Origin of the sequence: Allohoeflea poritis (assembly GCF_027889715.1) — a bacterium.
Lineage (GTDB): Bacteria > Pseudomonadota > Alphaproteobacteria > Rhizobiales > Rhizobiaceae > Hoeflea_A > Hoeflea_A poritis.
This window is the reverse complement of the sequence record NZ_JAPJZH010000015.1, coordinates 1-57,017: the sequence shown is the minus strand read 5'-3', so window position 1 is coordinate 57,017 and position 57,017 is coordinate 1. Positions and strand designations below refer to the sequence as shown.

Below are 57,017 nucleotides of genomic sequence, written 5' to 3'. Positions count from 1 at the left end.
CGTTTTTCCATGAAGAACGGCTTTTTGCGGGCGGACCGCATCAACGAATTTGCCTGTCTTCGCACGCTATCGTGAAATGCGCGAGCCGCCACCACGACAGAAGATATCGCACTGCACCGTCGATTTCCAGTGTCAGCGACTAATCGGCGTTGAGCTGGTCTGATATCCGGCCAAGCGCTTCTTCACGGCCGAGAACCGCGACAACATCGAAGACACCTGGCGATGTGCTTCTTCCGGTCAGCGCGGCGCGAAGCGGTTGGGCCACCTTGCCGAGCTTGAGGTCTCCGGCTTCGGCAAAGTCTCGGATGACGGCCTCAAGGGTTTCGACCTGCCAGTCGGAGACGGATTCCAGGATCGGCAAGAGTTTTTGCAGCACCTCACGCCCGCCATCGGCAAGGATTTTTTCCGCCTTGTCCTCGTTCTGCAAAGGACGTTCGGCGAACAGGAAACGGGCGCCATCGGCGAGGTCCACCAGTGTTCTGGCGCGTTCCTTCAGGCCGGGCATGGCGGCTTTCAGCTTCGATTTGATCTCCGGGGTCAGGCGCCGCCGATAGTATTCGCCGTCTTCCATATACGGAAAGAATTCGACAAGTGCGTCGACGAGATCGCCGTCCGCGCTGTTGCGGACATAGTGGGCGTTGATCGCGTCGAGCTTCTTGATGTCGAAGCGTGCGGCGCCCTTGTTGATATGGGCGATGTCGAACCATTCGATCATCTGCTTCATGGATATGATCTCGTCATCGCCATGGCTCCAGCCGAGACGGACGAGATAATTGCACAGGGCCTCGGGAAGATAGCCCATCGCCCGGTAGGCTTCGGCACCGAGCGCGCCGTGCCGCTTGGACAGTTTGGCGCCGTCGGGGCCGTGAATCAGCGGAATGTGGGCCATATTCGGAACCGGCCATCCCATCGCCTCGTAGATGACCGTCTGCCGGGCGGCGTTGGTCAGGTGATCGTCGCCGCGGATAATGTCGGTGATACCCATGTCGTGATCGTCGACAACGACCGCCAGCATGTAGGTCGGGTTGCCGTCCGAACGCAGGATGATGAAATCGTCAAGATCGCCGTTCGGGAAGGAAACCTCGCCCTGCACCTTGTCGGCGACCACCGTGGCGCCCTGGCGCGGCGCCTTTATGCGGATGGCAGGCACGGCGCCTTCGGGCGCCTCCGACGGATCACGGTCGCGCCAGCGGCCATCATAGCGCGGAGGACGGCCTTCGGCGCGTGCCTTCTCGCGCATTTCCTCCAGTTCCTGGGGCGTTGCAAAGCACTTGTAGGCCTTGCCGGCGTCGAGCAGTTGCTGCGCGATCTCGCGGTGACGCTCGACCCTTTCATACTGGGAAATGGCATCGCCGTCCCATGAGAGACCCAGCCATTCGAGGCCATCCTGGATGGCCGCAACGGCATCTTCGGAATAACGGCTGCGGTCGGTGTCCTCGATGCGCAGCAGCATCTTGCCGCCGCGGTTTTTCGCATAGAGCCAGTTGAACAAGGCGGTCCGAGCGCCGCCGATATGCAGGAACCCGGTCGGGGAGGGCGCGAAACGGGTTATGACTTCTCCGGACATGGAGTTTTCCTGTTCTTTGCAAACTGTCTGGAACGTGGCGCTCATGTAACACACACCGGTCAGAGTGCAAGGCCCCGAGGCGCAAGCTTTGCCGGCAATCATAGGCTGTGTAGGATCGAACTGGCAGATTGGGGAAAGGCACAGTTTTGATGGACAGGACCGAGGCCGCTGAGGATCGATCCCGGTATCGCGAAAGCGATGCCGCTCACCTGCCGGTCGAGGCCTATTCCGATGCAATACCCGATCATGGGAATGCCGGCTATTTTGCCCGGTTCGAACAGATGCTGCGCGAGGAGTTCGAGGTTGGCCAGACAATCCTGTGGTTGCCCGTGAGCATGGCGTTGGGCGCCGGCTTGTGGTTCAGCAGCGACGAAACGCTTGCGATCCTGCCGGTTGCCATCCTGTTCGCGGCGGTTGTCTTGTTGCTGTTCCTCAAGGACGAAGGGCGCTGGCGCGGCGCGTTTGTTCTCGCGGCCGGATTTCTTGTCGGCATGCTGGCATCGGAAGCCGAGGTCCGCCGGCACGGCACCACGCTTCTCGACAGCGAGATCACGACCCGGCTGGAGGGGAGGGTGATCAACCGGGATGTCGATCATGCCGGAAGGTGGCGCTATACGGTTGAGATAGAAAGGACATTCGATCCGCAGATCGGGCGGCCGCCCGAGCGGGTCAGGCTCGTTGCGCGGGGCGGCCATACGCCAATTGACATCGGCGGCCGGATTTCCGGATTGGCGCGGTTGCAGCCGCCGTCGGGTCCTGTCCTGCCGGGCGGATTCGACTTTTCTTTCCATTCCTACTTCAACGGATTGGGGGGCTACGGTTTCTTCTACGGAGCACCTGAGGCCATTGAGTCCGATGGCGTAGACGAAACCGGATGGGCGCTCGGCTTTCAGCTCGGCGTGTCACGCCTACGCGCGGCGATCTCTACACGCATTCGATCGGTGTTGCCCGGTGATACTGGCGGATTTGCCAGCGCGCTGACCGTTGCGGACAGGCGCGGCCTCAGCCCGGATACGGTCGATGCGCTGCGAGCCAGCGGACTGGCTCATGTTCTTGCCATTTCGGGACTGCACATGGCGCTGGTCGCGGTGACGTTCTTCCTGCTGCTACGCACGGCATTCAGTCTGTTTCCGTCCGTGGTCCAGGCATATCCGGTCAAGAAGATCGCTGCTGCCGGCGCGCTTGTGGTGGCGACATTTTATCTGTTTCTATCCGGCGGCAGTGTCTCGACCCAGCGTGCCTGGATCATGCTGGCAATCATGCTCGTCGCTGTCCTCGCCGACCGTCCGGCACTGACGATGCGCAACGTGGCACTGGCCGCCATAGTCATCATCCTGATTTCACCGTCGGCTGTGCTTGGGCCGGGCTTCCAGATGTCGTTTGCGGCAACCGCGGCCCTGATTGCCGTTTATTCGTTCTGGCGGCGATCCACGCAATACGCGACCGGTGGCATCGCTGTCCCGGGGGTGCTGCGGATGATTGTCTTTTTCTTCGCCGGACTTGCGGTGACTTCGCTCGTGGCCGGCCTGGCGACGGGACCATTCGCCGTCTACAATTTCCACCGCATTGCGGCTTATGGCCTGCTCGCAAACCTTGCTGCGATGCCGATCGTCACCGTCATTGTCATGCCGATGGGGCTGGCATCCATGCTGGCCATGCCCTTCGGGCTGGAATACTGGCCGCTGCTGGCGATGGGGGCAGGGTTGGACGTCGTGATGTGGATTGCGCACACCGTCGAAAGTCTCGGCGGTTATGTCGTCGTCGGACGTGTCAGTTTCGGCATGTTCTTGGTCCTGACCGGCGGTTTCCTGTTGTTTGTCCTCGGGCGCTCCAAGCTCAGGCTGATCGGGCTGGCGGTTGCCGCCTGCGCTGCCGTCGCCATGGTCGTCTTTGCCGGCGAGGACCCGGATATCCTGGTTGCGGAAGATGGAAGGCTTGTGGCGCTTGTGTCCGAGGGGGCACTTGCCGCCAACCGGTCCAGGCCGAGCACGTTCGTATTCGAGCAGTGGCAGCATGCTCTGCGGCGGCCGGATACGCTGCGCCCGACCAGTTCCGGTCATGAAGCAGACGCCCGCGGTCCCCCCGAATTGCTTTCGGGGTTCCTGCGTGTTTCGGCTGAAAGCCCCGGCTTCTCATGCGCAAAGAAGCAGTTTTGTGTGGGCAAAACCGAAGCGGGCACCGTTGTGGCGGTCGTTGAGGATCTGCATTTTCTCGGGCCGGCATGCGACAGTGCCGATCTGGTCGTAACGCACAGGGCGATTGCGCTCGACCGGTGTTATTCCGGCGCCATGCTGGTGACCGGACGCATGCTCCGGCAGACCGGTTCGCTGGAACTGGTGGAACGGGACGGCGCGCTTTTGGTCAAATCGGCCATCGGGCAGACAAACCGCCCTTGGACGCGGCAGCGTTTCTACGATTGGCGAAGCCGTACATACAAGCGCACAAAACCGTCCTGGCTTGCCGATTAACCGCCGGACGGGCCTGTTCAGTGATAACGGCGAATGAGGCCGACCAGCTTTCCCTGGATCTTGACCTGATCCGGTCCGAAGATACGTGTTTCATAGGCCGGGTTGGCCGCTTCAAGCGCAATGGACGCGCCCTTGCGCCGGAAGCGCTTGAGCGTGGCTTCTTCGTCATCGACGAGCGCCACCACGATTTCACCGGGGTTGGCCGTTGCGGCGTTTTTGATCACCACGGTATCGCCGTCGAATATGCCGGCTTCGATCATCGAATCGCCCTTGACTTCAAGCGCGTAATGTTCGCCGCTGGAGAGCATTTCGGGCGGCACGCTGATCGTGTGGGTGATGTTCTGGATCGCCGATATGGGGACACCGGCAGCGATACGTCCCATGACCGGAACGCTTGCTGCGGGTTCCGCATCTTCGTCGTGGCGAAGAGGCTGCACCTTTTCTTCCGCTGCCGGTTTTCCGAGGCTGCCCTCGATCACGCTGGGGGAGAAGCCTTTGCGGGGTTGCCCGCCCGGGATCATGGTTTCTGGCAGACGCAGGACTTCCAGGGCTCTTGCCCGGTTGGGCAGGCGTCTTATGAAGCCGCGTTCCTCGAGCGCCGTAATCAGACGATGGATCCCCGATTTCGACGCCAGGTCCAGCGCTTCCTTCATCTCGTCGAATGAGGGCGGGATGCCCGATTCCTTCATTCGTTCGTGAATGAAAAGCAGAAGTTCGTGTTGTTTGCGCGTCAGCATCCTGGGCTCCCGAGTCGGAGAAACAAATACGGAACATACACTATATGTTCCAGTTGTGTTCTTCAAGTGTTTATATTTCGTAAACGATACGCCGAAATGGATGCGTCGGAGTTGGGTGAGACCCAAAATTGCCGAACGTGCTGAGTCGTTTGGGGTTTTGAAAGCAGAGCAAAGACAGGTCGTGCGTCGACCGCCCGTCACGGGTGGTCTGCATCGGAATCAATCGGCAGACTGTTCAGTAGGTGGCGCGACCGCCGGACAGGTCGAACACGCCGCCTGTGGTGAAGGAATTCTCCGCCGTGCACAGCCAGACGATCATGTTGGCGGCTTCATCCACTTCGAGAAAACGCCCGCGCGGTATTTTCGACAACATGTAGTCGATATGTTCCTGGCTCATCTGGTCGAAGATGCGCGTGCGTGCCGCCGCCGGTGTCACGCAGTTGACCGCGATGTCCTGACCGGCATGTTCCTTGCCGAGCGACTTGGTCAGGGCCATCACCGCCGCCTTGGAGGCCGAATAGGCGCCGGCATTCGGGTTGCCGTCCTTGCCGGCGACCGAAGCGATGTTGACGATGCGGCCATAGCCGTTCTTCACCATCGCAGGCAGAACGGCACGGCAACAGTGGAAGATACCGTGCAGGTTGACCGCCACGATCTGGTGAAATTCGGCGACCGGATAATCCGTCACAGGCGCGTTCGAACCGGCAATGCCGGCCGAATTGACGAGGATGTCGATGCGCCCGTGGCGCTCGGCAATGTCTCCGGCGAGGGCAGCGATCGCATCGTAGTCGGTAACATCAGCGCCGCTTGCTTCGGCCCGGTCGCCCAGTTGTGCGGCGGCGTCGGCCGCAAGATTGGCGTCGAGATCCCAAAGCACCACCGTTGCGCCTGAAGCGTGCAGGCGTTTGGCTACTGCCTGGCCGATGCCTTGCGCGCCACCGGTTACAACGGCAACCTGTCCATCGAGATCGTACCGGTTCATGGCTTCATCCTTCCAGCTTGCTCTATGACAGGGCCGCGATCACGTCGTCGGTGCGGGTTACCAGCGCCACGTTCTGCAGCGCGTAATTGATGGAGGCGTTGTGCCAATCCGCGTTCATCGTCGAGCAGCCATCCTCCGGAATAACCATGAAATAGCCTTTGTCGGCGCCGGTGCGCGCCGTGTGCTCGATCGACATGTTGGTCCACGCTCCGGTCTCGATGATCATGTCGCGCCCCTCAGCCTTCAGGATCGTCTCCAGATTGGTGCCTTCCCAGGCCGACATGCGCATTTTTTCAACGATATGATCGCCGTCTTTCGGCTCGAGCCCCGGCACGGCCGCCGCCCCCCAGGTGCCGCGCACAAGGGCGGTGTTGTCGATCACACCCTCGAACAGCGGTGCATTCAGCGTCAGTCCCTGGGCACCTGGCGGTACGACGAAGTGAACGTGGATGACCGGCACGCCCATCTGCCGGCACTTTTCGGCAAGGCGGGCGACATTGGCGATCGCGTTCTGTTCGCGGCAATGGCCGGGCGAGCCGGATTCGGCGAACGCGCCACCCTCCATGACCACGTCATTTTGCATGTCCTGGATGATCAGTGCGAAGCGGTTGGCATCCAGATTCAGCGGACCTGACGTTTCGTCTGCGGTCGGTGCAGTGGAATCTGCCGGGCCTGCCGGCTGCGATCCACGGGCGCGCATGAAAGGCTCATTGCGGGGGCCGACTTTCACATCAATTGCGTAGACGCTGGTCGTGGCACAGACATAAAGCGTCCGCCAGTCAGCGCCGCCCCAGTGCAAATTGGCCGGCAATTCGGGGATCGATACTTTACCGATCAGCCTGCCTTCCGGGCTGTAGACCCAAAGCCCGCCCGGTGCGGTGCACCAGACATTGCCCTCGGCATCGCATTTCATGCCGTCGGGAACGCCTGGCAGCAGACTGTCCTTGATGCCTGAGGCAAAGACGCGGCCATTGCTCAGCCGGTCGCCCTCGACATCGTAAACCCGAATATTGGCCTGCTCGGTGTCGTTGATGTAGAGCAGGCTTTCATCGGGCGAAAAGCACAGGCCGTTGGGCATTGTGAAGGTGTAGCGGTCCACCACCAGTTGCGGTTCGTTGCCGGGCCTGTGGTCAGGGGGCAGGCGGAAGACGCCCTGCCAGCCCAGTTCCCGAGGACGCTCGACACCATAGCCGGCCATGCGCCCGTACCATGGATCGGTAAACCAGATCGAGCCGTCCGACTTGACGCAGATGTCGTTGGGCGAGTTCAGTTCACGGCCCTCAAAATGGCTGGCAAGAACCTCGCGGCGCCCGTCCGGATCAAATCGTGCCACGCAGGATGTGGCATGTTCGCAGACCAGCAGGTTGAGACCGGTGTCATAGGTCATGCCGTTGCCCTTGTGGGACGGGTTCATGACCTCGCGCACGCCGCTGCGGTCCAGCCGCCTGCGCACATCGCCCGGCATGTCGGAAAACAACAGATAGTGGTCTACCGGATGCCAGATCGGCCCTTCGGTAAAGGTGAAACCGGAGCCTGCCTGACGCACCGGCGCGTGTTCGTCGATCAGGCGGTGAAAGTCGGGGTCGAGAGCTTCGTGCGCCATGGCATTATGCCGGGAACCAGTCGCGTGTCGGCACGGACTGGGTCACCGGTCCCGGGATCTGCATGTCGAGGCGGCCGACAACCTGGCCGTTTTCAATCTTTGCCGGCTTGTCGTGGACGGGCAGCAGATATTTGGCGCCTGAATGCATGAGCTTGCGCATCGCGCCCTTTTCGCCCCGTTTGGAGCCGCCATGATTGCCGGTCACCTGGTATTCTTCCGGACCGAATGAGCGCACGGGATTGATGATCTGGTCGTTGAAATCATAGATCACATCGCCGCAGATCGTCGCGCGGCCGTCTGCGGTGTCGACATGCACATTCATCGAGCCTTCGGTGTGCGCGCCCGCTGCTTCGAGGAAGACGCCGGGCATCAGTTCGACCGGTCCCGAGATTTCCAGATCTTCCAGCCTCAAGGCGCCCGGCGTATGCAAACGTTCCACCAGGTGCATGATGTCTGGCTTCGGATATTGCGGATGCATCAGGCCGGAGACCGAATATTCCAGCTCGCGCCGGTTGATGACCACCGTCGTGTTCATCGGAAAATGGTCATCCTTGCCAGCATGGTCGATGTGCAGGTGGGTATGCAGAACGTAGCGAACGTCGGACGGCTTGACGCCGTGATTGTCCAGTTGACGCTCGATCATGTTCTCGTGGAACTGGAGCCCGCGCATACCGAGCGTTTCCATGATGGCATTGTCGCGGTAGCCCGTATCGACGACGATCGGATATTGGCCGCCCAGGATCAGAAAGCCGTAGACCGGTACGCGTCTGGTGCGCCCGCAGTCGCGGCCGAGCACAAGAAAGCTTGATTCCAGCTCGATATCCCCATAGTCGAGCACCCTGATTTCCAAACTCATGACGTTTTCCTTCCCTCTTTCTTGTCTGGCACACCGACCGTGGCCAATCCTCTTCTCAACCGTCTTTGGTTCATGCCCGTGCCCCCTTCGAAAAATGCAGGACCTCTTGGGCGATAGATTGCGGGCTCGAACCGTCACCGAGCCGATCGATCAACGGCAGAATGGCGGTCATCGCCTCGGTTTCCGGGCGGTAGGCCGGGTCGCCTGCGAGCGGCGACAGCCAGAGCACCGACCAGGCAAGGCCGCGCAGTTTTGTCATCGCCGCGTGCAATACTTCCGGCCCTCCGCGCTCGAGCCCGTCGGAAACGATCACCACGAGTGCACCGCGCGCGAAGGATGCAAAGCGCGGCACCGAAAGAAACACCGCCAACGCTTCGCCGAGACGCGTCCCGCCGTCCCAGTCCGCAACAAGGCCGGAAGCCAGTTGCAGTGCCTGGTCGCGGTTGCGATGGCGCAGCGCGCGTGTGACCCGGGTAAGCCGCGTGCCGAGCGTGAAGGCCTCGACGCGCTCGCCCGCCTGCACCAGCGCGTGGGCGAGGCGCAGGCTGCCCTCGGTGCCGGCTTTCATGGATCCTGAAACGTCGACAAGAATGAGGACGCGCCGCTGCCGATGGCGCCTCGTGCGGGTCGGGAGCGCGATGATCTCGCCGTCCCGGCGCAGCATCTCGCGGAACGTGCGCCTTGCATCCGGCAGCCGACCCTTGCCGCCGCGGGTGCGGCGCGAAACGCGCCGTGGAAGCGCATTGGGCGCCTGGCGGGCAAAGGCGCGCAAGGCCGTGTCCTCGTCACCGGCTGCAAGCTGGCGCTGGTAAAGGCGCTCGGCCGGCGTTGCATCTGCTCCGGACGGATCTTCCTCATCCGCCTCGGGCATCAGGTCGAAATCACCGCCATCAAAGGCGTCGGGCATGTCCTCCGGACGGCCCCCGGCCGGTGCAGCGAAGCTGCGGCCGAGAAAGACCGTGTCGAACACCGCGTCGAATTCCGTACGCCGGTCAGGGCCGGGGCCGAACACGGCGTGGGCAGCAAGCCGGACATCATCAAGCGCCCGAGGCCCAAGCAAACCGACCGATGCGATAAAGGTCTCGCTCTGTTCCGGAGCAGCGGCAAAGCCCGCCCGCCGCAATGCCACGGCAAACTCGAGAAAAGGCTCCATGGCCCGCGGTAGAGGGCTGGCGATCATGCGGTCACCTTTTCAAGCATCTGGTCGATGCGCGGAGCCATATAGGCCAGATCGTCCTGGTCCTTGAGGGCAACGCCGATGGCGCGGGCAAAGGCACGCGGCCAGGCAACGCCCTGACCGTGCAATAGCGTTGCCGCTTCCGCCCATTCAACCGTTTCGGCGACGCCCGGGGGTTTGGCCAGCGGTTCTTCGCGCAATTGGCCGACCGCGGCGACGACCTTGCGCGCCGTGTCCTCGGCAACGATCGAGGCGCGCATCATCACGATCTGAGCCTCGAGAACCGGGTCCGGATAGTCGATCCAGTGATAGACGCAGCGGCGCCTGAGCGCTTCATGCAGTTCCCGTGTGCGGTTCGAGGTCAGGACAACGACCGGCGGTTCCGGCGCACGCATTGTTCCGCGTTCGGGAATGGACAGCGTGAAGTCCGACAGGAACTCGAGCAGAAACGCTTCGAATTCATGGTCGGCGCGGTCGATTTCATCGATGAGGAGCACCCGTTCGCGCGGGTTTTGCAGGGCCAGAAGCACCGGCCGTGCGATGAGGAATTCATCGCCGTACAGATGGATGTGATCGTCGCCCGCCTGGCGGATGGCCAGCATTTGGCGGGGAAAATTCCACTCATACATGGCGGCCGCCGAATCGATGCCCTCGTAACATTGCAGGCGGACCAGTTCACGCCCCAGGATCGAGGCAATGGCCTTGGCTGCCTCGGTCTTGCCAACTCCGGGCGAGCCTTCCAACAGGAGCGGTTTTTGCAGCGTCAAGGCCAGGAATGCTGCCGTCGCCAGCCCTTCCGACGCGATGTATTGCGCATCGCGCAATGCGTCGGCGAGCGGGTCCGGGCCGTCCAGGCCGGCTGGCAGGCGGCGGATCGGCACTAGAAATTTTCCTGTTTTGCTGAAGATGCGCTCTGGATTGCCTGCCGGGGTCTGGCTCCACCTTTGGCCTTGATCCCGCGCAGAACCTTTTCGGGCGTGACCGGCAGTTCGTCGATGCGCACGCCGACCGCGTCGTAAACCGCGTTGACAACCGCCGGCAGGACAGGGTTGGCACACATTTCGCCCGGTCCCTTGCCTCCGAAAGGACCATCGGCCGCCGGCCGCTCCAGAACCGATATATGATGCGGCGCCAGATCGCCGGGCCCCGGCATCAGATAATGATTGAAGTCCACGGCGCCGTGATCGCGGTCCGGATAATAGGGTTCGGTCGTCTCCCAGGCGGCGTGGCTCATGCCCATCCAGGCGCCGCCGCGCAACTGCTGTTCGACGAGGCCCGGATTGAGCGCGCGTCCGACTTCATAGGCCGACTGCATGTCTGTGACCGCGACTTCGCCGGTCTCGTCGTCCACCTCGACTTCGACCAGCAAGGCAGCATGAGCGAATGTGGTCACCGGTGACATCTCGCCGGTTTCCGGATTGACATCGGACAGGGGGATCAGGAAAATGCCGCGGCCGGCAATGGTGCGGCCCTGTTTGAACTGCGCCGCCTGCGCGGCCGCCATGGTGGTGATCGTGCGTGACGGTGCACCGCGCACATGGATATTGCCCTTGCCGTCGGTGACCAGATCGCTGGCGTCGACTTCAAGTTCTTCGGCCGCGGCTTCCAGCATCACCGAGCGCGCTTCCTTGGCGGCCATGATCACCGCATTGCCCATGCGGTGCGTGCCGCGGCTGGCAAAGGAACCCATATCGTGCGGGCCGGTGTCGCTGTCGGCGGTGTCGACATAAACATCCGCAATCGGTACGCCCAGCGTTTCGGCGGCAATCTGGCGCGTAACGGATTTCATGCCCTGGCCGAGATCGATCGCCGACAGGGCAACCGTGAACTTTCCATCCGGGTTGGAATGGACGAGGGCCTGGGACGGGTCGCCGCCAAGGTTCATGCCGATCGGGTAGTTGATTGCCGCAAAGCCGCGGCCGCGGTGCAGAGCCATCAACGCCTCCTGAAGCCGGAAATCGAGGAAAACCGCACCGCTCCCGAACGCCGCTGCGGTGTCCGCGCTGCCGGTTTTTCCTGGTCTGGTGTAGTGGGCGCCGGTGCTGGGGTAGGCGGCGTTTCGACCGGTCTTGCCGTTGGCAGTGTTGGCGGGGAGGGGCGATCCGGCGTCAGTTCGGCCGGAATGCCGGGCGCCGCAGGTGCGCCGCCCTTACGGGCATAAGAGCCTGACTCAAAGCCTTCGACCCGGCCGTGTTCGTCGGTGGCGGTAAAGGCCGGCAGGCGCGCGCGTTCCCCGCCGCCACCCGTCTTCGAGGACGCAGCGCGTGCCTCCGGTGAAATCGTGACACCTGCCTTTTCGGCGACGACCTGGCAGCATTCGATGAAGGCGCAGTTCTTGGCCTCGCGCCGATGCGCTTTCATGTCACCGTCGCGGTAGGCGTTGAGAATCCGCAGCTCAATCGGATTCATGCCGACGGTCTCGGCCACCTTGTCCATATGCGCTTCAATGGCGAAATCGACACCGGTGATTCCGAAGCCGCGCATCGCGGTCGCGGGCGTGCGGTTGGTGTAAACGCAATAGGCATCCGCATAGACGTTGGGGATCGTGTAGGGGCCCGGCAGATGCCCGACGCCTTTGATCACCGCGTAGGACGTCAGGCGCGTATAGGCGCCGCCATCGAAATAGCCGGTGAACTTGCGCGCCACGATGCGCCCGTCATTCATCACGCCATCGGTGATGTACCAGCGCTCCGCGCCGCGCGGCGCTCCGACCTGCATTTCCTCCTCGCGATCCCATTGCGACTTGCAGGGTCTGCCGGTGAGCATCGCGCCGAGGATCGAAAGCGGTTCGTGGATCGAATCCACCTTGCCGCCAAAGCCGCCACCGACCGTGCCGCCGATGAAATGCATGCGGGAGGAGGGCAGATTGAGTACCTTTGACGCCGTGCCGAGCGAGAAAAACAGGGCCTGTGTGCCGGTGTAGCAGACCCAGCGGCCGTTTTGCTCGGGCGCCGAGATCGCGCCGCAGGTTTCAATCGGGGCCTGCTCGATCGGCGACATCTGGTAGCGGCCTTCGACAATATGGTCGGCCTGGCGCAGCGCCGCCTCGACATCGCCGTAACGCAGTTTCTGGTGATCGTACTTGCCGTGGTAGACGAAAGCGTTGCCCGGATAGGTTTCACACACGGTCGGTGCGCCCGGTTTTAGCGCTTCTTCAGGGTCGAGGACATGCGGCAGCGGTTGCCAGTCGACACGAACCGCCTTGACCGCCGCACGCGCCTGGGCTTCCGTCTGGGCAATCACCGCCGCCACCGGCTCGCCCTTGTAGGCGGCCTTGTCGACGGAGAGCACCGGTTCGTCGTCGAGGCCGAAATCAAGCAGCGACAAGAGTGTGTTGAGATTTTGCGGCACGTCCTTTCCGGTGAGGATCCGCACCACGCCCGGCATGCGTTCCGCCTCGGCCGTGTCGATCCGGCCGATGCGTGCGTGGTGATGCGGCGAGCGCACGCAGCGCATGTGCAGGAGTCCGTCGAACAGGTGGTCATCGTAAAACGGAGAGCGGCCCGTTACATGGCCTTCAATGTCCTGCCGTCGAATGCGCTTGCCGATCTCGTTCAGGTCGTCATCACGTTCATCGGCGAACAGTTCCTTGCGGAATTCAAAACCGCCCGTCCTGGCGTTCATGGGCCGGTCCTCCCTTCGGAAACGGCGAGAATCGCCTCGATGATCGGCTCGTATCCGGTGCAGCGGCACAGATTGCCGGAAATTGCCTCGATGATGTCTTCGCGCGTCGGCTTGGGGTTGCGGTCGAGCAACGCCCGGGCGGACACCAGCATGCCCGGTGTGCAATAGCCGCACTGCGCGGCGAAATGGTCCATGAAGGCGGTTTGCAACGGATCAAGCTCGGCACCGTTCGCAAGCCCGGCGGCCGTGCCGACCGTGCGACCTTCGGTGGTTTCGGCCAGCACCAGACAGGCAAGTTGCGTCTCGCCGTCGATCGTCACGGTGCATGCGCCGCACGTGCCCTGACCGCAGCCATATTTGGGAGAAAGGTCACCCAGCCCACGGCGCAGGAATTCCAGCAGATTCTGACCGGGATCGGCAAATCCGGCCCGCTCCATGCCATTGAGTGTGAGTGTCACCGGCATCTTGGCCATCATCTGCCCTCCATGGATCGTAGCAGCCTTGCCAGGTGGACGCCCGCCACCTCCCGGCGATACCAGGACGAAGCAAGCGGGTCGGTCGGCGGATCGAGGCCTTCGGCGGCGGTTCGGGCGAGGCGGTCGAGCATCGCGTCGTCAATCATCTGTCCTTGCAGGGCGCGTTCGGCGGCGGCACCGCGCACCGGGCCCGGCCCCATGCCGCCCCAGGCTATGCGTGCATTCTGCACGCGTCCGCCGGTGCGATTGACCAGCGCCGCGATCGTTATCACCGATACCCCCTTGGGTTTGACACGGCTGACCTTTTTGAAGCCGAAAGCGCCAGGCGCCGGCCGCGGCACGTCTATGGAGGCCACCAGACCCGGTGAATGGTCCCGCCCGCGCAGCAACTCTTCGATCGGCCGCGCACCGCCGGCCGCCATGGTCACGCGCGCGTCCAGGGCAAGAAGCGCGACAGCGAAATCGCCATAGGGGTGCGGCGAGAAAATGTTGCCGCCGACCGTTCCCATATTGCGCACCTGCGGGCTGCCGATCTGGCGCGCCACCGGATGCAGGAAATCCAGTCCGGAGTCCGCCAGGATGGCAGACATTGTAACACCGGCGCCGAGTGAAATGGCGTCGCCCGCCGCCCTGATCTGGGCGAGCGCCGGATCGTTCGTACGCACCAGGCGCGCTGGCGCCTCACCGGCATTGACCTCGCGCATCATCACCGTTCCACCGCCCATATAGGCGGCATCGGAGCCGATCGCGCGGGCGGCCTCTGCAAGGGTTGGATAGGTCTCCACCACGGTCATGCCGTCAGCCCCATATGTTCGCGGATCGCATCGAACCCGCCCTGGTAGATATTCTCGGCCACCATCTCGCCCAATTCGCGCTGGCGTCCGGCCGGTGTGTCAAAACGGCTTTCCCAGTGCCAGAAGGTCATATCGCCGTCGGTCACGGGAGCGAGCCGGACATGGGCGACATAGTTCAAAAGCGGTATGGGCGTATCGAGCAGGCAATAGGAAAAGGCCATGTCAATGTCGGACATTGTCAGCAATTGCTCGCGCAATTCGGACCCGTCGGCCAGGTGGAAGCGACGCACGCATCCCACGCGGTCGGAGGGCTGACCGTGCTCGATTTCGCTGTCGGCTACGGCCGGGTGCCACTGGTCATGGCCGTTGAAATCGCGCAAGACCTCCCACACCGCTTCGACGGGTGCTTCCAGGATCGTGCTTTTGACTACCTTGACCATCGTCTCGATCAAATCGCCAGTTGCCGCTTGAGCGCGGAAAATCCGGCCTGGAAAACATCACTGCCGATGCCGGTCACCAGGCCTTCTTCTTCCGCCTCGTCGCATTCGAACTCTGCCGACCATTCGGCAAAGCAGCGGTCGCCATCGGTAATCGGCGTCAGCCGCAACGTGGCTATGTAATCGGTCAGCGGCATCGGGCTTTCGAGGATCGAATAGGTGCAGAACATGTCGTAGTCGGACAGTCCCAGCAGCCGTTCGCGGATGCGGTCACCGTTCTGCAGGTAGAAGTCACGGACACAGCCGACCTTGTCGGCAGGCTCGCCGTTTTCGATCCGGCTGTCCCGGATGGCCGGATGCCACCGGGGCAGGCCGTTGAAGTCCCGGATGCGTTCCCAGACCCGGGCGGCCGGCACGTCGATCACCGAGGAGATATAGACCCTGGCCATTTACGACTTGCCTCCGCCGGACGTCTTGCTGCTTCTTGACTTGCCGCGGCCGGAGCGGGGAGTCGATCCGCCTCCGCCGTCATCGCCGCCCCCGCTGCCGCCGCCATCGCCACGACCGGCCTGCTTCGCCAGTTCACCCGAAACGCGCGTCATGTCGGAAGCTTCGCGGATCAGGCCCCCTTGTTTGGCCAGGTTGCTGCCCTCGATGCCGATATCGGCGAGCAGGCTGTCGATCAGCGGCGCCTGCACGCGGTAGCGCAGTGCCGAATTGATCACCTCGTCGGTCGGCGAGCCGCTGGCGTCGCCGTGACCGTGGCCATGACCGGTCACGCCATCGAGCTGCATGATCCGGATGTCCTGGATCTTTTCGAGCGGCTTGACGCTGGCCGAAACGATCCCTTCGACATGCTCGAGCAGCTTGCGGCGGAACAGCGATGCGCGCGCCGGGTCCGTCAGCACATTTTCCGCCTCGTTGATCAGCCGCTGCGCCTCGGCCTCGACCGTGCTGCGCAGCTTTTCCGCTTCGGCGATATGCTTGGCCTCCGCGGCCGCCTTTTCGGCCATCAGCACGTCGACCGACTTGCGACGGTTGGCGGCTTCCGTTTCGCGGGCCGTGACGACCTTTTCTTCGGCTGCGGCGGCCTGGGCGCGAGCCGCTTCCGCCTCGACGCGGGCCGCGCTTTCGTCAAGCGATTTGCGATATAGCGCGATCGCCTTTTCCATCTGCACCGTTTCGACGGTCAGTTCGCGCTCGACTTCGAGGCGGCGGCGCTCGGTTTCCTGCCCGATGCGCACTTCGTCGAGCCCGCGATCCGAGGCGACCTGGGCGCGTACGATCTCTTCCTGGCTGGCGATTTCGGCTTCGCGCAGCGCCTGCATGCGTGCGATCTCCAGCTGCTCGACCGAACGCTTGCGTTCGATCCGGGCAGCCTCCACGGCTTTCTCCCGGCCGACTTGCGCGGTTTCGACGTCACGTTCCGCCGCGATTTCGGCCTGTTTGACATCCGCTTCCGCGGCAGCACGTTCGGCCTTCATCGCGGCCAGCGCGACGATGCGCTGCTCATCGGCTTCCTCGACGGCACGCTTGCGCTCGATCTCGATGACCTCGCGCGTGCGCTGGCTGGAAATGCGGTCTTCCTCGAGTGCGAGCTCCGTTGCAACCCGCTTTTTCTCGACGGCCTCGCGACGGTCGATCTCTGCCGCCTCCAGTTCTTCTTCGCGGGCAATTTCACGGGCCCGTACCAGTTGTTCGGCGGCGATGCGCTCGGCCTCGACCGTCCGCTGCTGAGCGATGCGGGCCTGCTCGACCGCCTCGTCCGCTGCAATGCGTGCTGCATCGATGGCCTGATTGCGGGCGATTTCGCGGCCCTGGGTTTCCTCATCCGCGGCGATGCGTGTTGCCGCGATTTCCTTCTCGCGTGCGATGCGGGCTGCCTCGACGGCTTCCGATGCCGCGATCTCGGCGGCCTCAACAGCCTTCTTGCGGTCAATTTCCAGTTCCCGGACCCGCTGATCTTCGCCGATGCGGGCTTCCGACACCGCCGCAGCCTCAATGATGCGCAGCCTCTCGACCGCCTCGCGCGAGGTGATCTCGGCCTCGTCGAGCGATTTTTGCTGGGCAATTTCGCGCTGCTTGATGTCTTCTTCGCCCTTGATGCGCGTCTGCGCCAGGAGAAGATCCTGCGCCATGCGCCGTTTCTCATTGGCTTCGTTGGCTTCGATCTCGGCGGCCCGGACTGCCTTCTGTCGGGCAATCTCCAGTTCCTGCGTTTCCCGATCCTTGGCGATACGGGCCTCGGCGACAGCTTTTTCCTGGGCAATGCGGGCACGTTCGGTGGCCTCGCGGGCCGCGATTTCCTCGGCTTCGATTTCCTTCTGGCGGGCGATCTCGAGCGCCTGGGTTTCTTTTTCGTTGGCGATCCGCGCTTCCTGGATGGCGCGTTCCTGAAGGATGCGGGTGGTCTCGGTGGTTTCCCGTGCAGTGATCTCCTCGGTCTCGATATCCTTTTGCCGTGCGATCTCGCGGGCGCGCACTTCGCGCTCGGAGGCAATACGCGCTTCGGCAATGGACCGTTCGTTTTCGATCCGCGCCTTCTCGATCGCCTCGCGGGCCGTGATCTGTGCACTTTCCGCCTCGGTTTCGCGCTCGGCGCGCTCGCGCGCCAGTTCGGCACGCTGCTGAGCGCGCTGGAATTCGACATCGCGCTCCTGGGCAAGGCGCGCAGCCTCGCTCTCGCGTTCGATATCGAGTGCCTGTTTCTCGGCTTCCAGGTTGCGCGATCTGATCTTGATCATCGTTTCCTGCTCGATGTCGTTGCGCAGCTTGCGGCGTTCCTCGATGTCCTTGATCAACGAGGTCAGGCCCTCCGCGTCGAAGCGGTTTGACGGGTTGAAATATTCAAGAGCCGTCTGGTCGATATCGATGATCGCAACGGATTCCAGCTCGAGACCGTTCTTTTCGAGGTCCTCCTGGGCAAGCTGCCTGACGCGTTCCACATAGGCATGGCGGTTTTCATGAACCTCGGCCATGTCCATCTCGGCAGCCACGGCGCGCAGCGCACTCTCGAACTTGCCAGAAAGCAGCCCGTGCAGGTTTTCGGCCTCCAGTGTCCGGCGGCCGAGCGTCGCAGCCGCCATGGCGACCGCCTCGCGGGTCTGGCGCACACGCAGATAGAATTCGGCCTCCACGTCGATGCGCATGCGGTCCTTGGTAATCAGCGCCGTGTCCTTGGTGCGGCTGACCCCCAAAGGCAGCGTGTTCATGTTGACCGGCGTGATGTCGTGGATGATCGGCCAGACAAATGCGCCGCCGTCGATGACGACTTTCTCGCCCAGGAAACCGGTCCGCACGAAGGCAACCTCTTTGGTTGAGCGGCGATACAACCATTGCATGACCCAGTAGACAATGGCGATGACGATCACCGCCAAGATCAGCCACAGGATCAGCTCTCCGATTATCTGTCCGGTCATTTGTTCCTCCCCTGCCGCTCGTGTCAGCGGCCGTTGATGCGCTTGAAAGCGCGGGTCTGCTCTGTCATCGCGACTTCCGTCGGCAGGCGCTCCATGGAGGAGGCGCCGTAAAAGCCGTGGCAAGTCACGCTGTTCTTCAAAATGAATTCCGCATCGTCCGGCATCGCCACCGGACCGCCATGCACAAGGATGATCGCATCCTTGTTGACCTTCAGTGCGGCCTCGGCCCATGCATCGACCAGCGCCGGGCAATCCTCCAGCTTCAGGGCGGTTTCCGCACCGATGGCGCCGCCCGTGGTAAGGCCGAGATGGCAGACAATGATATCCGCGCCCGCACCGGCCATCGCCGCGGCGCTGTCTTCGTCAAAGACGTAAGGTGTCGTCAGCATGTCGCGCTCGCGCGCCTTGGTGATCATGTCGACCTCGTGGCCGTAGCCCATGCCGGTTTCCTCGAGATTGGCACGAAACGTGCCGTCAATCAGGCCGACGGTGGGGAAATTCTGGACACCGGAGAAACCGACGCGCTTGAGCTCGTCCAGGAACACATCCATCAGCCGGAACGGGTCCGTGGCGCAAACACCCGCCAGGACCGGTGTCGATTTGACCACCGGCAGCACTTCGCCTGCCATCTCCAGGACAATGGCATTGGCATCGCCATAAGGCATGAGACCCGCGAGGCTTCCGCGTCCGGCCATCCGGTATCTGCCCGAATTGTAGATGACGATGAGGTCGATACCGCCGGCCTCCTCGCATTTGGCGGACAGTCCCGTTCCCGCGCCGCCGCCGATGATCGGCTCGCCGCCGGCGATCATGGCGCGAAAGCGCTCCAATAGGTCCTTGCGTGGTATCATTTTCGGGCCTGCCTTTTGCGAAGTGGCGCGCCGCCATGCAGCGAGCGGAAGGCTGCAACGATGGTGGCCGCGAATTCTGGGTCATTGATGTGATGCGGTACGCGGACCAACTGGCGCGCCGCCGTTTGGCGAACGGTTGCCTCGAGAGTATCGAAGAGTGCCTTGTCTGCCGCCGGATCGTGGAAAGGTTGCCCGGGAGCATCAAGTGCCGACACGCCGCCTTCCGGCAGGAAGAACCGCACCTGGCCTTCCATTTCGTTCAGTCGCCCGCCGATCCATCGGCCAAACTCGGCACATTCTTCGGGCGTTGTCCGCATGAGGGTGACTTGCGGATTGTGCTCGTAGAGGGTGCGGCTGCGGAACTTTTCAGGCACCGTGTCACGCGCGCCGAAATTCACCATATCCAACGCGCCGGCGGAGCCGATATAGGGCATCTTGCTCCGTATGATCGCGCCAAAACGGTCTTCCGTGGCCGGGAAAACGCCGCCCACCATCATGTCGCAGATTTCCGTGGTGGTGATGTCGATGATGCCGGTCACCTTGGCTGAATCGACCAGTTTTTCCATCGACTGGCCGCCGATGCCGGTGGCGTGGAAAACCAGGCAGTCATAGTCGTCTTCGAGTTTTGCCGTAATCTGCTGCACGGCCGGCGTGGTGACGCCGAACATGGACAGAGCTATGGCTGGTTTGGTTGCCGGTTTCGGCTTGGCTGTTCGGCGCGCCTCCACCATGCCGACCATGGCATGGGCGGCATTGCCGAGGACTTCTTCGGTCAACACATTGAGGCCCTGCACATCGGCGACCGAGTGCATCATCATGATGTCTGCGGGGCCGACATATTTCGAGACCTCGCCCGAGGCGACCGTCGAAACGATCAGTTTCGGCACGCCCACGGGCAGGGCGCGCATGGCCGGTGCGACAATTGCAGTGCCGCCGGAGCCGCCGGCCGAAAGGATGCCGGCGATGCCCTGCTGGCGCGCAATCCAGCGGGCAAACGCCAGGGTCATGCCCGCAACCGACTGTCCGCGATCGCCGGTGAACACGCCCGAGGCGCCGCGGGGGTGAAAGGCGGCAATCTGATGGGCCGGCACTTCGGCGCCGCTGTGTCCATTTGTTGTCGACAGGTCAACCAACCTCACGGGCAGACCGGCCGCGCGGATAATATCGCGCATGTAACGCAACTCGTTGCCCTTGGTGTCCATCGTGCCGGCCACGAGGATCACATTCTGGCCCGGCGCCGCAAGCGAATGGATCTCTATCTGGTCGGCGGTCGACGTCGGCCGGCTTGCGGCCGTTGTCGCAACACGTGCCAGGCGCTCGAGCTGCACGACCGGCACGGGCTGGGACCAACGTGTCGGCGGCTTGGGATTGGACTGATAGATCTTTGCGGCATGCACAGTTCCGGCTTGTGCCGATTCTCCGTCGCCGTGCCCGTTGACACCGGGCTCGGCTTCACCGGTTTCCGGCGTGTCGTCATGCGCGTGGCGACCAACGCCGAGCAGGCGCTGTTGAAGGTCGAGGTCGTTTGCAAGTTCCGCCGCCGCCGCCCGGCGGCTGACGCGTCCGTTGACCATGACCGCCACGGTCTCGGCAACGGCACAGGCCACACCGATATTCTGCTCGATCACCAGAACCTCGACCTCGCCGTCCTCAGCGAGCCGCAGCAGCATCTCCTCGATCTGGTCGACGATGACCGGGGCAAGGCCCTCGGTCGGTTCATCCATCACCAGCAGCCGCGGGTTGGAAAGCAGGGCGCGCGAGATGGCCAACATCTGCTGCTCGCCGCCGGACAGCTGGCCGCCGCCATTGTTTTTCCGCTCCGCAAGGCGCGGAAAGGCCGAATAGACCCGCTCCACGGTCCAGGCTCCGCCCTTCACCTCGGTCATGCTGAGGTGCTCATCGACACTCAATGAAGGCCATAGCCGGCGGCCCTGTGGTACATAGCCAATGCCCATCCGCGCGATTTCCGTGGGGCTGAGGCCGACCAGCGATTGCCCGGCAAAGCTGATGGAGCCGGATGTGACGGGCACGAGCCCCATGATCGCCTTGCAAAGCGTGGTTTTGCCCATGCCGTTGCGGCCGACGACGGAAAGAACGCCGCCGTCAAGCCGCAAGTCGACACCCTGCAGTGCGTGGGAGGCACCGTAATAGACATTCAGCCCGCGAATTTCGAGGGCAGGGGCGCCGCGCCGCTCAGCCATGGCCGCCCCCCAGATATAGTGCCTGGACCTCGGGATCGTTTTCGATCTCTTCGGGCGTGCCTTCCTTGAAAACGCGTCCATTGTGCATCATCGTCACGCTTTCGGCGACGCGGAGCGCGACATCCATGTCGTGCTCGATGATGACATAACCGATATGGCCGGGCAGGCTGGTCAGAATGCGGATGAGCTCGGCGCGTTCCGTCGGTGAAAGACCGGCAGCGGGCTCATCGAACAGGATCAGCCGCGGCGCACCGGCAAGGGCAAGCGCGATCTCAAGCTGTCTTTGCTGACCATAGCTGAGTTCGGCGACCAATGTGCCGGCCGATTCGCTCAGATTGACCGCGTCGATCAGTTCTTCGGCGCGGTGCAGCAGCGGATCCCCCCGCCGTGGACGCAGCAGCGAAAAGCGGCCGCGAGAGACGCCACGGCAGGCCAGATACACATTGTCGGCAACCGTCAGCCCCCCGAACAGCAAGCTGATCTGGTATGTGCGCCTCAGTCCGCGCCGAACCCGTTCATGCGCCGGGAAGGTCGTCACATCCTCGCCGAACAGGCGAATGGTGCCGCTGGTGGGCAGAAAGTCACCGGTGACGCAATTGAACAGGGTTGTCTTGCCGGCGCCGTTGGAACCCAGAACGGCGCGGCGCTCACCGGACTGGACGGTCATGGTGACATCGGCGATTGCCGCCAGCGCGCCGAACATCTTGGTAATGCCGCGCAATTCAAGCGCGCTGCCGGTTGAGACCGATTCCAGCCGACCTGCGGGTTCCGTTACGGCGAGCGCGCTCATGTTTCCGTCTCCCCGGTCAACGGGTCGGCGCGGCGGGCGCGGCGCGCTTTCCAGCGATCCCACATGCCCAGAACACCGTCAGGCGACCAGAAGACCAGCGCCAGGAAGCCGAGACCGATCAGCAATTTGAACCGTTCGCCCGACATGCCGAACGTCGTCAGGACATCCGGCGAGAATGTCCGCAGGAGCACATAGATAAGTGCGCCGATGAATGGTCCGATCGGCCGGCCGATGCCGCCGATGACGGCGATGACCAGAATGTCGATGACTGCAGGGATGCCGGCCGTGCCGGGCGAAATCTGCGCGTTTTGCCAGACCAGCAGGATGCCGCCGACGGAGGCGATGGCGCTTGCGAAGGCGTAGGCCGCGATACGATGGGCGGTGACGTTATAGCCCAGCGCCGCCATGCGTCTCGGATTGTCGCGAATGCCCTGCAGGGCGAGGCCGAACGGTGAACGCGACACGTAGACAACCAGCAGATAACTGAGCACGGCGCAGACCAGAGTCAGATAATAGAACGGCATGGGCGAGCGCCAGTCGACGCCGAAAAGCTGTGGCGGCACGATGAGGTTGAAGCCCGAATAACCGTTGAAAATCGCGTAGTTCTGGCGCGTGAAATAGAAGAAGGCCGAGGCGATCGCCAGCGTGATCATGATGGTGTAGATGCCTTCGGTGCGGACGGCCAAAGCTCCGACGATGGTGCCGAATATCGTCGCGACCACGATGGCAATCGGGATGAACACCCACCACGGCAGGCCGATGCTGATATCCGTCATGCCGGACGTGCCGAAGATGGCGACCATGTAGCCGCCGAGCGCCGCCACCGACATCTGGATGAGGCTGACCATACCGCCATAGCCGGCCAGGAACATCAGCGACAGAGCAATCATGCCGAGGATGAATGTCCAGCCGAACACCTGAAACAGGATAAAATCATTGGCCAATAACGGCATGATCAGCATGATCGCAGCGAGCGCCCAGGCGGCCGTCGGTACGCTCTCGAACCAGCCTGGCGACGCCTTTTCCGGAGCCGTGGAACGGTCCGTATTGTCGATCACCGCCATGGCCTACCTCGTCCTGCCCAGGAGACCCTGGGGACGGAATGCGAGCACACCGGCCATGATCAGGAATGTGAAGACAACCGAATAGGTGGGCGCATAAACGAGGCCCAGTTGCTCGGACAGCCCGATCACCAGCGCGCCGATCGCCGCGCCCGGGATCGATCCCATGCCGCCGACGATGACGACCACGAGCGATGCGAGCAGAAACCGCGTGTCCTCGCCGGGGCTCAGCGACTGGAATGTGCCTCCGACAATTCCAGCTATCCCTGCCAGACCCGCGCCAAAGGCGAAAACAGCCAGGAATACATACTGGATGCGTACGCCGGAGGCAGCGAGCATCTCGCGATCGTCGACGCCGGCGCGGATCAGCATGCCGAGCCGGGTGCGGTTCAGGAGCAGCCACATGCCGACCCCGAGGGCAATGGCGGCCACCAGGATCGCAATGCGCACGGCGGGATAGCGCAGGTAGATGATGTCGCCCGATTCCCGGACGGTTGAAACGATGGGCAGCGTGACTGGGCCGGACAACCAGTCCGGTGAATAAATCGTATAGCTCTGGCCGCCCCACCACCACAGCATCAGATCGGCGAGCACGACGGACAGTCCGATCGTCACCATCGTCTGGCGCAGTTCCTCGCCCTCCATGCGGCGGAAAACCTGGTGCTGCAGCAGCATGCCAAGAACGGCGACAATGACAAACACGACCGGGAAGGCGATCAGCCAGGAGCCCGTCGCCTCCGAGACCTCAAAGCCGATATAGCCGCCAAGCAGGTAGAGCGAGCCATGGGCCAGATTGACATTGCGCATCAGGCCGAAAATCAGCGTGAAGCCGGACGCCACGAGGAAATAGAGCGCTCCAAGCGTGATGCCGCCGAACGTTGCGTTCAGGAATACCCGTTTGCGGCCAAGCACCTCGACAAGGCCCGGCGGCCATGGCGCGAAAATCAGCCACAGAACCACCGCGACAACAATGGCGATGAGCAGCGACCAGATGGGGTGCTTTTCAAAAAAAACTGGCATGGGCGCGCCGTTCCTCCTGACTGTACCCTAAACCGGTCGCCGACCCCGCGGCATACCCGACAGTCTGTTCATTGCGCCGAACGTCGGCAAAACGCATGCCGTTGCCGCATATTCACGCCGGTTCAACAGAATGCACACAGCGGCGGTATGCTGAAGGAGGGACAACGCCATTGGAGATGAAAAAGCGCGAGAAACTCGCCTGACTGGAAAAGCCCAGATCATAACCGATATCGGCGACTGCGGCACGGGTTTGGGCAAGCTGATCGATTGCGCGTTCCATGCGCAACGCGTTCAGATAAAGATTTGGCGTCAGGCCCACATGCGCCCTGAAAAGCTTGTAAAAGTGCGGCCTGGACAGACCAACTTCACTGGCGACGTTATTGAGCTCCAGATCATCGCCAACATGGTCCCGAAGCAGACGCAGCGCCTTGCGAATGCGAAAATCATGTGCGGTACGTCTCGCCCCGGTAAAGACCGGGCCGCTTTCCGTCCACTGCCAGGATTGATCAAACGCTGCCTGGGTCAAGGAACACAGCCGGTCTTCAATCAGCGGGTCATCGATATCCGGATCGAGCATGACATTGGCGGTTTCCACCACCATCCGCATCAGATAGTCGGTTACCTCTATGCCGACACGCCCGAACTGCATTGAGGCCGAAACCTGTCTCGCAGCCTCCAGAAACCAATCCGGACGAATATACATCACCAGAGCCAGGGTCGGCGTATCGGATAACAAGGGTTCATAATAGTGCCCTTGCCACGGGCTGATGGCCACAGCCTGACCGGCAGACAATGGCCACACCTTGTCTTCCACCACCATCTGCGCCGGTGGTCCTTGGACATGGAATATCAGGTGACCTTCCCGGTGCCCATGAGGCGCCATCCGGCGATCCATGGAATAAAGGCAGACACGGCCGAAGGCACCGTGAAACACGGCGATCGCTGTACTCACACTCCTCCCTCAATTTTTCTTAAGTTACTTTGGTTGGCGAAATATAACCCATTAATAGATTTTGACAAATCCGTTGCCGTCCTGGCATTTCTCAGCATCACATGGCTTCCTGAAGGAGCGAGACATAGTCGTCCGGCGTTGCATGGCGCGGATTCGTTTGGTTCGCCGGATCGGCTGCCGCCCACTTGGCGACCTGTTGCAGCGGATTTGCGCCGCTCCACACGGGACCGATCCGGTCGGGCAGCCCGATGCGCCGCCCGAGATCGACGAGGGCGCCTGTCACATCCGCGCCGGGTGAAAGATTCATGGCCGCGGCGATGCGCGCGTAACGATTGCCGACGGCCGGTGCATTGAAATTCAATACGGGCCGAAGAAGGGCCGCATTGAGAGCGCCGTGTCGGTCGGCGACGCCGCATTCGCCATCCGCTGCGCGGGCCAGCGCCTCGACGCCGCCGAGCCCCTTTTGCGCCGCTAGACCCGCATTGAGCGCCACGGCGAGCAGCTCCCGCCGCGCCTCCAGATCCTCCCCATCGGCAACGGCGCGTTCCAGATACAGGGTCGAACGGTGGATGCCTTCGAGCGCCATGCCGTCTGCCGGCGGGTTGAAGGCCGTCGCAAGAAACGCCTCAATGCAATGGGTCAGTGCGTCGAACCCATGGGCGGCGGTGCGCTCAGGCGACGTGTCGAGCGTCAGTGTCGGATCGCACAGGACCGAGGCCGGCGGTTCGACGCGGCCGGCATTGCCAAGGCCCGGTCGGTGAACAGGTCCCAGGCCGACATTGGCCGCCGTACTCGGCACCGCGATGACGGGCAGGCACCCGCAGTCTTGCGACGCGGCCAGAAAGCGTCCGAAATCCAGTGCGGCGATACCGCCCAGGCAGATGATCACGTCGCAACGTGCCGCCTTGAGGGAGCGCACTGCCTGCTCGAATTCAGATTTGTCGGGATGGATCGGAAGATTCGGAAAGACTTCCGGCACGCAGTCGGCGGGGAGCGCATCAAACAGCCGTTCCAGCCTATCGCCGGTCCGCCCATCCTCATCGGTCAGAATAAGGGGCCGGCTTGCCTTCAGGCGTTTGATGGCGTCGGGCAGCGCATCCTCAAGCACACTGTCGGCAAAGTGGATACGAGATACAAGTTGTATCAGCGACATTTCGACTAACCACGAAATCGCGTTGGATGCTCCATGCGGCGATCCGCATGGAGCGATATGACCGGGCTTTGAGCCCGGCCACAGATGATGCGTCGTCAGCCGCCTTGCGCCAACGCCGCGCAGTCCGGCGTGTCTCTGGACGGCAGGCCCATGGCCCGGAATTCATCCGCTGACATGCCGAGGGTCTGGTTGACGTTTTCCGCCTTGCCGACCATCTTGTTGACGAGCGTGCCACCGGGGCCTTCAACCACTTCGTTGATATAGACCGTACCCGATGCCTGACGGTTCTCGTTGAGTTCAACGGTGCCGAGCGGGGTTTCCAGCGGCGTTGTTGCCAGTGCTTCACGGAAAGCGTTCTGACCGTCGCTGAGATCACCATCCACTGCATTCAGAGCCTGAATTGCAGCCAGTGTGGCGACATAATAGCCCACGCCGAACAGAGACGGGGACGGGAACCGTTCGTCTTCGGGGAAGGCGTCCTGATAGGCTTTGACGTAGTTCTGCCAAGCCGGATCAGGATTGTCTTCGGCCAGGGCGCCTGATGTCGGCGTGCCGACCAGTGCTTCCTTGGCGCGCCCGCGTGACGTCAGCACTGTCTGGTCGGCCATGATGGTGCCGCCGATCAGATTGGTCTCGGCGCCAGCTTGCTCATACTGGTTGAGGAAGTTGATGGCGTCCGTGCCACCGACGCCAAGATAGATGGCGTCGATATCCTCAGGCATTGCGGCGATCACGCCGCCGAAATCCGACGAACCGAGCGGTACCCAGAACCGTTCCACGATTTCTCCGCCGGACCGGCAGAAGTCGACGGCAAAACCCAGGAAGTTGGTGTAGCCGAAGGAATAGTCGGCGGCGACTGTCGCCACGCGTTTCCAGCCCTTTTCATCGACAACGTAAGAGCCGAGGCCGGCGCCCCACTGCGCGCCGTCAAGATTGAAGCGGAAAAAGTTGTCCGCCGGATCAACCCAGGTCGTTTCCAGCGCGCCGGAAATGCCATTGATCACCGTATTGTTGGGGATCGTCTTGGCATAGTCGCGCATGGCAATGCCTTCGGAACCGGACAGCGGGCCGATAATGATATCGACTCCGTCCTGCTCGATCAGCTTGCGGGCCTGGCGAACCGTCGTGTCAGGCGTGGTATCGGTCGGGGCGACGATGGTTTCGATCTTCTTGCCGCCCGCCATATTGTTTGCCTGGCTGAGGGCGAGTTCCACATTGCGCACGCCATCTGCACCGCCTTCGGCAAACGCGCCTTCGAGTGCGACGAGAATGCCGATTTTTATCGTGTTGTCCTGCGCCATCGCCATTGACGGCAGCGCGATCGCCGCGGCCATGGCCGTGGCGAGAAGTGCCTTTTTCATAGGTCTCCTCCCAGTCAGCGTGCAGGCCGAACCTCCTCGCGGTCGCCGCCCGAGGGCCTGCACAGGAGCACAGGGCGACAGCAGACATACTAGTGTGAGACCGCGTTATGCGCGATGACCTCGGGTTGGACCCAATACCCCAGCGTCTCTTTTTTATTGCTCTCGAAACGGTCGACCGATGACGTCCAAGCCGTTGTTTTGAAGCAGCCAGACGGCAATTTCGCGGCCGATTCTCGGTCAGCGCGGTACCAATGCGATCAGCAAGACCAGTTATCGAACTTTTCATAGCCGTCCCTGCCTTTCGCCGATGTCCAGGCGGAGGCGCCATGTTTCGATTGTTTCAGCAGGCTTTGAACTGTCGCTGTGTTTGGCGGTTAACCAGTGGCAAATAAACGGTTTTTACGGATAACGGTTCTCGGTCGCCGATTACAAATGAAACACGCGGCGGTTCGTTTGGAAATCCAAGTGAAACAGCGGGCTCTTAAATCTTGATCATACAGGCGGTGCCCAAATCCGAAATGAACCGGGCATGAGCGAAACACAACAAGATACAGGAGCTGGAAATGACTGTAATCATAGACCACAGCGCCAACCGGCCCGGTACCCGGACCATGGCGATCACCGCAGCCGCGCTGCAATGGATGAACCGTTTTTCTGAACGGGCGCGTGCGAAGCGCCGCATGCGGCGCGAACACGAACAACTGATGGCCATGTCGAGCTACGAACTGCACGATATCGGCATGACACGCGGCGAAGTCGCGTTCGGTATTTCGACCGGCAGGGGCGTCTTTCGCGACGCCGACGGATAGCCCGGACAAACAAGACACATCACGAACCTCCCAGGGGCGTCGGTACTGAATTCCAGTGCCGGCGCCTTCTGATTCCTATCTCACAACAATCGAACGGGTGTCGCCCGGCGGCATGGCAGGCAGACCTGCGACCGGATGCCAGCGGATATCGGTGACTTCGGGTAAGTCGGCCGGCCAATCAAGCAGCGAGCGAGCGGTCGGCCAGGAAGGACTGCAGATGATCCGCCAGGTCCAGCGCATCGGCGCCGGCGCCGTCGATCAGGGATGATTTCCTGCGGCGCAGGAACGGCAGTCCCATAAAATAAAGACCGGGAGCGCCGGTGACGCCACCATCGTGCTGCAATCTGCCCTTGCGGTCGAAGACCGGAACATCGAGCCATGAATGGTCGGGACGGTATCCCGTGGCCCAAACAATCGTCTTTACGCCATCACGTGCGGCGTCGATTGCAAGGCGGGGCGATGAAGAGATCCTGGTCGTTTTGAAACGATAAGGCGCCTGCGTCGTGCTGTCCGGCGCGTGTTCATCGACCCATTGGTCAATGGTGTCCAGCAGGCGGTTCATCTTCAGATCCGCCAGTGCGCAAACGTTGCCGAGGGCGCCGGAAAACAGCAGCTTGCCGCCGTTCAGACCGGCGAGCCGGCCGACGATTTCGATATCCATCTCAGCCAGCGCATTGATGTCGAGAGTGGCGCGGTCGGGTGATCCGGCAAGTTGCAGGGAAGGGACGCGCCTTGCGCGCCGGATATCGTCCACCTCGTCATAGCGCAAGTCGAGCAGGCCGCATTGATCCATCCACCATTTGATGTCGTGGCCGCGATAGGTCCTGGGTACCCGCACATGCTCGCCGGCCGCCATGATGACGTCGCGTCCGGACCGGCGGATTTCCCTGGCGAGCTGCATTCCGGTCGCCGAAGCACCGACGACCAGGACACGCCCGTCGGCGAGTTGGCCGGGATTTCGGTACTGCATGGGGGTTACGCTGTCGATGCCGCTCGGAAGCTGCTGTGCCAGTGGGGGAACATTTGCGATGTTGCAGGCGCCTGTCGCGACCACCACGGACCGGCACTGCCAGGTTCCGCGATCTGTCTCGACGCGATATCCGCCATCGTTCTGCCGGACGGAGCCGACCTTCGTCTGTGTCTCCACCGGCGCATCGATGTGTTTTCCATAACCGTCGAGGAACCGGATGACCTCCGGCATATCCATGTATCCGTCGGGATCCGGACCGCTGTAGCGGTAGCCGGGAAGGCGACTTTGCCAATTGGGGGTGAGCAGGCGGAGCGAATCCCATCGCTCGGTGCGCCACGAATTGGCAATGTCGCCGCGCTCCAGCAACACATGGTCGATGGAGCGCTGCGTCAGTTGCTGGCTCATGGCGAGCCCGGATTGTCCGGCGCCGATAATGACGGTCGTTACCTTGTTCACGACACTCGCCTCCCTTTGAGCCATATCAGGCAACGTCGACGACGACGTTGGTCGGGTTTGTCAGGCAGTCGAAGATTGCCGAGCGCTTCTGCGACTGAGCGACCAGCGCCTCGATTTCTTCCTTCGATGCGTCGGCATCCACATCGAACGTCACGCGGATGGTTCCAAACCCGTTGCGGACCTCGTCATCGATGCCGAGAATGCCCTGCAGGTCCATGTCGCCTTCGACGGTCGCATGAACCGAATAGAGCTGGATCCCGCGATGCTGTGCGACGGAGGCAACACCACCCATCAGACAGCTGGCCAGACCGGTCAGCGCAAGTTCCGCCGGGGTCGGAGCATTGTCTTCGGCGGCGAAAATCTCCGGGTGGTCCGCATCGATGGTGAAGGTGCGGGGCCGGCCCTGTTCTTCGCCGAGACCGAAGAAACTGTTGATGGTCGAGCGGCTGTGCGTGCCGTTCACCCAGTGGCAGGTCGTGCGCCATTTGAACTGTGCGGCAGCGGGCGTTGCCTCGAGCGCATCGCGCGCACCCATCAACGCTTCGACGTTGACGCCGTTGTCGGTTTTGGTCTTGGTCAATGTAGCTTGTGTCATCTGAGCATCCTCAAAATTTCGTTGGGGTCATTCCCTGGCGATAGGCCTCGCGGCTTACCTTTCGCAAATCTGGATGCCGTGGATTTCAAACCGGTGTCGGTTTGCAAGACTTGGTGTTTCAATTGTTGCGGAAGGTTTCAGATGTTTCAGGCCATATGCCGTGTCGCAAATGGCTCAACCGTCAGCGGGCATGATTGCCCGGGAAAAGCCTTAAATGCGTTCCCATCTGCGTGCCAAGCCGCCGCTTTCAAACAATTGCGGAACCAACAATGGAAGCGGCCCTTGTGCCCCGTCCGGATGCGTCCGTGTCGGGGCTTTTTGAGGTGCGGATGATCCACGCATGTTCGTGCGGATCGTTTGTTTGTTGCCGACAGGGTCCCTTGCCAACGATCGGAATCAAACAGGCCGCGCATCCATTGGGAATGCGCGGCCCGATACCCGGATATTGCCCGCCCCGGATTGTGCCGGCCGCTTATTCGAAGACGTACGAGCCGAGATCGCACAGGTCGAGACCGTAGTCCTCCAGCGCCTCACCGTCCTGGAACTCGGCGCGGATGTCGTAAACGCATGTGCTCAGGCCGTCGGCTATAATGACGTCGACCTCGTAGTCCACATCGAGTATGCCGCCCGAGAGCAGATTTTGTTCCCAGGAACGGTTGTTTTCGGACGAGACATAGAAACCGGTAATCGGGCTGGGTGACTCATTGACGAGTTTGAAGCTCAAATCCTCGGCATTTGCGATACTCGTCAGGATAAGGGGTGCGGCCGATGCCGCCAAAATAAATGTTTTGCGCATATTAAGGTCCAATCTGAATTTCACGCCGGCGAGACGATATCTCCATTTACAGTTGTTACAACCGCAAATTGGATGAAACCCAGCGTTTTTTATCAAAATTGATGAAAAATATAGGCGGCCCTGCGCGGTCTTGTTCCGGGCAGCGGCGCCAAACGGCGCCGCCGTGAAATATCAAGCGGCCAGATGACGGCGCGTTGCAGCGATGCGGAAACGATTGGCGACAAAGGCCGCATCCGTCAGCGCGGCATTGCCGGCCGGGTTGGCGCCGGTCACGTGGTAGTCGCTGAACGCCGCGCTCTGATTGACGAACACACCGCCGGTCAGGTTGCACGACAGGCTGACACCGGCCTCGGCGAAGGCGTCCGCCGCGTGATCGAGCGTTTCATCGTCGGTGGCGTAGATGGATGCCGTGATCGCTCCTTTTTCCGCCGCCAGTGCCGAGGCTTTCGCAATGCCTTCATTCGCGTCGGCGACGGCGACGACAAAGCTGATCGGGCCGAACTGCTCTTGATGGTGTGCGTCGCTTTCGCTTTCGCGCAGTTTCAGGATAACCGGCGTTGCCGTTCGCGCGCCCTGCAGCCTGTCCAGCGTGGAGGAGGGGCGCAAAACCGCGCCGAGCCCAGCCGCCGATTCCACACGCTTGAGCGTTGCGTCGCTGGCGATCGCCCCACACACGCCCGCTGCCCGGTCCGGATCGCCCAGAAGCTTGTCGACCGAGATCCGAATCCCCTCGGCAACCGCATCGAAATCCTTGTGGCCTTCGTCCGTCTCGATACCACTTTCCGGCACGTAGATATTCTGCGGTGCCGTGCACATCTGGCCGCTATAGAGCGAGAGCGAAAAGGCGATATTCGAGCACATGCCCCGGAAATTGTCAGTCGAGGCGATGACAATCGAATTGACGCCGGCTTCCTCGGTATAGATCTGCGTGTCGCGGGCCGCGTTCTCACGGACCCAGTCGCCGAAAGCGTTCGAACCGGTGAAATCGATGATGCGGATAGCGGGATCGCAAACCAGTTGCTTGGTGATTTCAGAACCCGGTTCGTCGGCGCCGAGCAAGAGGATATTCGGGTCGAAACCGGCTTCGGCCAGTACTTCGCGTCCGATTTTCACGGTCAATGCAAGCGGAAGAATTGCGCCCGGATGCGGTTTGACAATCACCGCATTGCCGGTGGCAAGGCTCGCAAACAGGCCGGGATAGGAGTTCCACGTCGGAAAGGTGGCGCAGCCGATCACCAGCGCCACGCCGCGCGGCACGACCCGGAATTGCTTTTGCAGGACCAGAGGATCGTGCTTGCCTTGTGGCTTGGTCCAGACAGCCGAAGAAGGTGTGCGGGTCATTTCAGCGTAGGCATAGGTAACGGCTTCAAGACCGCGGTCCTGGGCATGCGGGCCACCGGCCTGGAACGCCATCATGAAGGCCTGGCCCGTTGTGTGGGATACGGCGCTCGCCATTTCGAAACTGTGCTTGTTCAGCCGGTGCAGGATCTCCATGCAAACGCCGACCCGGTCTTCCACCGAAGCCTTCGCCCAGCTCTTCGACGCGCCTTGCGCGGTTTCCAGAAGCAGGGCAGGGGATACCTTCGGGTAGGTGATTCCGAGTTCAAGACCGTAGGGAGACTGTTCCATTCCCACCGTTCCGCCGTCTGTAGGATGGCCACCTAACTCAAAGGGCTTGCCCAGCGTTGACTTGAAGGCAGCTGCACCGTCGTCCTTGGCCGTTTCGCCGTAAATCTTGCCGCTGGCTATTTCCGGGTAAGGCGACCAGTAGTCGCGAGTCCTGGCTGCCTCCAGCGCCTTGTCCAGCGTCGCCTTGTGCGTTTCGAAAAAACCGCTCATTCTTTCCTCCTGCTGATCGGACGATCGCAAATTCCGTAATGCTTAATCATTGACCAACCGGTCGGTTTATGCAAGATGATTTATCGAAACAACGCCGCTCGGCCGCGTTTTCTGGAGGAGAAGTGCAATGAGCGATGATCGTGTTCTGGTGGAAAACAGCGACGGTTATGTCGTGATCACGCTTAACCGTCCGGACAAGCTGAACGCCTTTACGCCCATACAAAACAACAGCTTGATGGAAGCGCTTGACGCTGCCGACGAGAACCCGGACTGCCGCGCAATTATCCTGACGGGCGCGGGCCGTGGCTTTTGCGCCGGTCAGGATCTCGGCGAGCGCAATCCGGCCGAGGGCACGCCGGATCTCGGCCAGACCATTGAGACCTATTTCAATCCGCTGGTCCGCAAGCTGCGCGCCATCCAGCTTCCGATCATCTGTGCGGTTAACGGCGTTGCCGCAGGGGCCGGCGCCAATGTGGCGCTTGCGTGTGATATCGTGCTGGCGGCGAAATCGGCGAAATTTATCCAGGCATTCTCGAAAATCGGCCTGGTGCCTGACAGCGGTGGCACCTGGACCGTCACGCGCCTGATCGGCGAGGCCAGGGCCAAGGCGATCATGATGACCGGTGTGCCCGTCACCGCCGAAACGGCGGAACAATGGGGCATGATCTGGCGGGCGGTCGACGATGGCGAACTGATGAACGAAGCGCACAGCCTTGCAGCCGGCATGGCGAAAGGCGCGACGGTCGGGCTTGGATTGACCAAAATGCTGGTCCAGGCATCCGGTGCGAACTCTTTCGACCGGCAGCTTGACCTTGAACGCGATACGCAGCGGGAAGCGGGCCGCACGCCGGACTATGCGGAAGGCGTGACGGCATTTCTGGAAAAACGGCCTGCCGCGTTTACCGGCCGGAGATGAGCGCAATGTCCTCGGAAGAACCCAAAGCATCTGAAATGGCGCCTGACGAACTGGCCAGGGCCTGTGCGGCTTCCATGTGGGCGCACGACAACGCTTCTAAGCATCTCGGCATGGAGATCGAATCGGTGTCGGCCGGCACCGCGACATTGTCGATGACGGTGCTGGACCACATGACGAATGGGCACGATATCTGCCACGGCGGCTTCATCTTCACGCTCGCCGACAGTGCCTTTGCCTTCGCGTGCAACAGCTATAACCAGAATACGGTGGCGCAACATTGCGCCGTCTCCTTCCTGTTGCCGGTGCACAGCGGCGAGAAGCTGACGGCTGTGGCGCGCGAGGTGCACAAGGCCGGCCGTGGCGGTATCTACGACATTCGCGTCACCCGGGAAGACGGTGAAACCGTGGCCGAGTTTCGCGGTCACTCACGTACCGTCAAGGGAACGCATCTGCCGGTCGACGGGTGACCAGACAAAGCGGCAGTCAGGAGGATTTTCAAATGCAGGCACAGTCAGACAAGGATCTCGGCGCACCGGCTTCCATCTCAATTCAGGGCGAGGGCGGCCTGGAGCCGATCGAAACGGCGTCCCGTGACGAGATCTCGGCGGTGCAGCTTTCGCGCATGAAGGAGACCCTCAAACGCGCCTATGAGAATTCTTCATTCTATCGCGCGCATTTTGACACGCACGGCGCGCATCCGGACGATCTGAAAGAGCTCGCGGACCTCGCCCGCTTTCCGTTCACGGTGAAACAGGACCTGCGCGACAATTACCCGTTTTCCATGTTCAGCGTACCGAGGGAAAAACTGGCCCGCATTCACGCGTCCTCGGGAACCACGGGCAAGCCGACGGTCGTCGGTTATACGCTGAAGGATGTCGATACCTGGGCGCAGGTCGTCGCCCGCTCGATCTACGCCAGCGGCGGTCGGCCGGGTGAAATGGTGCATGTCGCCTACGGATACGGTCTCTTCACAGGCGGTCTGGGCGCCCATTACGGCGCGGAGAAACTCGGCTGCACGGTGGTGCCGGTTTCCGGTGGCATGACGGAACGGCAGGTCACGCTGATTGATGATTTCAAGCCGGAAATCATCATGATCACGCCGTCCTACATGCTATCGGTGCTCGATGAATTCCGCCGTGCCGGGATCGATCCGCGTGAATCTTCACTCAAGGTGGGCATCTTCGGGGCCGAACCGTGGACCAACTCCATGCGGCAGGAAATCGAGGACTCTTTCAACATGGACGCGGTCGACATTTACGGCCTGTCTGAGGTCATGGGTCCGGGCGTTGCCAATGAGTGTGTCGAGACGAAGGACGGCCTGCACATCTGGGAAGACCATTTTTATCCGGAGATCATCGATCCGGATACCGGCGCGGTGCTTCCCGACGGTCAAAAGGGCGAACTGGTCTTCACGTCGCTGACCAAGGAGGCTTTTCCCATCATCCGCTACCGCACGCGCGACCTCACATGCCTGCTGCCAGGCACGGCACGCACCATGCGGCGGATGGAGAAAGTCACCGGCCGCTCCGACGACATGATGATCGTGCGCGGCGTCAATATCTTCCCGACGCAGATCGAGGAGCAACTCTTGAAATGCGCCGGACTTTCACCGCACTACCAGATCGAACTCACACGCGCGGGCCGGATGGATACGATGACGATCATGGTGGAATCGATGCCGGACGCGGCGGATGACGCGGCACGCGAGAAAAGCGGTTCGGAACTCGCCGCGCATGTGAAGAGCACGCTTGGCGTTACGGCGAAAGTTGACGTGCGCGTTCCGGGTGGTGTGGAACGGTCCGCCGGCAAGGCCCGGCGCGTTGTCGACCTTCGCAAAACCGACTAAGAACAGACAACGAAGCTCGGGAATTCGCATTTGGCCAGAACAAAAGCCGTCGACTACGAAGTCAAGCGGGGCGCCATTTTACAGGAAGCGGCCAGGCTGTTCGCCGAGGTCGGCTATGACCGTTCGTCGATGTCACAGCTTGCCGAGGTTTGCGGTGTATCCAAGGCGCTGCTTTATCACTACTATTCCGGCAAGGACGCGCTTTTGTATGATGTCATCGGGGCGCATCTGAAGGATCTCTGCCTGACCGTGGAGGGCGCCGATCGGCCGGACGCGCCGCCGGAAGAGCGCCTGCACCTTCTCATAGCCGCGCTGCTTGATGCCTATCGCGAGGCCGATCATGAGCACAAGGTGCAGATCAACGAGATGAAGCACCTGCCGGGCGATCAGCAGGAAGCGCTGAAGGATCTGGAAAGGCGGCTCGTCGCACGCTTTGCCGCCGCCGTTACGGGAATCAATCCGCGGCTCGATGCGCGTCTGATCAAGCCCGTCACCATGTCGCTCTTCGGCATGCTCAACTGGCACTATATGTGGTTCCGGCCGGAGGGTGGGATTACCCGTGAGGACTATGCGCGCATCGCCAGCCGTCTGATCATTGATGGCGCGCGCGGCCTCGCTTAGTCCAAGCTATTGTTATCGCGGAATTTTTGCTTCTGACGTTGCCCTGGCGGACCGGACAGGCAATAAAGACGGCATGTCTGATTCCGTGTCCAGGGAGCTGGAAAGGCTTATCGATGATTTCCATTCCCGCGAACGCATCCGGGTCTGGTCGCTCGTCATAACGATATTCGGCGATGCGGTCATTCCGCGCGGCGGCGAGCTATGGCTCGGATCGCTCCAGGAACTGATGGAACGGTTGCGCATCGAGCCGGGCGCGGTTCGCGCCGCTATGTCGCGTCTGACGGCCGATGGATGGCTGACCCGGCTGCGGATCGGGCGCAAGAGCTACTACAGGCTGGCGCAGGCCGGGGAAGCGGAATTCGAAGAGGCCGCACGACGCATCTATCGGCCACGCCGTATCGACTGGTCCGGCAACTGGCTCGTCCTGTCGCTTTCCACGGATGCAGGGGAAGGGCGGGAAGCAAGGCGCCAGCAATTGCGCAATGCCGGCTTCGGGGCCATCAGCCCGACGGTATTTCTGAGGCCGGATACAGGCGAAAATGCCGCACCGCCGGCCTTGCAGAACGGCGAGGTCCTTTTTCACTCGAAGCTTGATCCGGCTTCGGACGCCAAGGACATGGTTGCTCATGCCTGGCAACTGAAGGATGTCGAAGTCCTTTATGGCAAGCTGATCGATACATTCACGCCGCTTGAACGCTCCCTTGGCAATGGAGAACTCGATCCGCTCTCGGCGATGGCGGCGCGCAGCCTGTTGATCCATCACTTCCGGCGCATGGCCCTGCGCGATCCTGCTTTTCCGGCTGAACTCACGCCGAAAAACTGGCGCGGCGAAGAGGCCCGAGAGCTGGTTTCCTCGATTTACCGCAAGCTGGCAGCGGCCAGTGAGGCCTGGCTCGATGCTTGTCCGGACTCGGATGGTGAGCCGATCAGGAAACCGGGTTTCGAGGTGGCGGAACGGTTCGGAATTTGAGGCGGTGAATCGTTAATATGTTACGAAAATATGATTGACATTTCCTGTTTCGTAACATATAATCCTTCTAAACTTAAAGAAGGATCAGGGATATGTATTCTCAGGGGCTTATTGGCGCCGACGGCAAGACCGATGAGGACGAGGCCTTCCTTGCCGCTTTCCAGGAACGTATCGATGCCGAGCAGAAGATCGAACCGAACGATCCGATGCCCGAGGGCTATCGCAAGACACTGATCCGGCAGATTTCCCAGCATGCGCATTCCGAGATCATCGGCATGCAACCGGAGGGCAACTGGATCAGCCGCGCGCCATCCCTTCGACGCAAGGCGGCGCTCATGGCGAAAGTGCAGGATGAGGGCGGCCACGGGCTTTATCTTTATTCGGCGGCGGAAACGCTCGGTATCAGCCGCGAGGAAATGTACGATCAACTTCTTTCCGGCGCTGCCAAGTACTCGTCCATCTTCAATTATCCGGCGCTGACCTGGGCCGATATCGGCGCCATCGGCTGGCTGGTCGACGGCGCCGCGATCATGAACCAGATCGCGCTTTGCCGTTGCTCCTATGGTCCTTATGCCCGTGCGATGATCCGCATCTGCAAGGAAGAAAGCTTCCACCAGCGCCAGGGCTACGAAATCCTGATTACGTTGTGCAACGGTTCGGACGAGCAGAAGGAAATGGCGCAGGATGCGCTCAACCGCTTCTGGTGGCCGTCACTGATGATGTTCGGCCCGTCCGAAGGCCAGTCCGTGCATTCCCAGCAGTCCATGTTGTGGAAGATCAAGCGCTTTTCCAACGACGACCTGCGCGACAAGTTCATCAACGCCACCGTGCCCCAGGCGGAATTCCTTGGATTGAAAGTTCCCGACCTGGAACTGAAATGGAACGAGGAAAAACAGGGATACGATCACGGTGAAATCGACTGGGACGAGTTCTGGCGTGTCGTCAAGGGCGATGGTCCGTGCAACCGTGAACGCATGCGCACACGGCGACGTGTCGAAGCCGAGGGCGCCTGGGTTCGCGAGGCGGCGCATGCCTACGCGCAGAAACGCGCTGACCGCCAAGCCGCCGCACGCGTCGCCGCCGAATAGTCCGGCGGGCATTCCCAGAATTTATCCCGATTTGCGGAAAGGTATTCCGATGACCGAAACAGCGACCCCTTTGTGGGAAGTCTTCATCCGGGCACGCAACGGCCTCAGCCACAAGCATGCCGGCTCCATTCACGCCACGGACGCCGAACTGGCGCTGCAGGCGGCGCGTGATGTCTATACGCGGCGCGGTGAGGGTCAGAGTGTCTGGGTGGTGCGCTCCAGCGATATCATCGCTTCCGATCCGGTCGACAAGGACATGATGTTCGAGCCGACGGCGAGCAAGATCTACCGCCACCCGACCTTCTACGAGATCCCCGAAGACGTCGGCAATATGTGAGGCGATGATGGCCAAGGACAACACGCTTTTCACCTATCTGCTGCGTCTTGCGGACGATCATCTCATTCTCAGCCAGCGTCTGGGCGAATGGACGGGGCGCGCGCCGACGCTCGAGGAGGATCTGGCGCTGACCAATATCGCGCTCGATCTCATCGGCCAGGCTCGGTCGCTTTACAGCTATGCCGGTGCCGTTGAAGGGCAGGGGCGCGACGAAGACCAACTCGCGTTCACCCGTCCGGAGCGGGATTATCTCAATGCGCTGATCGTCGAGCAGCCGAACGGCGATTTCGCCCACACGATCGTGCGGCAGTTCTTCATCGCAGCCTTCATGGTTCCGTTTTGGCGTGAAATGGAGAAGTCGGACGACGAGCAACTGGCCGCCATTGCCGCGAAAGCCAGCAAGGAAGTTGCCTATCATCTGCGCCACACGGCGGAGTGGGTGGTGCGCCTCGGCGACGGGACGGAAGAAAGCCATCAGCGCATGGTCGAGGCCCTGGAAGGCCTTATCATCTATACGGGCGAGCTCTTCGAGAACGACGCCATCGCCAAAGCTGCAATTGCGGGTGGTTACGGTGTCGACACCGAAGCGCTCCGGGACGAGTGGCGGCAGACCGTCGTGCAGGTGCTGGGCGAGGCAACGCTTGAACTTCCGAACGCCGGCTACATGCAGAAAGGCGGCCGCGACGGTGTTCACACCGAGCATCTCGGCCACATCCTGAGCGAGTTGCAATATATGCAGCGCGCCTATCCGGGCCTGACGTGGTGATCATGTGATGGCCGAGGTCGTCGACATGAAGACGGGCCATGACGCCGCCATCCGCGCGCGGGCGTGGGACGCGGCGGCTTGCGTCCCCGATCCCGAGATCCCGATGGTCACCGTGGCCGATCTCGGGATTCTGCGCTCGGTGGAAACTGATGCCGATGGCCGCATTCTCGCGCGTGTCACCCCGACCTATTCGGGCTGTCCGGCGACCCAGCTCATCGAGCAGATGGTGCTGGAGGCCCTGCAGCAGGCCGGGTTTGAGGATGCGCGCGTGGAATCGGTTCTCAGCCCCGCCTGGACGACTGACTGGATCAGCGACGAGGGCAAGGAGAAGCTTCGCCAGTTCGGCATCGCACCGCCGGAAAAGACGTCCAACTCCAAGCGGGCGCTGTTCGGCGAGACCATTGTCAACTGCCCGCGCTGTGGTTCATCCGAAACAGAGCGCGTCAGCGAATTCGGTTCGACACCCTGCAAGGCGCTCCACCGGTGCACCGCCTGCAAGGAACCGTTCGACTATTTCAAATGTCTTTGAGGGATAAAACATGGCCCGCTTTCATTCGTTGAGGATTGCCGATGTGCGTCGCGAGACGCCGGACGCCGTGTCCGTTGCTTTCGATATTCCGGAAGAAACGCGGGATGCGTTTACGTTCGTTCCGGGGCAGTATCTGACCCTGAAAGCAAATGTCGACGGTGAGCCGGTGCAGCGGACCTATTCCATCTGCAGCGGGCTGGACGAGGGGGAGCTACGCGTTGCCATCAAACGCGTCGAGGGCGGTGTCTTTTCCAATTTCGCCAATGACAATCTCGAAGCCGGCATGGCGCTGGATGTGATGGGGCCGCAGGGACGCTTCACGGCACAGCCATCCGCCGAGGCGCGCAACCATTATGTCGCCTTCACGGCGGGTTCCGGCATTACGCCGATCTTCTCGATCGTCAAGACGATCCTGAGCCGCGAGCCGGATAGCACCTTCACGATGTTCTACGGCAACCGCGACCGCGCCTCGGTGATCTTCCGTGAGCAGCTCGAAGACCTGAAGGACCGGTTCCTGGAGCGCTTTACATTGATCCACATTCTGAGCCGCGAGGGACAGGACGTCGATCTGCTGCATGGCCGGCTGGATTCGGAGCGCATCGAGAAATTCGCGGAAACGGGCCTGTTCGACGCGGACGCGGTGGCCAATGTGTTCCTGTGCGGGCCGGGCGACATGATCGAGACGAGCCGCGCCACGCTTGAAAAGCTCGGCGTTCCGTCCGAGCGCATCCGCTTTGAACTGTTCACGCCCGCCGAGGGAAGCCCGCCGCCGAAACCCAAGTCCAGGGAGGCGCAGGAAGCCGCGGAGAAAGGCGTTGCCATCGAAACCGTGCTTGACGGCGCTTCACAGGCATTCGTCATGGGCGCGCAGGACGACAATGTCGTCGATGCTGCGCACCGCCACGGGATCGAACTGCCGTTTTCCTGCAAGGGCGGCATGTGCTGCACCTGCCGTTGCCGCCTCAAGGAAGGCGAAGTCGAAATGGCCGCCAATTATTCGCTCGAGCCATGGGAACTGGAAGCCGGCTTCGTGCTCGCCTGCCAGTCGCGCCCGCTGACGGACAAGGTGGTGCTCGACTTCGACGAGGTGTGAGATTCAGGCGTGTTGTATTGAGGTCACATCATACACCTAATTGGTGTGCCGAATGGCGCAGCCTTTGCCTTCGAAATTTTACCCACTATGAGTTGCAACGCCGATCGGACCTGTAAATGCGTAACGGCCGCGCGCCCGACGCATGCGGACAAATGGACTCATGGAATGTACTTTTTCACAAAAACACTTTTGGGTCGGCTCGGCATCGTTCGCACCATTGCCGTTGTCTCCCTGGTATTGTCTTTGGCGGCCTGCAAACACGTGACCATTCCTCCCGGGCAGGACATTCCGGTACCCGGCCCCAAGGCAACACTGCACGATAGCTGGTCGAATATCTACACATTCAAGAAATCCGACTCAAACAGGCCCGAATGGCAGTACAGAACGGGTGGCGGCACAGAGGAATCGCTGCTCGGTGATGAACAGGAAGTCGATTTGCTGCCGACCAAGGTCGATCTCTTTTATGTGGAGAAGATCGAGTACAACGACAAGATATATCACACATTTGATGACATCACCGACCGCACGCATTTTACGGAAGACCCACGAAATCCGGTCTATGTCGGGCCTATCGGTCGAGCAATTCCGGCCAGCGATATTGTGGTTGTGGTTTCGGGGGAGGAGTATTTCGATCCGCGCAAAGTCGCCAGACCCGGTCGTGCGACCTATGCTGTGGAGAGCAAGCTGTCGTTCAAGGCACGGGAAGGCGCCGATTACTATATTCGCGGCAGGCTGCGCAGGGGCGGTTCCGAAATCTGGGTTGAAGATGCCAGCGGGAAAATCGTCAGCAAACCGGCCGGAAAAACCTGGCAGTTTCTTTGCAAGCCCGAATTCCTGCTCGGCGGTCGCGGCTGCACAGCAAAATAGTCTGGCGGCTATCAGCGTATTCGCGGTAAACGCTCACCCATGAACGGGCAAGACGGTACGCGATTCGGACTGGTTATCCTGCTCTGGGCGGCCGGGCTTTGCGCGGCGGCGCAGTTTGCAAAGATGGCCGTCGTATTTCCGACCGTTCAGGAACATTATCCGGGGGCCGGCGCGGAAGTCGGTTTTCTGGTTTCCATCATCAGCTTCATTGGCATAGTGCTCGGGACCTCGGCCGGAATGGTCATCGCCCGCCTGGGCTTTCGGCGGTTGCTCCTGTGGGCGTTGGTTCTCGGTGCCGCCGTTTCGGCATACCAGGCCACGTTGCCGCCGTTCGGCCTGATGATGATCAGCCGTTTCGTTGAAGGCATATCCCATCTCATCATCGTCGTCGCGGCCCCGACACTGATCGCGCAGATCAGCGCCGAACGGCATCGTCCGTATACGCTGACACTTTGGGGCACATTTTTCGGCGTGGCCTTTTCCGTGGTCGCCTGGCTCGGTATTCCGCTGGTCTCGGCGCACGGGCTGCACGTGATGTTTATCGCCCATGCGACCGTGACGTCGATTGTCGCCATCCTGCTCTATTTTTGGCTGCCGACGGTTTTGCCGGCGGACGCCGAGCGGACGATGCCCGGTATCGTCCACATCCTCAAGCAGCACGGGGCGATCTACCGGTCGCCGCATATGGCGGCGCCTGCGCTGGGCTGGCTTTTCTACACGTTCAGCTTCGTTTCGCTTCTGACCCTGTTGCCGGACACGGTTTCCGCTGAAAACAGGACTTTCGTTGCAGCGTCCATGCCGCTCGCAAGTATCGTCAGTTCGATGACGGCCGGCATGGCGATGTTGCGTTTCACCAGCGCAGTCAATGTCGTAATCGCCGGTTTTGCGATTGCACTGGGCGTCGCAGCCGCATTGTGGCTTGACCCCGGTAATGCCTGGCTTTGCATCTTGCTGTTCGGCGCGCTCGGACTTGTTCAGGGCGCCAGCTTCGCCGCGGTTCCGCAGTTAAACCGGACCCCGCAGACACAGGCCATGGCCAATGGCGCCATGGCGCAAACGGGCAATCTCGGCAACACTTGCGGCACGCCGGTCACGCTCGCCATCCTGGTTTCCCTCGGCTATGACGGCATGATCATGACGATCATGCTTTGCTATGTTCTTGGGATTTCAGTTCATTATCTGCTGGGGCGCTGGCGTCGTCTGGAACAGCCGCAAACCACTGGTTGATCGCACCGAAATCCATCTCGGCTTGACTGAATTATTGTCCAGAGTTTTCTTGCTGTAACGAATTTCAAATTTTTGACTTTTTGATAAAATTATGAAACTCTTTTCATGGCAGGGAGGAAACAAAATGAAATCAGCACTTGGTGTAACGCGCAGGGGACTTCTGCTTATCGCGGGGTTCCTGGGTATGGTTTTCGGCACGGGAATTGCGGCCGCCCAGGACGTGAAGGTCGCGGCAATTTACACTTTGCCCGTGGAACAGCAATGGATCAGCCGCATCCACAAGGCGCTTAACGCGGCCGCCGAACGCGGTGATATCGAATATGTCTTTTCGGAAAATGTCGCCAATACGGACTATGAGCGCGTGATGCGCGAATATGCCGAGCAGGGTCAGGACCTGATCGTCGGCGAGGTCTTCGGCCTCGAGCGGGCGGCGCGGAAAGTCGCCAAGGACTACCCGGATACCGCATTCCTGATGGGATCGTCTTTCGGTCCGGTGGCACCGAATTTCGCGGTGTTCGACAACTGGATTCACGAGCCGTCCTATCTTTCGGGGATGATCGCCGGCTCGGCGACGGAATCGAACGTGATCGGGATGGTCGGCGGCTATGCCATCCCGGAGGTGAACCGTCTGATGAATGCCTTTATGGACGGCGCGCGCGCGGTCAACCCGGACGTCAAGTTCATCGTCAACTTCATCGATAGCTGGTATGACCCACCGAAGGCCAAGGAAAGCGCATTCGCCATGATGGATGCCGGGGCGGACATCATGTATGCCGAGCGCTTCGGCGTCTCGGACGCCGCCGTCGAGCGCGGCGTCAAGGCGGTCGGAAACGTCATCGATACTTCAGGCGATTATCCCGGTACGATCCTGGCCTCGGCGCTGTGGCACATGGAGCCGACCATCGACAAGGCCATCGCCAATGTGAAGTCCGGCAACTTCGAGGCCGCCGACTACGGCCAGTTCAGCTTCATGGGCTATGGCGGCGGCTCGCTCGTTCTTGACGAGGCGCTGGTTCCGGCGGAGGTCGTGACCGCAACGCGGGAAAAGGAAGCCGAGATCATGGATGGGCTCTTCCGCGTCAACGTCAATGACGCGCGGCCGGTTTCCGACAACTAGAACAGACCCTCGGGCCGTGCACCATGCGCGGCCCGTTTCTTTATCTCTTGCAGAATTAGTCAATCATGGCTTCCGACAAGGTCCTGTCGCTGAACGGGCTGAGCAAGCGCTTCGGTTCGGTTGTCGCCAACAACGATGTCAGCCTGACCCTTAACAAGGGCGAGGTCCTGGCTCTGCTCGGCGAAAACGGCGCCGGCAAGACGACCCTGATGAACATGCTGTTCGGTCACTATCTGCCGGATGAGGGCAGTGTCGAGGTGGCCGATGAGAGCGGCGCCTTGCGTGCCTTGCCGCTTGGCCACCCGCAGGCGGCGATCGCAGCCGGTGTCGGAATGGTGCACCAGCACTTCACACTGGCCGAGAACCTCAATGCACTCGACAACATCGTCATGGGCTCGGAAAATCTGCGGGCGCTTCACCGCAACCGGCGTGCAGCCGCGGAAAAGATCCAGACTATCATGACGCGCAGCGGGCTCAGCGCGCCGCTCGATGTTCCCGTCGGGCGGCTGTCTGTCGGAGAACGCCAGCGCGTGGAGATCCTGAAAGCACTGTACCGCGATGTGCGTATTCTGGTGCTGGACGAGCCGACCGCGGTGCTGACGCCGCAGGAGGCCGACACGCTTTTCGAAAATATCGGAGCGATGGCGCGGGACGGGCTGTCGGTGATCTTCATTTCGCACAAGCTGCGTGAAGTGCTGGCGTTCTCGCACCGGATCGCGGTTCTGCGCCACGGCGCCAATGTCGGCGAGATCGCCACGGCCGATGCCGATGAACGCACAATTGCACGCATGATGGTCGGTGCCGACACAGAGCGGACTGAGCGCAGCGCCATGGAGCCCGGCGCGCCCGTTCTTTCACTGCGGGATATCCGCGTTCCGGGGCGCTCCGAGCGCGACACGCTGGAGATACCGGAACTCGATGTGTGCGGTAACGAAATTGTCGGTATTGCCGGGGTTTCCGGCAACGGTCAGGCGGCGCTTGCCGGCGTTATCTCCGGAACCGTGCAACCGCAATCGGGCACGATCGAGATTGGTGGCAAAACGTTGCATGACTTCAGCCCCACAGCAATGATCGGGGCCGGGGTCGGGCGTATCCCGGAGGACCGCCACCACGATGGCATTGTCGGCTCGATGAGCGTCGCGGAAAACATGGTGATCGAACGGCTGGACGATGAAGAGGTCCAGAAAAACGGCCTGCTTCGACGCGAGGCGATCGTGCGCAATGCCGAACGCCTGACAGAAGCTTACGATGTGCGTGGGCCGGGTGTCCAGGCGCCGGCAAGGCTGCTTTCCGGCGGCAATATTCAGAAGCTGATCCTTGCCCGTGTGTTCGAGCAAATGCCGAGCCTCATACTTGCGAACCAGCCGACACGTGGTCTCGATATGGGAGCAGCGGCCGAAGTCGCCCGCAGGCTGCTGGAAGCGCGGGCGCGGGGTGCGGGCATCATCCTGATCTCTGAGGATCTCGATGAAGTGCTTGGTCTTGCCGACCGCATATTGGTGATTCATGACGGGAAGCTCGGCACCGCGCCGTCGCGGGACCGGGAATCCATCGGCCTGATGATGGCGGGGGAAATGGCATGATACGCATTGAGCCACGCCAGGACAGCGGTCCTCTCCTGAGATACGGCGTTCCCGTTCTTTCCGCCGTTGTCGCACTGGCGCTGGCAGCTATTCCGCTGGCATCGGCGGGTGCCAATGTCGTGACGGCCTACGGGGAGATGTTCAGCGGTGTCTTCGGCTCGATCTTCGCTTTCTCGGAAATGCTGACGCGCGCCACCCCGCTGATATTCACCGGGCTGGCGGCGGCCGTCGCCTTTCGCGCCAGGCTCTGGAATATCGGCGCTGAGGGCCAGCTTTATCTCGGCGCCATGGCGGCCATTGCCGTCGGCACGGGGCTTTTCGATATTCCGGGAATTTTCCTGTTGCCGCTGATCATCCTTTGCGGCGCCGCCGCCGGCGCGGCGGGAATGGCGCTGCCCACATTTTTGAGAACGCGGTTCGGCGCCGACGAAGTTGTGACCACGCTGCTGCTGAATTTCATCATTCTGATTTTCCTGCAGATGATGCTGGAAGGTCCGATAAAGGATCCGATGGGGCTCGGTTGGCCGCAGAGCCCGCCGATCCTCGATCAGGGCATGCTGCCGACGCTGATTGACAGGATGCGGGTGCATTCGGGTCTGGTGCTGGCGATTGTCGCCGCGGTCATCGCGCAGTTCATGCTGGTGCGATCCGTATGGGGTTTCAGGCTGAGGGCGGTCGGCGAGAATGCGTCGGCAGCCAGGCATGCGGGGATCGGGGTCAACCGTCTGCTGTTCAGCGTTGCGATCGTCTCCGGCGCGCTCGCGGGTCTCGCGGGCGTCAGCGAGGTTGCCGGGCTGAAAGGCTATCTGACCGCGGATCTGTCGCCCGGGTTTGGCTATACGGGCATTGTTGTGGCGATGCTGGCCGGTTTGTCACCGGCCGGTGTCGTGCTGTCGGCGTTGTTCATCGCGTCGGTCTTTGTCGGTGCGGACAGTATGAGCCGTGCCATGGGCGTTTCGTCCTATCTGGCGGATCTGGTGGTTTCGATGTCCCTGCTTTGCGTTCTCGTCGGTGGATTCTTTGCGCGATTCCGGATCGTGCGGACACGCGTTTCGGCGGGAGGCGCCTGATGGATATTCTCCAGATCGTGTTCACCGAATCCTTCTGGGCGGCGAGCCTGCGTATCGCGACGCCGCTGATCTTCGGCGTTCTGGGCGCCCTGATCTGCGAGCGGGCCGGCGTTCTCAACCTCGGCATCGAGGGCATCTTCGTTGCCGGCGCGATGTCCGGCTGGATGGCGGTCTGGCTGGGGGCAGGGCTCTGGGGCGGCGTGCTCGTGGCCGCGCTGGCCGGCGGGTTCTTCGGCTTCATCCATGCGCTGCTGACCGTGCCGCTCGGATTGTCCCAGCACGTTTCGGGGCTGGGCGTGACGCTCTTCGCCACGTCGGTGAGCTATTTTACCTATCGGACGGCATTGCCCAACGTCTCGTCGCCGCCGCGGATCGAGCCGTTCCGGCCGCTCGACGTCCCGATTCTGTCGGATCTGCCTTTCGTCGGGCCGGTATTGTTCCAGCAGACGGCGCTGACATGGTTGGCGCTGCTGATGGTGGCTGTCGTGTGGTATGTGCTCAACCGGACGCCGCTGGGTGTTGCGATCAAAGCTGTCGGCGACAATCCGAGCAGTGTCGATGCACAGGGCCTTTCGGTTTACGGGTTGCGGATCGGCGCCATCGTGGCCGGTTCGGCGCTCATGGCGCTGGGTGGTGCGTTTTTGACCATGTCCGCCTTCGACGCCTTTTTCTTCGGAATGATCAATGGTCGCGGCTGGATCTGCATCGCCCTTGTGATCTTCGCGAGCTGGCGGCCCGGCAAGGCCCTTATCGGCGCGTTGCTTTTCGGTGCGTTCGATGCGCTCCAGGTGCGCCTGCAGACGGAAGTCGGCGCGCTGGTGCCGTCGCAGGTATTCCTGATGATGCCTTACATCCTGTCGATCATCGCTCTGGTGATCGCCGCGCGCGGCGCGGACTATCCACGCGCCCTGTTGCAGCCCTGGTTCAAGGGGCAGCGCTGAGCGCCGGCTCCCGCAGCAGGTAAATGCGGCACGTGTCCCCGGCCTTTGCGCCTTGCGCGTGAGGGGCGCGGATGACGAGGCAGTCGGATTCGGCGAATATTCGGGTCATCGAGGAATCCTGCTTGTCGAAGGGCGTCGCGACGAGCGTTCCATCCGCCAATTTTTCGAGCTTGGCGCGAAGGTAATCCTGTCTTCGGTCGTTCGCGGCGATATCGCGGCCAAGCACTGCGTCACGGTGCGGGTCCACCTCGCTGCTGCCCGACAGGCGGGCGATCAGCGGGCGCAGGAAGAGGTGGCTGCACACCAGGCTGGAGACCGGATTACCGGGCAGGCCGAGCACGTGCAGCGCGCCGAGTTTTCCGTACATCAGGGGTTTGCCCGGCCGCATGGCGATGCGCCAGAAATCCAGCGCCATGCCCCGTGCGACCAATGCCGACTGCACTAGGTCGTGTTTGCCGACGGAGGCGCCGCCGAGCGTCACCAGTATATCCGCCTTTTCGGCGATCGCGCGTTCAATGGCGGTTTCGATCACCTCCTGCCGGTCCTCGGCGATACCGAGATCGGTGACAGTTGCGCCATCCGCTTCAACAATGGACCGGACGCCGAATCCGTTCGAGGCGATGATCTGGTCCATGCCCGGCTCACCGCCCGGCGCCACGAGTTCGTCTCCCGTGGCGAGGATGGCGACATGGGGCTGCCGCTTGACCGGCAATTGCGGAAAGTTCATCGCGGCGGCGACGGTGATGCGGCCGGCGTCGAGCAACTGGCCGGCGCGAAGCACGACGTCGCCGCGTGCAAAATCCAATCCTTCGGGGCGGACATAATTTCCGCCTGGAACCGTGATGCCGACTTTGACGGTGCGGTTGTCGGGGCGCTCGGTGTCCTCCTGGATGACGATGGCATCGGCACCTTCGGGCACCGGCGCGCCGGTGAAGATGCGCACCGCCTGACCCGGACCGATCTTGCCCGGAAAGCCGTGGCCGGCCGGCGCTTCGCCGATGACCTCCAGATCGCGCGGCGGCGTATCCGTGTCGGCAGAACGGACCGCATATCCATCCATGGCCGAGGCGGGGAAGGGGGGCTGTGAGCGGATGGCCGTCACATCCTGCGCAAGACGCCGGCCGATGGCCGTTGCCAGCGGCACCTGTTCCGTATCGCCGATGGGTTCGACATCCGCCAGAATACGTGTTCGCGCTTCGTCGACGGGAAGCAGCGACATCAGGCCGTGTCCCCGTCGCGCTGCCATGCGCCGGATTTGCCGCCGGTCTTGGATACGAGCCGGATGCCTGTGATTTCCATCGCCTTGTCGGCCGCCTTTGCCATGTCATAGATGGTCAGGCAGGCAACGGAAACGGCCGTCAGCGCCTCCATCTCGACACCGGTCTTGCCGGACAGCTTTGCCATGACCTCGACACGCAGGCCGGGCAGATCCGGTTCTTCGGAAATGTCGACCGAGACCTTTGAGAGCATGAGCGGGTGGCAAAGCGGGATGAGGTCGGAGGTCCGCTTGGCGCCCATAATGCCGGCCAGCCGCGCAACACCGATGACGTCGCCTTTCTTCGCATCGCCGTCGCGGATCAGCGTCAGCGTCTGCGGCGCCATTTTGACGAATCCTTCCGCCACGGCAACACGTTCCGTGTCGGCCTTGCCGCCGACATCGACCATGTTGGCGGCACCGTCTTCGCCGATATGGGTCAGTTTGCTGTCACTGGACATCTCGGAGCCTTAGTCTTTACCAGTCAGAAGCATGCGGGTCGCCGTCGCGACATCGTCCTGGCGCATCAGGCTTTCGCCGACGAGGAAGGAGGTGATGCCGGACTTCGCGAGCCGCTTGCAGTCCTCGTGGGTGAATATGCCGCTTTCGCCGACAAGCAGCCGGTCATCCGGTACCAAGCCGGCCAGTCTCTCGCTCGTCTCGAGGCTGACCTCGAATGTGCGCAGGTTGCGGTTGTTGACGCCGAGCAGGCGCGAATTCAGGCGCAGGGCCCGTTCCACTTCCGCCTCGTCATGCACTTCGATCAGCGCGTCCATGCCAAGTTCGAACGCCGCGTCTTCAATCGCCCGCGCGTCATCATCGCTCAACGATGCCATGATGATCAAAATGGCGTCGGCTCCCCAGGAGCGTGCCTCGAACACCTGATAGGGCTCGAACATGAAATCCTTGCGCAGCGCCGGCAGGTGGGTCTCGCCCCGGGCGTCGGTCAGGAATTCCGGAGCGCCCTGAAAGGACGGGCTGTCCGTCAGGACCGATAGGCAGGTAGCGCCGCCGACCTCATAGGCGCGGGCCAGAGACGGTGGGTCGAAATCGGCGCGGATCAGTCCTTTGGACGGGCTGGCCTTCTTGATTTCAGCAATCAGACCGTAATTGCCCGTTCTGCTTTTTTGCTCCAGCGCATTCAGAAAACCGCGGGGCGGTTCGACGTCTGCGATGCGGTCCTTGATCTCGGCCAGAGGCGCGGCGCTTTTCGCGGCGGCGATCTCTTCGCGCTTGTATGTCTCGATCTTCTTGAGGATATCGGTCATTCGTCGGGTTCTTTGGCGTGCGCCTGGGAGGTCTTTACCAGCGCGTCGAGCGCCGCTTTCGCTGCACCTTTGTCGATTGCTTCTTCGGCCTTCGCGATGCCTTCCGAGATATCTTCCGCGACGCCGCCAATGACCAGCGATGCCGCGGTGTTCAGAAGTACGATATCGCGATAGGGGCCCTTTGTGCCGTGAAGTACATCCAGGAGCGCGGCCGCATTGTGCTGCGCATCGCCGCCCTTCAGCTTGTCGATGGTCACGGCTTGCAGGCCGAAAGCGTCGGGCGCGATTTCGAACTTGCGAATCTCGCCGTTTTCGAGCGCGACGATCTGCGTGACACCGGTCGTGGTCATCTCATCGAGGCCGTCGCCATGAACGACCCAGACGGTTTCCGATCCAAGATCCCTCAGCACTTCGGCAATCGGTTCCGACCATCTCGGATCGAACACACCGAGAAGCTGCTTCTTGACGCTTGCCGGATTGGAGAGCGGACCGAGCAGATTGAAGATGGTGCGTGTTCCCAGTTCCACCCGGGCAGAGCCCACATGGCGCATTGCCGAATGATGGCCGGGCGCGAACATGAAGCCGATGCCGGCATCGCGGATACAGGCCTCGATGCCGCCGGGATCAAGATCGATGTGAATGCCGAGAGCCACAAGCGTGTCCGCCGCGCCCGATTTCGACGTCAGGGCGCGGTTTCCGTGCTTGGCCACAGTCAGGCCGGCGCCTGCTGCGACCAGCGCAGCGCAGGTCGATACATTGTACGATCCCGAGGCGTCGCCACCCGTGCCTACGATGTCGACTGCGTGATCCGGCGCCTCGACGCGCAGCATCTTGTCGCGCATGGTCGCGACCGCGCCGGTGATCTCGGCAACGCTCTCGCCGCGCACGCGCAGCGCCATGAGAAATCCGCCGATCTGCGCAGCCGTGGCTTCGCCCGACATCATGATGCCGAAGGCTTCCTCGGCCTGTTGCCGCGTCAGGTGCTGCCCGCTCGCCGCGATCGCTATGTAGTCTTTGAGTTCGGACATTGCCTGTTCGCTCTAATACTCTGACAAAGCGAGATCGGCGACATTCGGATTGTACGAAACACCGAATTCCTCCTGCATCAATCCGATTGCCTGGGTGAGCATGTCATCGCCCATGCGCTGGGACAGGGATGTTTCCACGCCAGGCGCCAGTCCCGATCCGCTTGATGCCAGGGGTGACGTTACCTGCGACACCCGCAGCAGGATCTTCGCGGTGCCGCTGGCATCATCGGCGACGGCAACTAGGCCGTCCGGTCCGGAAAAAGCAGCATTGACCGCCGAAGAGCCGATGACGGCATCCTCGTCGCGGCGCTTCAGGTCATACTTGGTTTGCGTGACCAGACCCTGGTCGGCGGCGACGGCGGTCAGTTCCTCGCCGTCTTCGACGCGTTTCTGCAGTGCGCTCGCCAATACACCAAGCGCCTCTGATTCCTGCTGACGTCTCCAGTCTTCCAGAACCCAGTCGCGAACTTCGTCGAATTCGCGGTCGCGGGACGGTATGATGTCCTGAACCTCGAACCAGAGGAAACCCTCGCCGTTCAGGTTCAACGGTGCGGATTCGAGGCCTATATCGGTGTCGAACGCCTCGGCCAGAAGATCCTGCGACTCGGGAAGAGTGCGCAGGATGGTGCCGTCGGGCGTGCGTGCCGAACGGTCGACCGCTTCCACAATGACGGGCGTGAGCTTCTGTTTCCGCGCTGCTTCCTCGAGCGTTTCGCCGCCGGCGCGCGCGTCTTCATAGGCGTCATGCACGTCGAAGAGAATGGCTTCGGCTTCCACGAGCGCAAGCTCGTTGCGGATTTCGTCGCCGACCTCATCAAGACTTGCCGTGGTTTCGGGGGTGATCTTGCTGGCGCGAAGGATGACCGGGCCGAAGGCGCCGTTGACCACACCGCTCGTTCCGCCTTCCGCGGCGATGGCAAAGGCGGCCTCGGTGATAGACGGATCTGGCATGGTGTCACGCGCAAATGTTCCGAGCGCCACATCGCTCATGGTTTTGCCCTCGGCCGCAACGATCTCCTCGAAACTTGCTCCGCCGGCAATTTTGTCGGCGGCGGCCTTGGCGGCCGTCTCGTCGGTGAAACTCAGTTGTTCGACGGTTCTCGTTTCCGGGGTCCGGTACCGGTCGATACGTGCCTCGTAATCGGCCCGCACGGACTCCCCGCTGATCGTCGAGGGGTCGGTGATGTCGCTGGCCCGCAAAGTGACATAGGCGATCTTGCGGTATTCGGGCGCCCTGTATGTCGATTTGCGTTCCTCGAAATAGGCCTTCAAAACATCGTCCGCCGGATCGGCGACGGGGTCGATGGCGTCACGGTCGAGGACGACATAGTCCAGCGTCCGCGCCTCATTGTCGAACTGATGCACGGCTTTCAGCAGGGTCGCCGGCGCTTCATAGCCGTCCGATATCGCTTCGATGATCTGGGTGCGGACGGCAGCGTTCTGCTGGCTGAGGATATAATCCTCCTCGGTCATGTTCGCGTTGCGCAGCAGCGCGGCGAATGTGGTGCGGTCGAAGCGGCCGTCGACACCCTGAAAGGCAGGGTCGTCGGCGATCAGCGATGCCAGCCGGTCTTCGGAAAGTCCCAGATTCATGTGGCGCGACTGCTCGTCCAGCGCGGCGTTCATCGCGACCTGGATCAGAACCTGGTTCTCGATGCCCATGGCGCGGGCCTGCTCGCGTGTCAGTCTTTGCCCGAACTGACGCGACAGCATCGATATCTGGCGATCATAGGCGAGACGGAAATCGCTGGGCGTCACATTGGTATCGCCGACGGTGACGACGGAGCTGCCGACCCCCTGAAAGATTGTGCCGCTGATCCCCCAGACACCGAAGGACAGGACCAGGATCATGAGGAATATCTTTACGACCCAGGATCTTGCACTGTTGCGAAGAGCGTCGAGCATGAATTCTCCCTAGAAAACATCAACAGGTCTGTTCGACCAATTCCCGTATTTGCCGTGTTTTACGCATCGATTGCGGACGCCGCAAGGCCGAACGGCACAGAGCGTTACCGCCCGCCGAGCAACTCTTTTTGATGAGCCATTGGTTGCGCCGATTGATTTATCGCGCGGATTTGGTAGGTCCCTGTCAGATTGTCCGACGGACCTGGAAGGAAAATTCGATGACACCTGGTATCAGACCGCTCGTTGCGGGCAACTGGAAGATGAACGGCGACCGGGATTCCCTGCGTGAGATTGCCGCGATTGCGGGCGGGATCGATACGGCGCTGAGCGAGAAGATCGATGCCCTGATCTGCCCGCCGTCGACGCTTGTTTACCTAGCCGCCGCAGCCGTTCAGGACACCGGACTGAGCATCGGCGGGCAGGACTGTCACTGGGCGGCCTCGGGAGCGCATACCGGAGATATTTCAGCCTCCATGTTGGCCGATGCCAACGCCACGCATATCATCGTCGGACATTCCGAGCGCAGAACCGATCATGGAGAAAGCAGCGCTATCGTCCGGAAAAAGGCCGAAGCGGTGCATGCGGAAGGCCTGATTGCCATTGTGTGTATCGGAGAGACGAAGGGTGAGCGTGATGCCGGAGAGACGCTTGATGTCCTGAAGAAACAGCTCGACGCATCCGTACCGGATGCCTCAAGCGCTCAAAATACCGTGATCGCTTACGAGCCCGTATGGGCGATCGGCACTGGCGTAACGCCCACCGCCCAGGATGTGGAGGATGCGCATGCCTTCATGCGGCGGGAACTGGAAGACCGTTTCGGAAGCGATGGCGCGGGCATGCGGCTGCTTTATGGCGGATCCGTCAAGCCGGCCAATGCGGGTGAGTTGATGAGTGTCAACAATGTCGATGGCGCGCTGGTCGGCGGCGCGAGCTTGAAAGCGGACGACTTCCTCGCCATTTGTGAGGCATATCGGTAACGCGCCGCCAAATCGTCACGCCTGCGGGCGCGCGATATGGCGATGGGGGTTGGAATGCGTTCCAGCCTCGTGTACACAGCCGCGAATTTTCCATTTCGCCGTGAACGGCAGGAACAGTAATCCATGCAAACGGTTTTGATCGTTATCCATCTCATGATCGTGGTCGCCCTGGTCGGCGTCGTATTGCTGCAACGCTCCGAGGGCGGGGCGCTTGGCATCGGCGGCGGTTCAGGCGGTCTCATGTCGGCGCGCGGCGCGGCCGATGCGTTGACGCGCACAACGGGCATTCTCGCGGCCGCTTTCTTCGCAACATCCATCGCGCTCGGGATCTATGCCCGTTACGAATCGAGCCCGACGGATATTCTCGACCGCATTGAACAGACATCGCCAAGCGGCGGTCAGTCGGTTCTAGACCAGATCGGCGGCTCACCCGCATCGTCGGACGACAGCGGTTCGGCCGATATCCCGCAGCCGGCGACGTCAGGTGAGGGTGATACCCAGGTCCCGACGAGCCAGTAACACAAAGCCCGGAACAAGATAGCCGGCGGCGAACCAGCGCCGCCGGTTTTTGCTGTGCATGGCAGGCTTACGCCCCGTCGATTGATTTGCCTGTGCAAAAATTTGTCAAAAACACACCGGCCTATCGATTTGGGGCTGGTGGAATCGGTCACAACGCGGTAACGGAATAAGCCCATGGCGCGATATGTCTTCATCACTGGCGGCGTGGTTTCATCCTTGGGCAAGGGCATTGCAGCCGCCGCACTCGGCGCGCTCTTGCAGGCGCGCGGTTACAGCGTACGTATTCGAAAGCTCGATCCGTATCTCAATGTCGATCCCGGAACGATGAGCCCCTATCAGCACGGGGAGGTGTTCGTTACCGATGACGGCGCCGAGACCGACCTTGACCTGGGGCACTATGAACGTTTTACCGGCCGGTCCGCCGTACAGGCGGACAACATCACGACCGGGCGCATCTACAAGAACATTATCGACAAGGAACGCCGCGGCGACTATCTGGGCGCGACCGTTCAGGTCATTCCGCACGTCACCAATGAAATCAAGGACTTCGTCCTGGACGGCAATGACGACTACGATTTCGTACTGTGCGAAATCGGCGGCACGGTGGGCGACATCGAGGCCATGCCGTTTCTGGAGGCGATCCGGCAGTTGGGCAATGACCTGCCGCGCGGCAATGCTATCTATATCCACCTGACGCTGATGCCCTGGATTCCTGCCGCCGGCGAACTCAAGACGAAGCCGACGCAGCACTCGGTCAAGGAGCTCCAGTCGATCGGTATCGCACCCGATATCCTTCTGGTACGGGCCGACCGGTCCATCCCGGAGGAAGAGCGGCGCAAATTGTCGCTCTTTTGCAATGTGCGCTCTTCGGCGGTCATCCAAGCGCTCGACGTCGACAATATCTACGATGTGCCGATCTCCTATCACCGGGAAGGCCTGGACGATGAGGTGCTGGCCGCCTTCGGCATCGATCCGGCGCCGGCGCCGCGTATGGAACGGTGGGAAGAGGTCGCCGAACGGATCCGTACGCCGGAAGGCGAGGTGGCCATTGCCATCGTCGGCAAATATACGGGGCTCAAGGACGCCTACAAATCGCTGATCGAGGCTCTGCATCACGGCGGCATCGCCAATCATGTGAAGGTGAAGCTCGAATGGATCGAGTCTGAAATCTTCGAGAAGGAGGAGCCGGCCCCGTGGCTTGAAAAGGTGCACGGTATCCTGGTTCCCGGCGGTTTCGGAGAGCGCGGCGCGGAGGGAAAGATCCTCGCCGCCCGTTTCGCACGTGAGCGCAAGGTGCCCTATTTCGGCATCTGCTTCGGGATGCAGATGGCGGTCGTCGAAGCGGCCCGGTCCCTGGCAGGGTTGAGCAGCGCGTCATCCACCGAATTCGGCGAAACATCCGAGCCGGTCGTCGGGCTGATGACCGAGTGGCTCAAGGGCAACATGCTGGAGAAGCGGTCGAAATCCGGCGATCTTGGCGGGACGATGCGGCTCGGCGCCTACAAGGCGCATTTGAAAGAGGGAACGCGCATCGCCGATATCTACGGCTCAACCGAGATATCGGAGCGGCACCGCCACCGTTATGAAGTCAACCACGAATATGTGGATTCGCTCGAGGAACACGGCCTGGTCTTTTCCGGCATGTCGCCGGACGGTGTCCTGCCCGAGACCATCGAATATACGGATCATCCCTGGTTTGTCGGCGTCCAGTACCATCCGGAGCTGAAGTCCCGGCCACTCGATCCGCACCCGCTTTTCGCATCCTTTATCGAGGCCGCGCTGGAGCAGTCGCGCCTGGTGTAGAGAACCGACCCGTTTTCGCTCGGGACCGCTTTAAGTTTCGGCCGACGCGGGATACGAATCGGGCAGCTTTGACTGCTATACTTTGCCCGGCGACGCACGACGCTCAATCCTCAAATGCCGCATGTGCAGCAACGACCCAATGATCTTGTTTCAGTGTGCCATTATCTGAACGGATTCTGAAATTGGGCCTCAGAGTTTTCTCCCGAACTTTACGAAGGCGGTTTGATCGACGTAGTCTTCTCGCGCCTCTATATCATAATGCAGCGCAATGCTGGCATTGTTGCCGAGAGCAACAGG

At 61.6% G+C, this 57,017-nt stretch carries 52 protein-coding genes; 21 read left to right on the top strand and 31 right to left on the bottom strand.

Going from position 1 to position 57,017, the window contains the following annotated elements; all coding sequences use genetic code 11:
* Window positions 1-139: 139 nt before the first annotated feature.
* Window positions 140-1,567, bottom strand: a complete 1,428-nt coding sequence (gene gltX, locus OOZ53_RS20440) for a glutamate--tRNA ligase (protein WP_271091584.1) — start codon at window positions 1,565-1,567, stop codon at window positions 140-142.
* A 149-nt stretch (window positions 1,568-1,716) separates the two neighbouring features.
* Here gltX and OOZ53_RS20435 point away from each other — a divergent pair, with 149 nt between their 5' ends.
* Window positions 1,717-4,035, top strand: coding sequence for a ComEC/Rec2 family competence protein (locus tag OOZ53_RS20435; RefSeq protein ID WP_271091583.1), 2,319 nt, complete (start codon window positions 1,717-1,719; stop codon window positions 4,033-4,035).
* A gap of 17 nt (window positions 4,036-4,052) precedes the next feature.
* On the opposite strand, the gene lexA is transcribed toward OOZ53_RS20435, so the two are convergent.
* The 21 genes from lexA to OOZ53_RS20330 form a co-directional block, all read right to left on the bottom strand.
* A complete protein-coding gene (gene lexA, locus OOZ53_RS20430; protein ID WP_271091582.1) occupies window positions 4,053-4,772 on the bottom strand; it encodes a transcriptional repressor LexA in 720 nt (239 codons plus the stop codon).
* Window positions 4,773-5,007: 235 nt separating this feature from the next.
* Complete coding sequence (locus OOZ53_RS20425; protein ID WP_271091581.1) at window positions 5,008-5,754, bottom strand: SDR family NAD(P)-dependent oxidoreductase; 747 nt, start codon at window positions 5,752-5,754, stop codon at window positions 5,008-5,010.
* A 22-nt stretch (window positions 5,755-5,776) separates the two neighbouring features.
* Complete coding sequence (locus tag OOZ53_RS20420) at window positions 5,777-7,357, bottom strand: isochorismatase family protein (RefSeq protein WP_271091580.1); 1,581 nt, start codon at window positions 7,355-7,357, stop codon at window positions 5,777-5,779.
* A gap of 4 nt (window positions 7,358-7,361) precedes the next feature.
* The gene (locus tag OOZ53_RS20415) at window positions 7,362-8,213 is read right to left on the bottom strand and encodes an N-acyl homoserine lactonase family protein (RefSeq protein ID WP_271091579.1); all 852 of its coding nucleotides are present in this window, start codon (window positions 8,211-8,213) and stop codon (window positions 7,362-7,364) included.
* 70 nt (window positions 8,214-8,283) lie between these two features.
* Window positions 8,284-9,393 carry a vWA domain-containing protein gene (locus OOZ53_RS20410; RefSeq protein ID WP_271091578.1) on the bottom strand — a complete coding sequence of 370 codons (1,110 nt, stop codon included), beginning with the start codon at window positions 9,391-9,393 and terminating at the stop codon, window positions 8,284-8,286.
* On the bottom strand, window positions 9,390-10,271 hold the full coding sequence (locus OOZ53_RS20405; RefSeq protein WP_271091577.1) for an AAA family ATPase: 882 nt from the start codon (window positions 10,269-10,271) through the stop codon (window positions 9,390-9,392). Before OOZ53_RS20405 ends, OOZ53_RS20410 begins: the two co-directional genes overlap by 4 nt.
* Window positions 10,271-11,326 (bottom strand): xanthine dehydrogenase family protein molybdopterin-binding subunit, encoded by a 1,056-nt coding sequence (locus tag OOZ53_RS20400; protein ID WP_271091576.1) that lies wholly within the window; start codon window positions 11,324-11,326, stop codon window positions 10,271-10,273. The genes OOZ53_RS20405 and OOZ53_RS20400 overlap by 1 nt, the downstream gene beginning before the upstream one ends.
* A complete protein-coding gene (locus tag OOZ53_RS20395) occupies window positions 11,326-13,014 on the bottom strand; it encodes a xanthine dehydrogenase family protein molybdopterin-binding subunit (protein WP_271091575.1) in 1,689 nt (562 codons plus the stop codon). Before OOZ53_RS20395 ends, OOZ53_RS20400 begins: the two co-directional genes overlap by 1 nt.
* Entirely contained in the window at window positions 13,011-13,487 is a 477-nt protein-coding gene (locus tag OOZ53_RS20390; RefSeq protein WP_271091574.1) for a (2Fe-2S)-binding protein, read from the bottom strand. The genes OOZ53_RS20395 and OOZ53_RS20390 overlap by 4 nt, the downstream gene beginning before the upstream one ends.
* Complete coding sequence (locus tag OOZ53_RS20385; RefSeq protein ID WP_271091573.1) at window positions 13,487-14,284, bottom strand: FAD binding domain-containing protein; 798 nt, start codon at window positions 14,282-14,284, stop codon at window positions 13,487-13,489. The genes OOZ53_RS20390 and OOZ53_RS20385 overlap by 1 nt, the downstream gene beginning before the upstream one ends.
* Complete coding sequence (locus OOZ53_RS20380) at window positions 14,281-14,724, bottom strand: SRPBCC family protein (protein WP_271091571.1); 444 nt, start codon at window positions 14,722-14,724, stop codon at window positions 14,281-14,283. Before OOZ53_RS20380 ends, OOZ53_RS20385 begins: the two co-directional genes overlap by 4 nt.
* Window positions 14,725-14,732: 8 nt before the next feature.
* Window positions 14,733-15,170, bottom strand: a complete 438-nt coding sequence (locus tag OOZ53_RS20375; protein ID WP_271091570.1) for an SRPBCC family protein — start codon at window positions 15,168-15,170, stop codon at window positions 14,733-14,735.
* On the bottom strand, window positions 15,171-18,140 hold the full coding sequence (locus tag OOZ53_RS20370; RefSeq protein ID WP_271091569.1) for a flotillin family protein: 2,970 nt from the start codon (window positions 18,138-18,140) through the stop codon (window positions 15,171-15,173).
* Between the two features lie 23 nt (window positions 18,141-18,163).
* Window positions 18,164-18,991: a phosphoenolpyruvate hydrolase family protein gene (locus OOZ53_RS20365; protein ID WP_271091568.1), complete on the bottom strand. Its 828-nt coding sequence runs from the start codon at window positions 18,989-18,991 to the stop codon at window positions 18,164-18,166.
* On the bottom strand, window positions 18,988-21,192 hold the full coding sequence (locus OOZ53_RS20360; protein ID WP_271091567.1) for an ABC transporter permease: 2,205 nt from the start codon (window positions 21,190-21,192) through the stop codon (window positions 18,988-18,990). Before OOZ53_RS20360 ends, OOZ53_RS20365 begins: the two co-directional genes overlap by 4 nt.
* Window positions 21,185-21,982 (bottom strand): ABC transporter ATP-binding protein, encoded by a 798-nt coding sequence (locus OOZ53_RS20355; RefSeq protein ID WP_271091566.1) that lies wholly within the window; start codon window positions 21,980-21,982, stop codon window positions 21,185-21,187. Before OOZ53_RS20355 ends, OOZ53_RS20360 begins: the two co-directional genes overlap by 8 nt.
* The gene (locus OOZ53_RS20350; protein WP_271091565.1) at window positions 21,979-23,046 is read right to left on the bottom strand and encodes a branched-chain amino acid ABC transporter permease; all 1,068 of its coding nucleotides are present in this window, start codon (window positions 23,044-23,046) and stop codon (window positions 21,979-21,981) included. Before OOZ53_RS20350 ends, OOZ53_RS20355 begins: the two co-directional genes overlap by 4 nt.
* Window positions 23,047-23,049: 3 nt before the next feature.
* Entirely contained in the window at window positions 23,050-24,063 is a 1,014-nt protein-coding gene (locus OOZ53_RS20345; RefSeq protein WP_271091564.1) for a branched-chain amino acid ABC transporter permease, read from the bottom strand.
* 112 nt (window positions 24,064-24,175) lie between these two features.
* Window positions 24,176-24,946: a helix-turn-helix domain-containing protein gene (locus OOZ53_RS20340; protein WP_333780606.1), complete on the bottom strand. Its 771-nt coding sequence runs from the start codon at window positions 24,944-24,946 to the stop codon at window positions 24,176-24,178.
* Between the two features lie 166 nt (window positions 24,947-25,112).
* Window positions 25,113-26,168, bottom strand: coding sequence for an iron-containing alcohol dehydrogenase (locus OOZ53_RS20335; RefSeq protein ID WP_271091562.1), 1,056 nt, complete (start codon window positions 26,166-26,168; stop codon window positions 25,113-25,115).
* 95 nt (window positions 26,169-26,263) lie between these two features.
* Window positions 26,264-27,529, bottom strand: coding sequence for an ABC transporter substrate-binding protein (locus OOZ53_RS20330; protein WP_271091561.1), 1,266 nt, complete (start codon window positions 27,527-27,529; stop codon window positions 26,264-26,266).
* A gap of 563 nt (window positions 27,530-28,092) precedes the next feature.
* On the opposite strand from OOZ53_RS20330, the gene OOZ53_RS20325 reads away from it, so the two are divergent.
* Window positions 28,093-28,338, top strand: a complete 246-nt coding sequence (locus OOZ53_RS20325; protein WP_271091560.1) for a DUF1127 domain-containing protein — start codon at window positions 28,093-28,095, stop codon at window positions 28,336-28,338.
* Window positions 28,339-28,516: 178 nt separating this feature from the next.
* Here the strand turns inward: OOZ53_RS20325 and OOZ53_RS20320 are convergent, their stop codons facing one another.
* The 4 genes from OOZ53_RS20320 to paaN all read right to left on the bottom strand — a co-directional run bounded on the left by OOZ53_RS20320 (window position 28,517) and on the right by paaN (window position 32,994).
* On the bottom strand, window positions 28,517-29,764 hold the full coding sequence (locus tag OOZ53_RS20320; protein ID WP_271091559.1) for an NAD(P)-binding domain-containing protein: 1,248 nt from the start codon (window positions 29,762-29,764) through the stop codon (window positions 28,517-28,519).
* A 25-nt stretch (window positions 29,765-29,789) separates the two neighbouring features.
* Complete coding sequence (locus OOZ53_RS20315; protein WP_271091558.1) at window positions 29,790-30,359, bottom strand: OsmC family protein; 570 nt, start codon at window positions 30,357-30,359, stop codon at window positions 29,790-29,792.
* A 472-nt stretch (window positions 30,360-30,831) separates the two neighbouring features.
* A complete protein-coding gene (locus tag OOZ53_RS20310; RefSeq protein WP_271091557.1) occupies window positions 30,832-31,155 on the bottom strand; it encodes a hypothetical protein in 324 nt (107 codons plus the stop codon).
* Window positions 31,156-31,326: 171 nt separating this feature from the next.
* Window positions 31,327-32,994 (bottom strand): phenylacetic acid degradation protein PaaN, encoded by a 1,668-nt coding sequence (gene paaN, locus OOZ53_RS20305; RefSeq protein ID WP_271091556.1) that lies wholly within the window; start codon window positions 32,992-32,994, stop codon window positions 31,327-31,329.
* A gap of 127 nt (window positions 32,995-33,121) precedes the next feature.
* Between paaN and paaG the strand changes: the two genes are divergently transcribed.
* The 16 genes from paaG (at window position 33,122) to OOZ53_RS20225 (ending at window position 47,965) form a co-directional block, all read left to right on the top strand.
* Window positions 33,122-33,910 (top strand): 2-(1,2-epoxy-1,2-dihydrophenyl)acetyl-CoA isomerase PaaG, encoded by a 789-nt coding sequence (gene paaG / locus OOZ53_RS20300; RefSeq protein WP_271091555.1) that lies wholly within the window; start codon window positions 33,122-33,124, stop codon window positions 33,908-33,910.
* Between the two features lie 5 nt (window positions 33,911-33,915).
* Window positions 33,916-34,377 carry a hydroxyphenylacetyl-CoA thioesterase PaaI gene (gene paaI, locus OOZ53_RS20295; protein ID WP_425499198.1) on the top strand — a complete coding sequence of 154 codons (462 nt, stop codon included), beginning with the start codon at window positions 33,916-33,918 and terminating at the stop codon, window positions 34,375-34,377.
* Between the two features lie 32 nt (window positions 34,378-34,409).
* Complete coding sequence (gene paaK / locus OOZ53_RS20290) at window positions 34,410-35,756, top strand: phenylacetate--CoA ligase PaaK (protein WP_271091553.1); 1,347 nt, start codon at window positions 34,410-34,412, stop codon at window positions 35,754-35,756.
* A gap of 30 nt (window positions 35,757-35,786) precedes the next feature.
* On the top strand, window positions 35,787-36,377 hold the full coding sequence (locus OOZ53_RS20285; RefSeq protein ID WP_271091552.1) for a TetR/AcrR family transcriptional regulator: 591 nt from the start codon (window positions 35,787-35,789) through the stop codon (window positions 36,375-36,377).
* A gap of 73 nt (window positions 36,378-36,450) precedes the next feature.
* Complete coding sequence (locus tag OOZ53_RS20280; protein WP_271091551.1) at window positions 36,451-37,347, top strand: PaaX family transcriptional regulator; 897 nt, start codon at window positions 36,451-36,453, stop codon at window positions 37,345-37,347.
* 92 nt (window positions 37,348-37,439) lie between these two features.
* Window positions 37,440-38,435, top strand: a complete 996-nt coding sequence (gene paaA, locus OOZ53_RS20275) for a 1,2-phenylacetyl-CoA epoxidase subunit PaaA (RefSeq protein WP_271091550.1) — start codon at window positions 37,440-37,442, stop codon at window positions 38,433-38,435.
* 49 nt (window positions 38,436-38,484) lie between these two features.
* On the top strand, window positions 38,485-38,772 hold the full coding sequence (gene paaB, locus OOZ53_RS20270) for a 1,2-phenylacetyl-CoA epoxidase subunit PaaB (protein ID WP_271091549.1): 288 nt from the start codon (window positions 38,485-38,487) through the stop codon (window positions 38,770-38,772).
* A 7-nt stretch (window positions 38,773-38,779) separates the two neighbouring features.
* Entirely contained in the window at window positions 38,780-39,538 is a 759-nt protein-coding gene (gene paaC / locus OOZ53_RS20265; RefSeq protein WP_271091548.1) for a 1,2-phenylacetyl-CoA epoxidase subunit PaaC, read from the top strand.
* A gap of 7 nt (window positions 39,539-39,545) precedes the next feature.
* The gene (paaD, locus tag OOZ53_RS20260; RefSeq protein WP_271091547.1) at window positions 39,546-40,067 is read left to right on the top strand and encodes a 1,2-phenylacetyl-CoA epoxidase subunit PaaD; all 522 of its coding nucleotides are present in this window, start codon (window positions 39,546-39,548) and stop codon (window positions 40,065-40,067) included.
* Window positions 40,068-40,077: 10 nt separating this feature from the next.
* The gene (paaE, locus tag OOZ53_RS20255; protein WP_271091546.1) at window positions 40,078-41,160 is read left to right on the top strand and encodes a 1,2-phenylacetyl-CoA epoxidase subunit PaaE; all 1,083 of its coding nucleotides are present in this window, start codon (window positions 40,078-40,080) and stop codon (window positions 41,158-41,160) included.
* Window positions 41,161-41,205: 45 nt separating this feature from the next.
* Entirely contained in the window at window positions 41,206-42,027 is an 822-nt protein-coding gene (locus OOZ53_RS20250; protein WP_271091545.1) for a hypothetical protein, read from the top strand.
* Window positions 42,028-42,066: 39 nt separating this feature from the next.
* Entirely contained in the window at window positions 42,067-43,254 is a 1,188-nt protein-coding gene (locus OOZ53_RS20245) for an MFS transporter (RefSeq protein WP_271091544.1), read from the top strand.
* A 124-nt stretch (window positions 43,255-43,378) separates the two neighbouring features.
* Complete coding sequence (locus OOZ53_RS20240; protein ID WP_425499197.1) at window positions 43,379-44,371, top strand: BMP family protein; 993 nt, start codon at window positions 43,379-43,381, stop codon at window positions 44,369-44,371.
* A 65-nt stretch (window positions 44,372-44,436) separates the two neighbouring features.
* On the top strand, window positions 44,437-45,954 hold the full coding sequence (locus OOZ53_RS20235) for an ABC transporter ATP-binding protein (RefSeq protein WP_271091543.1): 1,518 nt from the start codon (window positions 44,437-44,439) through the stop codon (window positions 45,952-45,954).
* Window positions 45,951-47,024: an ABC transporter permease gene (locus OOZ53_RS20230; RefSeq protein ID WP_271091542.1), complete on the top strand. Its 1,074-nt coding sequence runs from the start codon at window positions 45,951-45,953 to the stop codon at window positions 47,022-47,024. The genes OOZ53_RS20235 and OOZ53_RS20230 overlap by 4 nt, the downstream gene beginning before the upstream one ends.
* Window positions 47,024-47,965: an ABC transporter permease gene (locus OOZ53_RS20225; protein WP_271091541.1), complete on the top strand. Its 942-nt coding sequence runs from the start codon at window positions 47,024-47,026 to the stop codon at window positions 47,963-47,965. Before OOZ53_RS20230 ends, OOZ53_RS20225 begins: the two co-directional genes overlap by 1 nt.
* Here the strand turns inward: OOZ53_RS20225 and OOZ53_RS20220 are convergent.
* From OOZ53_RS20220 to OOZ53_RS20200, 5 genes are read right to left on the bottom strand one after another with little or no spacing between them, the layout of a single operon-like run.
* Entirely contained in the window at window positions 47,949-49,184 is a 1,236-nt protein-coding gene (locus OOZ53_RS20220; protein ID WP_271091540.1) for a molybdopterin molybdotransferase MoeA, read from the bottom strand. The two genes, OOZ53_RS20225 and OOZ53_RS20220, sit on opposite strands and share 17 nt — an antisense overlap.
* Complete coding sequence (gene moaC / locus OOZ53_RS20215; RefSeq protein ID WP_271091539.1) at window positions 49,184-49,681, bottom strand: cyclic pyranopterin monophosphate synthase MoaC; 498 nt, start codon at window positions 49,679-49,681, stop codon at window positions 49,184-49,186. The genes OOZ53_RS20220 and moaC overlap by 1 nt, the downstream gene beginning before the upstream one ends.
* A gap of 9 nt (window positions 49,682-49,690) precedes the next feature.
* On the bottom strand, window positions 49,691-50,488 hold the full coding sequence (trpC, locus tag OOZ53_RS20210; protein ID WP_271091538.1) for an indole-3-glycerol phosphate synthase TrpC: 798 nt from the start codon (window positions 50,486-50,488) through the stop codon (window positions 49,691-49,693).
* Entirely contained in the window at window positions 50,485-51,516 is a 1,032-nt protein-coding gene (gene trpD / locus OOZ53_RS20205; protein WP_271091537.1) for an anthranilate phosphoribosyltransferase, read from the bottom strand. Before trpD ends, trpC begins: the two co-directional genes overlap by 4 nt.
* Before the next feature lie 12 nt (window positions 51,517-51,528).
* Complete coding sequence (locus tag OOZ53_RS20200; protein ID WP_271091536.1) at window positions 51,529-53,421, bottom strand: peptidylprolyl isomerase; 1,893 nt, start codon at window positions 53,419-53,421, stop codon at window positions 51,529-51,531.
* A gap of 218 nt (window positions 53,422-53,639) precedes the next feature.
* Between OOZ53_RS20200 and tpiA the strand changes: the two genes are divergently transcribed.
* From tpiA to pyrG, 3 genes are all read left to right on the top strand, one after another.
* Window positions 53,640-54,398, top strand: coding sequence for a triose-phosphate isomerase (tpiA, locus tag OOZ53_RS20195; RefSeq protein WP_271091535.1), 759 nt, complete (start codon window positions 53,640-53,642; stop codon window positions 54,396-54,398).
* Between the two features lie 123 nt (window positions 54,399-54,521).
* On the top strand, window positions 54,522-54,917 hold the full coding sequence (secG, locus tag OOZ53_RS20190) for a preprotein translocase subunit SecG (RefSeq protein WP_271091534.1): 396 nt from the start codon (window positions 54,522-54,524) through the stop codon (window positions 54,915-54,917).
* 174 nt (window positions 54,918-55,091) lie between these two features.
* Window positions 55,092-56,720 (top strand): CTP synthase, encoded by a 1,629-nt coding sequence (gene pyrG, locus OOZ53_RS20185; protein ID WP_271091533.1) that lies wholly within the window; start codon window positions 55,092-55,094, stop codon window positions 56,718-56,720.
* Window positions 56,721-57,017 lie beyond the last annotated feature (297 nt).

What these genes read in the sequence shown, in the direction of transcription:
- gltX (WP_271091584.1), bottom strand. Translation starts at nt 1,567, where the DNA reads ATGTCCGGAGAAGTCATAACCCGTTTCGCGCCCTCCCCGACCGGGTTC.
- OOZ53_RS20435 (WP_271091583.1), top strand. Translation starts at nt 1,717, where the DNA reads ATGGACAGGACCGAGGCCGCTGAGGATCGATCCCGGTATCGCGAAAGC.
- lexA (WP_271091582.1), bottom strand. Translation starts at nt 4,772, where the DNA reads ATGCTGACGCGCAAACAACACGAACTTCTGCTTTTCATTCACGAACGA.
- OOZ53_RS20425 (WP_271091581.1), bottom strand. Translation starts at nt 5,754, where the DNA reads ATGAACCGGTACGATCTCGATGGACAGGTTGCCGTTGTAACCGGTGGC.
- OOZ53_RS20420 (WP_271091580.1), bottom strand. Translation starts at nt 7,357, where the DNA reads ATGGCGCACGAAGCTCTCGACCCCGACTTTCACCGCCTGATCGACGAA.
- OOZ53_RS20415 (WP_271091579.1), bottom strand. Translation starts at nt 8,213, where the DNA reads ATGAGTTTGGAAATCAGGGTGCTCGACTATGGGGATATCGAGCTGGAA.
- OOZ53_RS20410 (WP_271091578.1), bottom strand. Translation starts at nt 9,393, where the DNA reads ATGATCGCCAGCCCTCTACCGCGGGCCATGGAGCCTTTTCTCGAGTTT.
- OOZ53_RS20400 (WP_271091576.1), bottom strand. Translation starts at nt 11,326, where the DNA reads ATGGCTCTGCACCGCGGCCGCGGCTTTGCGGCAATCAACTACCCGATC.
- OOZ53_RS20395 (WP_271091575.1), bottom strand. Translation starts at nt 13,014, where the DNA reads ATGAACGCCAGGACGGGCGGTTTTGAATTCCGCAAGGAACTGTTCGCC.
- OOZ53_RS20390 (WP_271091574.1), bottom strand. Translation starts at nt 13,487, where the DNA reads ATGGCCAAGATGCCGGTGACACTCACACTCAATGGCATGGAGCGGGCC.
- OOZ53_RS20385 (WP_271091573.1), bottom strand. Translation starts at nt 14,284, where the DNA reads ATGACCGTGGTGGAGACCTATCCAACCCTTGCAGAGGCCGCCCGCGCG.
- OOZ53_RS20380 (WP_271091571.1), bottom strand. Translation starts at nt 14,724, where the DNA reads ATGGTCAAGGTAGTCAAAAGCACGATCCTGGAAGCACCCGTCGAAGCG.
- OOZ53_RS20375 (WP_271091570.1), bottom strand. Translation starts at nt 15,170, where the DNA reads ATGGCCAGGGTCTATATCTCCTCGGTGATCGACGTGCCGGCCGCCCGG.
- OOZ53_RS20370 (WP_271091569.1), bottom strand. Translation starts at nt 18,140, where the DNA reads ATGACCGGACAGATAATCGGAGAGCTGATCCTGTGGCTGATCTTGGCG.
- OOZ53_RS20365 (WP_271091568.1), bottom strand. Translation starts at nt 18,991, where the DNA reads ATGATACCACGCAAGGACCTATTGGAGCGCTTTCGCGCCATGATCGCC.
- OOZ53_RS20360 (WP_271091567.1), bottom strand. Translation starts at nt 21,192, where the DNA reads ATGGCTGAGCGGCGCGGCGCCCCTGCCCTCGAAATTCGCGGGCTGAAT.
- OOZ53_RS20355 (WP_271091566.1), bottom strand. Translation starts at nt 21,982, where the DNA reads ATGAGCGCGCTCGCCGTAACGGAACCCGCAGGTCGGCTGGAATCGGTC.
- OOZ53_RS20350 (WP_271091565.1), bottom strand. Translation starts at nt 23,046, where the DNA reads ATGGCGGTGATCGACAATACGGACCGTTCCACGGCTCCGGAAAAGGCG.
- OOZ53_RS20345 (WP_271091564.1), bottom strand. Translation starts at nt 24,063, where the DNA reads ATGCCAGTTTTTTTTGAAAAGCACCCCATCTGGTCGCTGCTCATCGCC.
- OOZ53_RS20340 (WP_333780606.1), bottom strand. Translation starts at nt 24,946, where the DNA reads ATGGCGCCTCATGGGCACCGGGAAGGTCACCTGATATTCCATGTCCAA.
- OOZ53_RS20335 (WP_271091562.1), bottom strand. Translation starts at nt 26,168, where the DNA reads ATGTCGCTGATACAACTTGTATCTCGTATCCACTTTGCCGACAGTGTG.
- OOZ53_RS20330 (WP_271091561.1), bottom strand. Translation starts at nt 27,529, where the DNA reads ATGAAAAAGGCACTTCTCGCCACGGCCATGGCCGCGGCGATCGCGCTG.
- OOZ53_RS20325 (WP_271091560.1), top strand. Translation starts at nt 28,093, where the DNA reads ATGACTGTAATCATAGACCACAGCGCCAACCGGCCCGGTACCCGGACC.
- OOZ53_RS20315 (WP_271091558.1), bottom strand. Translation starts at nt 30,359, where the DNA reads ATGACACAAGCTACATTGACCAAGACCAAAACCGACAACGGCGTCAAC.
- OOZ53_RS20310 (WP_271091557.1), bottom strand. Translation starts at nt 31,155, where the DNA reads ATGCGCAAAACATTTATTTTGGCGGCATCGGCCGCACCCCTTATCCTG.
- paaN (WP_271091556.1), bottom strand. Translation starts at nt 32,994, where the DNA reads ATGAGCGGTTTTTTCGAAACGCACAAGGCGACGCTGGACAAGGCGCTG.
- paaG (WP_271091555.1), top strand. Translation starts at nt 33,122, where the DNA reads ATGAGCGATGATCGTGTTCTGGTGGAAAACAGCGACGGTTATGTCGTG.
- paaI (WP_425499198.1), top strand. Translation starts at nt 33,916, where the DNA reads ATGTCCTCGGAAGAACCCAAAGCATCTGAAATGGCGCCTGACGAACTG.
- paaK (WP_271091553.1), top strand. Translation starts at nt 34,410, where the DNA reads ATGCAGGCACAGTCAGACAAGGATCTCGGCGCACCGGCTTCCATCTCA.
- OOZ53_RS20280 (WP_271091551.1), top strand. Translation starts at nt 36,451, where the DNA reads ATGTCTGATTCCGTGTCCAGGGAGCTGGAAAGGCTTATCGATGATTTC.
- paaA (WP_271091550.1), top strand. Translation starts at nt 37,440, where the DNA reads ATGTATTCTCAGGGGCTTATTGGCGCCGACGGCAAGACCGATGAGGAC.
- paaB (WP_271091549.1), top strand. Translation starts at nt 38,485, where the DNA reads ATGACCGAAACAGCGACCCCTTTGTGGGAAGTCTTCATCCGGGCACGC.
- paaC (WP_271091548.1), top strand. Translation starts at nt 38,780, where the DNA reads ATGGCCAAGGACAACACGCTTTTCACCTATCTGCTGCGTCTTGCGGAC.
- paaD (WP_271091547.1), top strand. Translation starts at nt 39,546, where the DNA reads ATGGCCGAGGTCGTCGACATGAAGACGGGCCATGACGCCGCCATCCGC.
- paaE (WP_271091546.1), top strand. Translation starts at nt 40,078, where the DNA reads ATGGCCCGCTTTCATTCGTTGAGGATTGCCGATGTGCGTCGCGAGACG.
- OOZ53_RS20245 (WP_271091544.1), top strand. Translation starts at nt 42,067, where the DNA reads ATGAACGGGCAAGACGGTACGCGATTCGGACTGGTTATCCTGCTCTGG.
- OOZ53_RS20240 (WP_425499197.1), top strand. Translation starts at nt 43,379, where the DNA reads ATGAAATCAGCACTTGGTGTAACGCGCAGGGGACTTCTGCTTATCGCG.
- OOZ53_RS20235 (WP_271091543.1), top strand. Translation starts at nt 44,437, where the DNA reads ATGGCTTCCGACAAGGTCCTGTCGCTGAACGGGCTGAGCAAGCGCTTC.
- OOZ53_RS20230 (WP_271091542.1), top strand. Translation starts at nt 45,951, where the DNA reads ATGATACGCATTGAGCCACGCCAGGACAGCGGTCCTCTCCTGAGATAC.
- OOZ53_RS20225 (WP_271091541.1), top strand. Translation starts at nt 47,024, where the DNA reads ATGGATATTCTCCAGATCGTGTTCACCGAATCCTTCTGGGCGGCGAGC.
- OOZ53_RS20220 (WP_271091540.1), bottom strand. Translation starts at nt 49,184, where the DNA reads ATGTCGCTGCTTCCCGTCGACGAAGCGCGAACACGTATTCTGGCGGAT.
- moaC (WP_271091539.1), bottom strand. Translation starts at nt 49,681, where the DNA reads ATGTCCAGTGACAGCAAACTGACCCATATCGGCGAAGACGGTGCCGCC.
- trpC (WP_271091538.1), bottom strand. Translation starts at nt 50,488, where the DNA reads ATGACCGATATCCTCAAGAAGATCGAGACATACAAGCGCGAAGAGATC.
- trpD (WP_271091537.1), bottom strand. Translation starts at nt 51,516, where the DNA reads ATGTCCGAACTCAAAGACTACATAGCGATCGCGGCGAGCGGGCAGCAC.
- OOZ53_RS20200 (WP_271091536.1), bottom strand. Translation starts at nt 53,421, where the DNA reads ATGCTCGACGCTCTTCGCAACAGTGCAAGATCCTGGGTCGTAAAGATA.
- tpiA (WP_271091535.1), top strand. Translation starts at nt 53,640, where the DNA reads ATGACACCTGGTATCAGACCGCTCGTTGCGGGCAACTGGAAGATGAAC.
- secG (WP_271091534.1), top strand. Translation starts at nt 54,522, where the DNA reads ATGCAAACGGTTTTGATCGTTATCCATCTCATGATCGTGGTCGCCCTG.
- pyrG (WP_271091533.1), top strand. Translation starts at nt 55,092, where the DNA reads ATGGCGCGATATGTCTTCATCACTGGCGGCGTGGTTTCATCCTTGGGC.